Source organism: Collinsella sp. HCP28S3_B9, assembly GCF_052066095.1.
GTDB lineage: Bacteria > Actinomycetota > Coriobacteriia > Coriobacteriales > Coriobacteriaceae > Collinsella.
The window spans coordinates 1-57,671 of the sequence record NZ_JBQHST010000004.1 but is presented as its reverse complement, the minus strand read 5'-3'; the positions used below and the strand labels follow the sequence as shown (position 1 = coordinate 57,671).

Here is a 57,671-nt window from a genome sequence, read left to right as displayed (position 1 = left end):
TGATGGGCCCCGCCGAAATGGCGACAGGATCAAGCATATGGTAGAGGTCGTTGAGCATATCGGTCCCCCTGCTCCCTACATACAAATGCGGCCGCGGGCCTTTCGCTCGCAGCCGCACATTTGGGCATGACGTCTATGCGGAGCACATCGCCCGCAGCTTTCGCTTCTCAGAACGGCGCATACTCGTCGTACAGATCCTCGGCCTCGCCGGAGGCATTGACCTGCTCGACACGCGTAACGCCGGGCACGTGCTCCTTGAGGATACGCTCGACGCCCATGGAAAGCGTCAGAGCGCTCATGGGGCAACCGGCGCAGGCGCCCTGGAGCTCCAGCTTGACGACGCCCTCGTCATCAACGCCCATATACTCCATGTCGCCGCCGTCGGCCTGCAGGTTGGGGCGAATCTCTTCAAGAACCTTCTTAAGCAGCTCTTCGTTAACAGCCACAGGGGCTCCTTTCTCACAATAACGCGGGCGCGCCCGCGGACAGAGCTATGTTACTACAGCCATGTACCCGCTCGCGAGCCGTCCATGCGCGCGGACACGACTTTCACGAGCAGTTAATTTGACAGTCGATTTGGGACGGGGCTTAATTAGCCGCTTTTGTCAACGCCCGGCGCTCGTACACGCTGCCGCTACTGCTGAGTTTGTTCCCCGGTACCAATGTGGACATCGACGATAACCTGGCGGAAGCTAATGCCGCAGGAGTCGAGAATGCGGCGACTGATGCGGCCGTCGTCGGTGTCGGCGTACTTATTGTCCAGATAGACAACCTCGCCCACACCTACCTGCGCCAAGATTTTGGCACAGTCGTGGCACGGGAACAGCGTGACGTAGACCGTGGAACCCTCAAGGTCCTTGAGCGAGCCGCGGTAGTTGAGCACGGCGTTGGCCTCGGCATGAACTACGTAGTTATGCTTGTCCTGCAGCGGGTCATCGCTCGTGCCCCACGGGAAAAAGTCGTCGTTGAGCGCCGAGGGCGTACCGTTGTAGCCCACCGAAAGAATGCGGTGGTTGGTGCTGGCGATGCACGCACCCACCTGCGTATTGGGATCCTTGCTGCGGCGCTGCGCGGCGATGGCCACGCTCATAAAGAACTCGTCCCAGCTAATAACGTCGCGGCGCTTGCCCGACGCGGTTTGATGAAGATCGTCCGACATGGCAGACACCTCCGAAATCGAAATAGTTTGGCCCATTGTAGCAGGTGAAAGGTGGGGCTGTTTCCTCCCGGCGCCGACGTCCTTGGCTTTATGCGCGGCGAGGCTTTTGGTTGATGCGGTACAGCTCGGCGAGACCCCGCAGCGTCAGCGCGTCGTCTACCGTCAGGCTGTGGCCGACCAACGCCGCGAGCGCCTCGGCATCGTCGCCGGTGATGACAATGGGCACGCCGCCCTCGCCTGCCGCCTTGGTCGAGCGCATCTCGGCAAGCACCATGTCGAGCATGCCGTCGATACGGGCCACCTCGCCCAAGACCACGCCCGAGCGCATGGCCTCGCGCGTGTTGCGACCGATCACATGCGTGGGTGCCGAGGGCTCGACTTGCGGCAGGCGCGCCGCAGCGGCCGAGAGCGAGCGAGCGCCGAGCGCCAGCCCCGGCGCGATAACACCGCCGACAAAGGTTCCGCGCGCATCGATGACCTCGATATTGGTCGTAGTGCCCAGGTCGATCACGATGCACGGAGAGCCGTAGACGGCACGGGCCGCCACGGCGTCGGCGATGCGGTCGGGACCGATCTCGGCCGGGTCGTCGTAGTGCACGGGCATGCCGGTCTTAAGTCCCGGCCCCACGGTGAGCACGCGCCCCGTGCAGGTACGGGAAAGTGCCGCCTTCCACGGGCGCTCGAGCGCCGGCACCACGCAGCTCAGCACTGCTGCCGCGGGAACGAGCACACCAGGCATGCCCGCATCGGCTGCCAGTGCGCCCATGACCCGCGCGAGCCTCATGCGCGCCTCATCGGCCGTAATGCTCGGCGGCGTCGTGATCTCGCACGTCGCAAGCGGGCATTCCTGCGCCGCGGCCGAATCCTCGGCAAACAGACCAAAGCGAATGAACGTGTTGCCCACGTCGACCGTCAATATATATGCGCACCCATTAAGCATCGTCGGCGCTCCTTTCGTCTGCCCAGCAGTATATCGCCTACCCGAACCAGCCATCCCAGGTAGTCATTTTGGGACGGGGCTATTTTAGCTACCCCAATATGTCGGTTGATATTTGCCCCAATCCCAGATAATTCGTCGTCTGTCAAAGGGTAGCTAAAATAGCCCCGTCCCAAAATGACTACCTTGCCGCTATACTGATGCGCGGTCGTGCGCGAGCTCACGCGGCGGCCCTTGGTAACCCGACTTCCCGCGCCGTATCCGTAGCGGCGCTTGCGGGGGAAGCGGATATACGCAAAGGAGTTCTATATGGGCAATCCCTCGAACCGCACCTCTATGCGCGGTCAACTCACGCTGCGCGGCGTCGTCATCGGCGTCCTTGGCTGCGTGATTATCACGGCAAGCTCGGCCTACACGGCCCTCAAGATGGGCGCCCTCCCCTGGCCGATCATTTTCGCTGCCGTCATCTCGCTGTTCTTCCTTAAGCTCATGGGCAATGCCAGCCTCAACGAGGCCAACGTTACCCACACCATCATGTCCGCGGGTGCCATGGTCGCCGGCGGCCTGGCGTTTACCATCCCGGGCGCCTGGATGCTGGGCTATGCCGACCAGATCAGCTGGCTCGACATGTTTATCGTGGCGCTCGCCGGCACCATCTTGGGCCTTCTGGCAACGGCGCTCATCCACCGTCACTTTATCGTGGACGCCGCGCTGGAGTTTCCCACCGGCAACGCCGCAGCCCAGACCCTGCGTGCTACCGAGGCCGGCGGCAAGACCGGCAAGCAGCTCTTTGGCTCCATGGCCATCGCAGGCATCTATAGCGTGCTGCGCGACGCCCTGGGCGTGGTGCCCAGCATGCTGTGCACGCTCAGTATCCCCGGCGTGACCTTTGCCATCTACAACTCGCCCATGTTGCTGTCCATCGGCTTTTTGGTGGGCTTTGCCCCCGTCGCCTTCTGGTTTGCCGGCGCGCTGCTGGGCAACTTTGGCATTATCGTCGGCGGCACCGCTGCCGGCCTGTTCGATATTGTGACCGCGCAGGGTATCGTCAAGTCCTTAGGTATGGGCCTTATGATGGGCTTTGGCGTCGCCGTCGTCCTTAAAGACATCCTGCCGCAGGTCGCCGGTATCGTCCGCGGTCTTGCCGCCGACAGCTCCACCGACACCGACGAGCAGTCGCTCATCTCGGGCTCGCTTAAGCTCGACGCCGGCATCATCGGCCTGGGCACCGCCGCCATCGCCGTGATCATCGCCATCGCGCTCGACCTTGGCCCCGTCCCAGCCGTCATCGTCACGCTGTTCACCTTTGTCACCACCATCATGAGTGCGCAGAGCTGCGGCCAGACGGGTATCGACCCCATGGAGATCTTTGGCCTCATCGTCATGCTCATCGTAGCGGCCTTCGCGCAGCTTGCGCAGGTCAAGCTGTTCTTTATCGCCGGCATCGTGGCCGTGGCGTGCGGCCTTGCGGGCGACGTCATGAACGACTTTAAGGCCGGCGCCGTGCTGGGAACCAACCCGAGCGCACAGTGGATCGGCCAGGCCATCGGCGGCATCGTGGGCGCACTGGTCGCTGCCGCCGTCATGGTCGCGCTCGTCACCGCCTATGGTCCGGACGCCTTTGGTCCCGACAAGAGCTTTGTGGCCGCGCAGGCAAGCGTAGTCGCCACCATGGTCTCGGGCATCCCGAGTGTGCCGTGGTTCTCAGGCGGTTTTATCGCCGGCATCGTCATGTATTGGCTCGGCATTCCGGCCATGATGATCGGTCTGGGCGTGTACCTGCCGTTCTACATGTCGCTCACGGCCTTCTTGGGCTCCTGCGTCAAGCTCGCCTACGACAAGTGGGCCGCACACCGCGACGCCGCCGGTCTTTCGGGCAATGAGAAGGCTTCCAAGGATGCTGCCTTCCAGGAGCAGGGCCTGGTCGTCGCCAGCGGCCTGTTGGGAGGCGAGTCTGTCGTTGGCGTTATCCTGGCGTTTGTCTCCGTCGGCCTGAGTCTGCTGGGCTAAACCCAACAACAATGTACCCGTACAGAGCGCAGGGTCGGAGACCATCCGGCCCCGCGCTCTGTATCTGTCGAAACACTCGGCCGCAACCGCATTTGACGCCCCCCTTACCTGCCCGTCTAAGTTTCACGTCAAGATGACCGCCCCGCCCGCCACGGTGTAGAGTACATGCTGCGAGCGCGCCCGCGTTCCTGCGGCAATACGAGGTGGACATGGAACTCGACAAACAACAGATCAAGCGACTACGCAAACGCCATCACCGGCGCCACGGCATTCGACCTGCCCATAGTGAGGCCCTGGAGAGCACCGGCCGCTTCCTAAAGCGCGCATTCAACATTCGCGAGGGTCGCGCGCCCTATCACGTGATTCGCAAGCGCTTTGTAAACGGGGCGCGGCTGACCGGCTCGCACTTATGCATCCTCATCATCGCTATGCTCATCGCGAGCATCGGCCTCGATATCGACTCGGACATTGCCATCGTGGGCGCCATGCTCATCTGCCCACTCATGGGCTCGGTCCTTGCCATGGCATATGGCATCGCCACGCTCGACCGCGAGATTGCCGTCGAGGCCGTCGCCGGCCTCGCGCTACAGATGGCCTTTTGTCTGATCACGTCTACGCTGTATTTTAAGCTCTCGCCCCTTGGCACCACCACGGCCGCCATCATCGACAACTCGACGCCCACTGTGTGGGATCTTGCCGTCGCGCTCGCGGGCGGCTTTGCGGGCGGGCTGGGCAACTCGCGTGACCAGGAACCTGCCACGCTTATCGCCGGCGTGGCCGTGGCGACCGCGCTCATGCCTCCCCTGTGCGCGGCGGGCTATGGCATCGCCATTGCAAGCGGGTCACTGTTTCTCTCGGCGCTTTATGAGTTTGGCATCAACGTGGTCTTTATCGCACTGGCTGCCGAAGCCGTGCTGCTTCTTTTGCGCGTGCCGCTCAAGCGCGACCTGAACGGCGACGGTATTGTGACTGCTGAAGAAAACGCCGAGGTCAACGAGCTATCGCGCAAGGTGCGCCGCCGCATCATCGTGGGCACGGTGATCTTTGCCATCCCCTGCATTATTATGACGGCGGGATCTATTGGCTCGGCGCAGGCCGGCGTGCAAGACGGCTACGGCGTCACTGAAACCACGCGCGAACTTGCGGCGGTGCTGCCGGGCTTTAAGGATTACACCGTCGCCGTCGAGACCTCGGCCGCCGAAGGCGACAAGGAGGGCGTTGTCGAGCGCCAGACTGTCGCTCGCGTAACGACAAGCGAGACGCTCGGGGCGCACGACCGCCGTGTTGCCCGCAAGCTCATCGACCTCAACGTACCCGAACTCGATCGCGTGGAGTTTGACGTGAAGTGATGCGGAACGCGAGGTAGGCCCGGTACGAGCGCGCGCAGCCGCGGGGCACAGGCACAGCCAAGCGCAGCGCTACAGCTCGTACTTGTACACGCGGTAGATGTACTTCTCGGCTTGCATCTCGTACGTGGCAATGGGCAGTCCATAGCGATCGTACTCGGCAAAGGTCTTGGCTATGCCCGATGCCACGAGCATGCTATTCGAATCGCCGACGCGCTGCGCACTACTTACGTAACCCGAGAACGGCACTGCGATCTGGTCCACAAGCTCGTAGGTGCGCGCGGTCTCGTCCACCGTAAAAATGCGCCCAAACGAGTGCGTTCCCTTGCTGTAGTCGGTCACTACCGCAGCGCCCAGCTGGCCCCAGTCGAACTTGGGATAGCTCTCGGCAGCACCAAAGTTGTTGTCGTATAGCAGCACCTGGTAGCGACCAGTCGCGGTCGTCTCGTCGTTTGGCAGATAGGTCACACTATGCTGGCCTGCGTTGAGCGAAAAATCGCCTTGAGCCTGCAGCAACTTGTCCTCAAAGCCCGAGCCGGCCCAAAACTCTGGCGAGCCCATAAGCCAATCGACCGTAGGCGTACCGTAGATATCCGTGAGCTTGATGACCGTTGAGGTCTCGCGCGAGCTGAGCAAAACGGTGCCGCCGCCGAGCCACTGGATCGTGTTGATGTGAATCCAATCCAGGTCGCCGTCCGAGGCAACCTTGGCACTTGCCTTGAGGTCGGGGAATATATCGCCCAGGTCCACGACGAGAGAGACGTCACCTGTTGTTATGTCGACCTTAATGATGAGGTCCTCTACATTAACGCGATCGTCCTTATCTTTTTTGGCAGCCGCGCGATCGACGTCCAAATCGGCTTCGGAGCCGGCGTGACTCGCCAGCACCAGCAGGTTGCCATCGTCATCGAAAGCGTAGTCGTGGTGTAGCTCGTAGTCGCCCGTGCTCCAGACGTTTACCACCTGGCCGATGGCGTTGATATGGGCCATCTTGGTAGTCGAGACGCTCATGATCATGCTGCCGTCGCCCGGGAACAGCAAGCGGTGGCTGCGGTAGCCGACAATCGGCACCTCGCCGCGAATCTGGCCGTCGTTGTCGTAGAGGTACATAAAGTCGAGCTTGGACGAGTCGTTGCCCAGAATAGTAAAGAGACCATCGGCAAGCGGCGTATTGGACTCCCCCGACGTGACGGTGAGCTGCTCTTCTTCCTCGCCTTTGAGAGCCGGCGTCTTGACCGTGAACGTCGAGGTGCGGCTGATACCGTCTTGTGCCGTGCAAGTGATGGTTACCGTGTTTTTGTGGTTGGGAATGAGGCCGATGACCTTGAACTCGTGTTCCGTGGCCGGCGCGTCACCGCCGTGGGGCGTATGGGAAAACGCGGCGACCTTGGGCGTGTCGCCAGTCTTTTTGCGGCCGGCGACCTTGTAGGAGACGGTTACGGAATCCGTTGTCGCAAAGCGAACGTAGCAGCTCAGGGTATCGGTGCCAAAGGGATCCTGCGCGATAAACGGAGTGGTCTCGTTGTAGCCGCCGTCAGCGTACTCGGCATCGAGCCGCTCCTTGATGGCCGCCTGCTTCTCGACGTCGTAGGTCGCGACAATCTGCTTGTGAAGTTTCTTTTGCTCGTCAGTGAGCTCGTTGCTCGCAGTAGATGCGGCGCCCGTGCCGGCCCCGCCGACCGAGCAGCCCATGAGCCCTGTCCCGGCAAGCGCCAGCGTGCCCGCCGCACCCGCAAGAGCCGCTCGACGCGAAAACAGTCTGCTGTCCTTGTCACTCAATTCCATATCGTTACCGTCTTTGAATACCATTGTTGTTCCCTCATATACCACGGCGTTTGACCAGCCCTGTCTAATTATGACTCGCAGTTTAACAAACGCCCCTTAATGCAAGTTTAAGCTTGTAGCGATACGGAAACGCGGGGCGCGAAGGGAATCCGCAACCCTTCCGCTCCCAAGTGATCAATCGGGGCGGCCGCGATGGTGCTCGATCCAGTCCGCGGCAAAGTCGACAAGTTCGCGTTGGCGCATAAAGCGGATTGTCCCGTTGCCGAGCGGCGCTGCGGCGCACTGACACTGCAAATGATACGTTTCTCAATGTGGCCGAGGAATCTTTTTAGTACTTGAAGAAGCCCTCGCCCGAGCTTTCGCCCAGCTTGCCTTCGTCGAGCATCTGCTTGAGGACGGATGCCATGGCCTTAAAGTTGTAGGGCATCATCATCTTTTTGAGCAGCGGGCTCACCAAGCCCGGCACCTTCTGATACTGCATGACGATGTTATAGGCCGTCTGGATGCCCACGGTGTCGAACACGCGGAACGGGCCCTTGGGCGCGCCAGTGCCGCGCGTCCATGCGAGGTCGACGCTCTTGGGGTCGCTGACGCCCGAGACGTACAGATCAAGGCCCGAAAGCAGCCACGGCACCAGCATGGAATTGAGCAGATAGCCGTTCTTTTCCTTGTTGACGGGCAGGGCAAGCATACGGATGTCGCTAGCAAAGTCGACGAGCTCATCGAAATAGCGCTTGTCGGTCTGGTCCTGAGCCATGACCTCGGTCATGTTGTTCTTCCAGATGGAGTTGGCAAAGTGCAGCGACAGGTACTTCTCGGGGCGGCCGGTGTACTTGGCAAAGGTGCTCGGCAGCAGCGTGGAGGAGTTCGTCACGACAACGGTCTTTTGCGGGAGAACCGGGGCGAGCTTCTTGTAGAAGTCAATCTTTGCCTGGGTGTCCTCGGCCATCGACTCGATAACCAGATCGGCGTCGGCCACTGCCTTGGCAAGATCGAGCTCTAGCTTGAGTGTGGAGTAGGCACGCTCGACGGCGGCGAGCGCCGCCTCCTTGTCGAAGGGTTGGTCGCTATCGGCGATACCGGCACACCACTCGCCCGTGCCGTCCGCCATGCCCTCGATAGCCGCGATGTACTCCTCGCGCACATGATCGATCTTGGGCTGAGTGCGGCCGATGCTGCCCTCGCTGCGCAGCCAGATCGTCACATCGAAGCCGCAGTAGGCAGCCTGAAAGGCAATCTGGCTTCCCAACACGCCGCCACCGGCAACACAAACGGTCTTGTAGCTCATAGGAACAGTCCTCTCTTACGTAATTCCATGGATGTGTATTTATTCAACCGTAAGGATGACGCGCGCTGGGGGTGGGTTCCATAAACGGACGGTAATTTGCGGCGAACGGCTACATATGTTCATTATCTCAGGGTTCCAAGAGCGATTTTTGGTGCCACTGAGACGTCGCCTTCGGAAGAGGTGATAGTTGGGGCGTTTACGCAGCATACGTCCAGCAAAAACGGGTGGTAGCCGATACGGCTACCACCCGTTTGTCTCATATCTAGCACATAGCAGGCCAACTACTTCTTAATGCCGCGTCCCAGACGCTTGGCGACCGATGCAACGGCCTCCTCGCTGACCGAGCCACAGCTCACGCAGCCATCATGGGCACGCATCTGGCCGGTGACCTCGTCCATCGCGAGCGGCGCCACCTTCTCGAGCTTAAAGCCCTTACCGGCGCGCATGTTTTCCTTGGCCACGCTGATCATGAGCTTAATGCGGTTGAGCTGGTTGACCTCGGACGCGCCGGGGTCGTAGTCCACTGCGACAATGTTGCTCTCGGGGTGCTGACGGCGCAGCTCCTTGATTACGGCCTTGCCCACCACGTGGTTAGGCAGGCACGCAAAGGGCTGCGTGCAGATGATGTTGGGCGCGCCATGGTCAATCAGGTCGAGCATCTCGGCCGTGAGCAGCCAGCCTTCGCCCATGTTGTTGCACACCGAAAGCACCGTACGGGCCTTGTCCGCCATGGTGCCGATGCGCTCGGGCGCCTCAAAGCGGCGGGACTTTTGGAGCAGCTCTTCCACCGGCGTACGCATCCAGTCCACGAGCTTGATGAGCGCCTGCATACCAGCGCGCGTGGTTGCAGAGCTTCCGAGCTCATCCTTCTGCAGCTCGGCGTTGCTCATGGAGTACAGGAAGAAGTCGAGCAGGCCCGGCACCACGGCCTCGCAGCCCTCGCGCTCGATAACGTCGACCACGTGGTTGTTGGCTGTGGGGTGGAACTTGACCAAGATCTCGCCGACCACGCCCACGCGCGGCTTGGTGCCCTCACCCACGAGCGGCATGGTGTCAAACGCGCGGATGGCCTCGCGGCACAGCTTGGTGTAGTTGTGGCGGTTGAACTTGGGCGCCAGCTTGCGGGCGCGCGCCATGTACTCCTCGTAGAGTGCGTTGGCGGCACCGGGCGTAGCCTCGTATGGACGACAGCGATAAAGCATCTGCATCATCACGTCGCCAAAGAGCACCGCGTAGACTGCCTGCTTAAGCAGCGCCGGCGTAATCTTAAAGCCGGGGTTGTCCTCACCGAGCGCCACCGCCGAAAGCGAGATTACCGGAATCTCGGGGTGGCCGCTCTCGCGCAGGGCCTTGCGGATGAGTGCGATGTAGTTGGTGGCACGGCAGCCGCCGCCGGTCTGGCTGATAACCACGGCCGTCTTGGACAGGTCGTACCGGCCGCTCTCGATGGCCTCCATAATCTGGCCGGTCACCAAAATGGACGGATAGCAAATGTCATTGTTCACATAGCGCAGGCCGGCCTCGACGGCGTCGTGATCGGTCGAGGGCAGCAGCTCCAAGTTGTAGCCGGCACCGCGGAACACCTCTTTGACCAGGTCAAAGTGGATCGGCGCCATCTGCGGGCACAGGATGGTGTAGCCCTCCTCGCGCATCTGCTCGGTAAAGGGCACCTTGGGCCACGCTGTCGATGCGCTCTCGCGCTGAGCCTCGAACGTGTACTTGCGGCTCGCGAATGCGGGGGCATCCGTGGAGGGAGCCACCGGTGCGGCATCGCCCTGCTCGTAGGTCTCGCCCGCGGCCGCGGCCTCGGCCAAACGCTCGGCCTCCTGGTCCTTAAGCGCGGCCATGAGCGAGCGGATGCGGATGCGCGCGGCGCCCAGGTTGGACACCTCGTCAATCTTGAGCACGGTGTAGATCTTGCCGCTGGCCTCCAGAATCTCCTGCACCTGATCGGTAGTCAGGGCGTCCAGGCCGCAGCCGAAAGAGTTGAGCTGGATCAGGTCCAGGTCGTTGCGCATCGTCACAAAACGGGCGACGGCGTACAGGCGGCTGTGGTACATCCACTGGTCGACGACGCGGATGGGGCGCTCGGGCTTCACCAGGTGCGCAAGCGAATCCTCGGTAAAGACCGCAAAGCCAAAGCTCGAGATAAGCTCGGGCAGGGCGTGGTTGATCTCGGGGTCGTTGTGGTAGGGGCGACCGGCGAGCACGATGCCGTGACCGCCATGGTCCTCGACCCACTTAAGGGCCTCCTCGCCCATGGTCTGGATATCCTCGTGGAAACGCGCATCGGCCTCAAATGCAGCGTTGACGGCGGCATCGACCTCGGAGCGCGTGATCTTGGGACCGCGCACGCGACCGCGACCGGCCTCAGCATCGGCCACGCGGTCGACGGCAAGCACCTGGTACAAGCGACGCTTGAGCTCGGTCTTGTCGTGATAGGGCACAAACGGGTACAGGAACTCGATGTTCTGCTCACGGATCTCGTCGATGTTGAGCGCCAGCGCCGTGGGGTAGCTCATGACGATGGGGCAGTTATAGCAATTGCCAGCCGTCGGATCCTCCTTGCGCTCCCAGCGAACGCACGGCATCCAGATAAAGTCGACATCCCGGTCGATAAGGTTCATCACGTGGCCGTGGCTCATCTTGGCCGGATAGCACACGCTCTCGGACGGCATGGACTCGATGCCCGCCTGGTAGGTCTTCTTGCTCGACTGGTCGGACAGCTGCACGCTAAAGCCCAAGCGCGTAAAGAACGCGTGCCAGAAGGGGTAGTTCTCGTACATGTTGAGTGCGCGCGGGATACCCACGGTGCCGCGCGGGGCCTCGTCGGGGCTCAGCACCTCGCGATTAAAGAGCAACTCGTTTTTCTTTTTGAAGAGGTTAGGGGCCTCGGTCTTTTGCTTTTTGTGTCCGGCGCCCTTCTCGCAGCGGTTGCCGGTAATGAAGCGCCTGCCGCCGCCAAAGTCGTTGACGGTGAGCTGGCAGTTGTTGGAGCAGCGACCGCAGCGGACGTGCTTTTGCGTCACAGTGAGGTGCGCGATGTCCTCGGCCGAAAGGATGGTCGAGGTGCCGTCGGCGCCAGCGCGATCGCGGGCGAGCAAGGCCGCACCATAGGCGCCCATGCAGCCGGCGATGTCGGGACGCACGGCGTGAACGCCGGTGAGCTGCTCAAACGCGCGCAGCGTGGCATCGGACATAAAGGTACCGCCCTGGACGATCACCTGGCTTCCGATCTCCTTGGGATCGCGCAGCTTAATGACCTTGAACAGGGCATTCTTAATGACGGAATAGGACAGGCCGGCCGCGATGTCGCCCACCGTGGCACCTTCCTTTTGCGCCTGCTTAACACGCGAATTCATAAAGACCGTGCAGCGACTGCCCAGGTCCACCGGAGCCTTGGCATGGATGGCGGCGTCGGCGAACGCGCGCACGTCCATGTTCATAGAGACGGCGAAGCTCTCGATAAAGCTACCGCAACCCGACGAGCAGGCCTCGTTGAGCATGATGTGCTCGATAACGCCGTCCTTTACGCGCAGGCACTTCATGTCCTGGCCGCCGATGTCCAGGATAAACTCGACGCCGGGCAGGAACGCCTTGGCGCCGCGTAGGTGCGCGACGGTCTCGATCTCGCCGGAATCGGCCTTGAGGGCCTCGATGAGCAGCGCCTCGCCGTAACCCGTGGTGGTCACGTGGCCGATGGTGCAGCCGGCGGGGATGTGGTTGTAGAAATCGGCCATGATGACCTTGGCCGTACCCAGGATGTCACCGTTGTTGTTGCCGTACCAGGTATGCAGCAACTGGCCGTCCTCACCCACAAGCGCGGCCTTCATGGTGGTGGAACCGGCGTCGATACCGATGAACACGCGACCGGTGTAGCCTTCGAGCTTGCCCTTGGGGACGACTTCGGTGTCGTGGCGGGTCTTGAACTCGGCAAAGTCCTCGTCGGTGGCAAAGAGCGGATCCAGACGCTCGACCTCGGCGCCCTGTGTGTCACCCAGGGCATCGATGGCCTCGATGAGCTGCGGGAACGTGCTGAGCTTATTGGACTCGTGCGCCATGGCGGCACCGCTCGCCACAAACAGGTGAGCATTTTGGGGCACGATGCGGTGCTCCTCGTCCAGGTTGAGCGTGAGGTAGAAGCGATGGCGCAGCTCGGAGAGATACTGCAGCGGGCCGCCCAGGAAGGCGACGTTACCGCGGATGGGACGGCCGCACGCCAGGCCCGAGATAGTCTGGGTCACGACGGCCTGGAAGATGGAGGCGGCCACGTCCTCGGGGCGGGCGCCCTCGTTGAGCAGCGGCTGCACGTCGGTCTTGGCAAAAACGCCGCAGCGGCTGGCGATGGGATAGATGGTGGTGGCGTTGGCCGCGAGTTCGTTAAGGCCGCTGGCGTCGGTGTGCAGCAGGGTTGCCATCTGATCGATGAACGCACCCGTGCCACCGGCACAGGTGCCGTTCATGCGCTGCTCGATGCCGTTATCGAAGTAGATGATCTTGGCGTCCTCGCCGCCCAGCTCGATGGCGACATCGGTGGCCGGGATGAGGGTCTCGACGGCGCGCTTGCTGGCGATGACCTCTTGGACAAACTCCAGGTCGAGCCATTGGGACAGCAGCAGACCGCCCGAGCCGGTAATGGCGCAGGTCATCTGGGCCGTCGGCAGCACGGCCGCAGCGCCCTCGAACAGGTCGCGGGCGCAAGCGCGGACGTCGGTGTGGTGGCGCTGGTACTTGGCGTAGACGATCTGGTTGTCGTCGTTGAGCACGGCGAGCTTAACGGTGGTGGAGCCAACGTCGATGCCCAGGTGCAGGTTGCCGTGGGCGTTGTCGGGGTTGAAGATTGCGCCTTCGGGGGCGTGGGCGGCGGCTGCGGGCTCGCTAGCGACGGACGTCTCCCCTGCCGCGTTCTTGGCATCGGCAACTGCCTCGGCAACTTTCTCGGCAGCCGCGGTCGCGGCCTTCTGCGCGGCGTCCACCACGGTGGGCGCAGCCTCGCGTGCGGCGGCGACCATGCGGTCCTTGATGCCCTCGACGAGTTTGCTCATTGTCTCTCCTCCTAGTTGTTGGACTCGACGGTTGCGGGGGTGTCGGCCGCGTCCTCGAGCTGCAAGTTCAATAGCTTCATGCCGTATTCCGGCACGTTGATATCGATGGGTTGGCCATACAGGTCACCAGGGCGCACAAAAGCGAGCACCGTCATCATACGCGCCATGGCCTCGGGCGATTCGGTGAGCCCGCGCTCAAACCAGCGCTGAATCATGCCGACCTCGGCACTCACGACGTAGGTGACGTAGTAGTCAAAGAACGTGCCCAGCGCCAGGCCCAAAATGCCCGTCTGCGCACGCGGCACCACAGCCTCACGCGCGGTGTCGATAATCCTTTTAATGAAGGCCTGGTCGCCGCCCGGACCCAGCAGCGCACCGATCAAGTCGCGGTTGGCCGCAAGATAACGCAGTAGCTCAACCGAACCGGGCGCCGGCTCGAGCTCATCGATGTTGTGATAGAGATCGGGCAGCCGAGCTGCGGTGATGAGCTCAATGCGCTCACGGATCTCGGCCAGCAAGCCGTCCTCGATTTGATTGATAAAGTCGGGGATATCGCGGTAATGCGAATAGAACGTACGGCGCGTAAGGCCGGCGCGCTCGGTGAGCGACGCGACGTTAATGCGCGAAAGATCGCCGCTTTCGGCAAGCTCGCTGGCAAGTGCCTGGCGAAGGGCACGCTGCGAGCGAAGGGACCGGCGATCGCATTTCTCGAGCTGGGACAAGCGTCCTCCTTGTTACTCAGCCTGTGCGCTATTGCACAGTGCGAGTATTATTGCACACCGTGTGCATCAACACGTAAAGGCAATATTTGGATGCGACGAAGAGGCAGTCCCTTTGTCACATCGAGCCGCTGCTTGGTCCCGTTAATGGGACCAACAATCGCCACGCCCGTTTCATCATGCCGGTAATGATCGATAAGGAGGCCGACATGAACAATCAGGCATGCGATGGCATCACCGATGCCGGCAAGGACCTCGTCCTCAGCTGCATCAAGAGCCAAGAGCTGCGCGACCACATGCGTAAAAACCTATACTGGCCAGCGCCAATCATCGCCGGCTCTCTTAAGACGCTTGATGAAAAACGCACCATGCTCGAGCAACTCCGCAAGGAGGTTTCGCCGGAGCTGGTCGAAGATATCGATTCGCATCTCGCCCAGCTCAACAGCGCACTCGATATGCTCCACAACATCGAGCGCGACCGCGGAATCCTCCTGCTATACGTCATGGTCTACAACGAGGAGGAGCGCGACGCCGACGCCCTCGACGGTCCTTTCCCCACCGCATCGTGGGAGGCCGCGCAGGCACTCATGAAGCGCTACATCGAAGAGTATCCTGAAGACGACTGGTCCGAATCGTACTGGAAGATCGACCTATACACCCCAGAAGACCTTCACGAACATCAAACGGCGCAGTCCTCCCTGGCGTTTGCGGCAACCAAGGATGGCGAGCTTATATTTCTCCGCGATCAGCGCAATAACCGCACTCGCAAATCGTATGTCGAAAGCGCCTGGCGAAACGATAGCAGACGGTTCTGCAACAGCAACGAACCCATCTATACGCCGTGGGTCCCAGGCGACATCCTCAAAATCGACGGTCGCCCCTTTGATCACGGGCCTCGCTTTGCCATTGTGCTCGAAAACGACTACGAGCACACGCTCCGGGGACAGATCTGGTGCGCAGGGCCTAGTAAAGATCACGGCGTTAAGGAGGGTTCACTTTCATCCGGCACCTACAGCGACAGTCTCCTGGACCCCTTCATCCCCTCCGCCCTCTACACCGCCGAGTGCTACACCGGTGAGCTGCCGGACGACTGCGCTTTTATGCTCGAGCTTTCGCAGATGCTGCACGACAGCCCCGACTACGGCAAGCAATGGTCCGAAGGCTCGGTCGGACATGACTGCCTTCAGCCGTATCGCAAGCCCGCCAACCAAAGCGAGCTGGATATTCGTCCGGACATCTTCGAGTTTTTAGACTCGCACAGTATTAAGGAGCATCTTCAACGAATCAACTACGAGCTCACCACGCCCGTAGCGGCTTTCATTGTCAATTGCTCGCATAAAGCAACGCTGCAGCAAAAGCTCGAAGGCTGGCAAAAGATCATCGACAATATGCCCAATTGCACCATGAACCGCAGAAACGACACGGTCGTCATCCCGGACTTCCATGCCTTTCTGCGCAATGTCATCAAGCAGGAGAAACGAAAGCTCGCGCACCTTAAAAGGACGGACGGTCAAAGCCTGTACTTCTTTGAGGACTACTCGTGGGACCGGCGCGGGCAGGGCGGCTATCTTTACGGCCCGTACAGCAGTTATCAAAAGTGCTTCGATGCCATCTGGAAAGAGCTCGACGGTGACGATCCCAAAGCCATCAGGATCACTCGTCGTCCCATCGACCCAGACGAAGACCACTATGCCGACGACATGGTCTTACTCAATGCGAACGGCGAAGTAATGTCTTGCGATTACCGCAACAAAAGCGAGTGGGACGAGGCGGGCACCGCCAGCGATTTCGAGGACATGTGGTTTGATATCCCAACGCCCCTCCATGCCGGAGACATCGTCTGCAACCTCCAACGCCCCGACAAGCCGATGGTGCTGTTTGACCTGCAAACTTGGGGATCCGAACGAATCGACAAAGAGCTGGCCTCCTCCGTCTACAAAGAGCGCCTCGTTCAAAAGGCCGACAAGCTATTGCGCTGGCACCGATATGACGGCGACACCAGCGACATGTACGCCTACGGCTGCCAAGTCTCATCCGCCTTGCATTTCCCCTTCTACATTGGGGAGCCTGAGGGCTTTCTTTTGGACATCGACTATTACCGCAAGCCGCTCAAGTCAGAGGAGCGAATCCTTTACGGCGTCAGGGCATATGTCAAAGGCGACCTGGCGGTTGATTCGCTCGCCGCAATGGCCAGCGCATGCGAGCTACAGGCGCTGGCGGAGAAAAAGGCGCGTGGCTTCGAGGACGCAGACAGCTGGCTCAAGGACCGCTACCCAGAACTGTTCGATGCGACGGCCGATCCCTTCTTAGAGGAAGACGGCGGTTGCGCCAGTTACGCTTAGTTTTTGAAACGCCACTACCGATTGTCCTTTCAGTACGCGCACACTCATGTACCAGTGCGTTTCCAAAAGTATGTTTGACGCGAGATTCATATGGGACCCGTTAATGGGACCACAAAGCACAACCTCTGATGGATGCTAACGGCAACGACCGAATTGGAGGTTGCAATGGACAGCCAAGCAGATACCGTGATCACCGATGCCGGCAGGGAGCTCGTTTGCAGTTGCATCAAGGACGATGAGCTGCGTGCTCATATGTTCAAACACATGGGAATGGCAGATGGCTCCCTCTGTAAAACCATCGGCGGCTCCCTCAAGACGCTCAACGAAAAACGGACCATGCTCGAGCATCTTCGCAAAGAGGTCTCATCGGATTACGCCGAAACGATCGACTCCGGCCTCGAACAACTCGACACTGCACTCGATATGCTTTACAACGTTGACCGTGACCGCGGTATCTTGCTGGTCTCCGGCGTGTTTTACAGTGAAGACGAGCGCGGGCACGACACCTTTGATGGCCCCTTCCCCGTTGCCTCTTGGGATGCCGCTCAAACCCTTATGAAGCAATACGTCGATGACGACCCCGATGAAGATTGGTCCGAATCATTCTGGCAGATTAAGCTCTATACCGCCGAAGACTTACACGACCGCCCACGTGCTCAAGCCTCGCTGATATTCGCCGCAACCATGGCTGGCGATTTGGTCTTTTTGAGCGACCGCCGGAATCAGCGGACTCCGCATCAAAGCATCAATCACTTGCCGTGGAACAATAGCAAGCACTTCTGCGCCAATGGTGAGGTCTTTTACACTCCCTGGGTCCCCGGCGACATCATCAAGATCGACGGTCGGCCCTTCGACCACGGTCCCCGTTTTGCCATCGTGCTCGAAGACGACTACGATAGTTCGTTCAAAGGCCAGGTTTGGTGCGCCTATCCGGGCAAAATCTACGGCGTTGAGGAAGGCAATCTCCGCTTGAGGGATTTCACGGACGGCTTCCTCGACGACTTCACACCCTCTGCGCTCTACACCGCCGAACGCTATATCGGCGACTTGCCCGATGATTGCTCCTTTATGCTCGAACTCTCGAAAAAACTGCACGATGACCCCGGCTGTGGCAAACATTGGTCGGATGGATCGGTCGTACACGACTGCTTGCAGCCATATCGCACATCGGCCGGCGCCGGCGTCAACGCCATACGTTCGGACATTCTCGAGTTTCTCGACTCGCCCGATATCAGAGAGCATTTGGAAGGCATCGGCTACGAGCCCACCACGCCCGAGGCAGCGTTCATCGTCGACCATTCGAACGAGAAGACGCTGCAACAGAAGATTGAGGCCTGGCAAAAGATTCTCGAAAACATGCCCAATTGTGCGATGAGCAGGCGACACGGCACGTTCAATATCCCCAACTTCCATGTCTTTCTTCGCGACGTCATCAGATGGGAGCGCAAGAAAATCGCCCGGTTCAAACAGCCTGGCAAGCACATGTATTTCTTTGAGGACAAGACGGGAAGTCCCCATGAGAGCGGGTGCAATTATGGCCCCTACACCAGCTACGAAAAATGTTTCGAGGCAATCTGGAATGAGCTTGAGGAGGAAAATCCTACCTCGATAGAAATAACGCGCCGCCCGATCGATCCGGACGAAGACTACTATGCCGCCGACAGGCTCATGCTCAACGCAAAAGGCGAAATTATGGACTGCCAGCTGAGCTGCATCGACATGGAACGCGAGGGCGAAGACCCCACTTTCGCTTTTGAGTTGATGTGGTTTGACATCCCGACGCCATTCCACGCCGGCGACATCATTTGTCGTCACGGCGACCCTGGCGACCCCATGCTGCTTCTCAATATGCAAACATGGACCACGAAGCGGGTCATGGATGAGCTTCCGCCTTCCACCTACAGGGAATGCGCCGCAAAAAAGGCCGACGACCTGCTCAGGCACCATCGGCAAAATGGCGATACGAGCGACATGTACGCCTACGGCTGTCAGATTGAATATCCCCTGGAGTACCCCGTCTATATCGGAGAGCCGAGTTGTTTTCTTCTCGATATGGAATACTGCCGCATCCCGCTCAAGCCGGAAGCGAGAATTCTGTACGGCGTGCGGGCATATCTCGACGGCGATCTGGGTCTTGACTCACTAATTGCGCTATCAAGTCTTTGCGAGCTACAGGCGCTGGTCAAGAAAAAAGCCGAGCGGTTTGAAGGGGAAGACGGCGGGCTCAAGACCCGCTATCCGGAGCTGTTCGATGACACGATAGCCCCGCCAGCACGATTCAAAACAAAGAGGAGCTAACCATGGACATCTTGGATTTTGTTGACTCCCGGGACATTCGGGAGCACCTGCGCTGTATCGACTTCCAGCCCAGCACCATCGAGGCCGCCTATCTGGTTTGGTTTTCGAAGACCGCCACGCTCGATCAGAAATGCGAAGCTTGGCAGGAGATCGCCCGAACCATGCCCAATTGTTCGCTGGAGGCAACCCATGCCGGTCTTGGAAGGCCGGCTATCCCCGATTTCCATGCTTTTTTGCGCTGGACAATCGATTACAACAAGCGGTGCGTCGATGCGTTTGCGAGTGGGACGGGCTACGTTTATCAGTATGAAGAGGAGATTGTGCCCGACGGGCAACTTTGTGGGGCCTTCGGCGCGCCATTCAGCTGTTATGAGAAATGTGCCGAGGCGTTGCGCGGTGATGATGAACTGGCGAGCCGTCCAGAGGCACGCGTACGCATCACCCGGTGCCCGCTCGATGCCGACGAAGAACATCACCGGGAAGACTGGCTCATGGTGAACGGTAAAGGCGAGGCCCTTTCCGTCTATTGTCCTTCCGCCGGCCCCGTTGAGAACGATTGGGAGATCGCATTCGAGTTCATCTGGGTCGATATCCCCACGCCGTTCCACACCGGCGATATCGTCTGGACGCCGCAAGGCAGTGCCCGTGAGCCGTTCATGCTGTTCGATCTGCCCACGTGGGACCGGACAAAGCTCCAGGCAGAGCTTCGTCAGGCAGACCGTTCTGACGAATGGCTTGATCATGCGCAGCAGCGCCTCGAGCACTATCGCCATGCAGGAGATATCAGCAACATGCGTGCCACTGGCTGCTCGATTACCTACAACGAGACGTTTCCCCTCTACATCGGAGAGCCAGACCCGCTTTACCTGAATCTTGAGTACTATCGCAAACCACTCGAAGACTAGCAGCGAATTTTAATCGCCGCCCAGGCCTACCTGCGCGGCGACCTGTATGTCGACTCACTCATCGCGTTTATCGACACCATAAGGATGGAGTCCAAGGCAAAGCGCAACCTGGAAGAGCTACGTCTTGATCAGGCGCCGCTCAAGGAGAAGTACCCGCAGCTATTTGAATAAAGGTCGTCATGCCCGAATCCACAAGAAGTCGCACCAACAACTCGGAGACTATCGTGCACGAAGAAATAATCAACCTCATCGAATCTCCGGAGCTGCGAGAGCATTTGCTGCATAATCCGCAGCTCCTGAATGGTGATCATTACACGCAAATCATCGGTGGCGCGTCGATAGAAATCAACCGCAAACGGGAGATGCTCAGCAGGCTGGCTGCTGCCGAGCGCGGCTCGTCAGACGAAACCTTTGATTGGTACGGACCAGAAATTTGTATCGACTACATCGATGACTGCCTGAACGCGCTAAAGGCCGTCGACGAAAACAGAAAAGTGCTGCTTATTAGCGAAATTAGCTTTGTCGACAACGAAGTGGGATCCGCCATCACGCATGGCCCCTTCCCCGTAGCATCCTGGCAGGCAGCCCTTGCGGCAATGAAGGCATACGCAGACAAGTGGAGCGAAATGACAGACCTGTCGTCCTCATACTGGATGATCGAGCTGTTCAACCTTGCCAACGACCCAAGCTGTTCATATCCATACGACGGCTTTCTACAACCAGACTACACTTACTACGCAAACGCCTCCGGCGAAATCCAGTACATCTGCAGGGAAGAAGAGGGCGAATGTGGCGAGGTGCTCGACTGCATTGTGGGTGGAATCTTTGGCCCGTGGTTCAAGGGGGCATATGTCGACCTGCCCACTCCGTACAGAAAGGGCGATATTCTTGAGATCGACTGCCGACCATGGGCGCCAGGACCTTGTTATTGCCTGGTAGCAAACTCGAAATTGGACTGTCTGTATTCCGATGGCGATGGGCAGATCAGATGCGGCTCTATCCCCTACGGCAGTTGCTTTGCCGGATGGGCGTATACGAACTTGATGCTGTCGCCCGTGTTCAGGGCGAGAAAAGCAACGCAACCTTTACCAGAGGAATACGCGTTCTTGCAAGCGATTGAACCGAATCAGATAGATAACCTGCTAGAAGAGTGCGCCAGCAGCAAAGAGGAAGAGCCGATTTGGCTGGATATATATCGGCATCGCGCACGCTGACGGACACCAGAGATGGACTATAGCGACCCTCAATAACTGGTTTTGTTCGCGCTCTTCAAGCGGTGCTCCAACCCTCATTGTTACGAGAAGAGCCGCACCCAGTCCAGGCACGGCTCTAGTAAGAATATCCAAACAGCTTGATTAATAATGGCCATACCTTAAACCTGCCCAAGCCAGTACTTAATATCGCGCTTAAGCGGCGTCTTTCCCATTAATCAATCGAACGTTGAACTTATTTGACGATTTTCTTCATTTTCTTCTTGGCATCGTCAAGACGGCGACCCTTGAAGTAATACCAAATAAGCCTATCAACCTCCTGAAAGCCAATGCTATCTTCAACCGTTTTGATCGTCAGAGAGGAATCTGACGGAGACTCATACGAAAACTCATTCGAATGCTCGCCTCGCCAGAGGTTAATGCCATCGCATACACTTCTATACAGCTCACGGTAATTCCGGTAACCCGAAGGCGAATCGTCATTGACATAATCCGAAATCAACTTTTTCAGCTTTGAATAGCTCATTTTTTCGATATCAGTCCGATCGGAATAGGCCCAAATATAATAAGGAAGAACCTCCCCGACAACGGAATCGTAGATACAATATCTATCCCCAAGCCTGCCTTTTATACATGTGTGATGACAGAATTTCGATGCAAATGAAACATTGTTTTTCTTAAAGTCGGTAAGGCCCTCATCACGCAAATAATTCTGAGCATATCGAGCGATAAGATGAACCGCCTCGGCGTCTCCGCCCTCGCCTCCACCATTCGGGTCGCTCTTCAGGGCTTCGATTAGTTTCATTTTGTTTTCAATAATTCCGCGGGCAGTCAGCGCTGCGCCACCGGTCAACAACCATTTAGACTTCCGACTATTAGAACTATTTCCCTTTTCAGAACTCTCGTTGTATTTTTCCTCAAGTTGAGGAATATCAATTTCTGGGATAACGTTCTTGATTTCGCCAGCTTTGACTGCATCGCTATATCTCTTTCCCAGCACCGCTAAGTGTGTTGAGTTCACTTTATTGGTGTAGTAAACAGCCTGTTTAATAGCATCCTCATCGCCGCCAAGAACGTCGCGATACATTTTGCCAACAAATTTTTCGTCTGCTATGTCATAAGACGAGTTATGCTCGATCATGGCCTGAACAAATCTAATATTCTTATCGCTAAACACTGGGAAGCCGTTCTGGTCCAAGTCAAATAAATATGGATTGGCAGTTCGCTTCACTCCATCGTCCTCTTTCGTCACCGGATTAAAAACTATCTCTTGACGACTCATGCGAACTCCTTCCCAGAGCTGTTCAGTCATGGTGCTGATAGGTCACAACACTTTAATTATTATGGTAATTCCTGGCCCACTTAGAAGCATCTTTTTGGCTGTTGAACGGTCACTTTCTGCTGGCAAACGCGCTGCTAGCCGAGCAGTTGTTATTGGTTATGACCTCAACCGAAGACTCGTGCGCAGGAAGGCTCCACGCCATCGGAGCTCATGTGGACCAAGACGTCCGTATTGCAGTGTGTCTCGGCGAATTCCGCGCCATCTTCTCGGTCCTCCACCGCGAAACAGCCTGCCAGAATGGCGGATGTCGGGCTGAGCATGTTGCGCAGGTCGCGCAGGATTGCATTTATCGGGCGGTTGTCGTCGAGCATTTCGAGTCCGTCGATTACGACTACGACGTCCTCTAGCACCGCCCTATTCCACGCCTGGTCGCCGAGCAGCCAACTCGTTAAAAGGTCTATGGTCATGTTATCTTCGACAAAGATGCCCAGGCTGCGCTGCTTGATCCGCATCGTTGCGCGGACCGTCTCAACCTGTTGTTCCTCAAGATCTTTCGGCACCTTGGCCCCCATCTCGGCTCGAATCAGCCGGGCGACCGCATCCTCTTCACGCTCCCGCATCGGCACGTAAAGCACAGTGCACTGCTCGCTCAGGCATAAAACCGCATGCGCCAGTACGTTCGAAACGTCTTCATGCGCGCCGCCAATCACGCTAAGCTTGCCGAGTCCAATACCGCCGCCCAGGATGTCGTCAACAGGCGTACCAGTCTTCAATACCTGCAGGACCTCGAACACCGATGTTTCCATGACATGATCGAGCTCGGAAGTCAGTCGATCATGGAAACGGCTTATGTCAAAGCCGTCATCGCCCCGTTCTTCACGAATCCAACCACGCTGGCTCGCATTTGTCGGCGGCATCACGCCTGATAGGCCCATCATCTCGCCCAAACTCACAGAACGGCCAATTCGGTCGTCCCTGGAGTCAATCTTTAGCGTCATCGCAACCCTCCTAACGCCTACCACGCTTACCAGTAGCCTTAAAATTCCAAATCGGCTTGAGTCGGTGAATAACATCAACCGTCGGGTCCATGAGTCTCAGTACATCATCCGCAGGCTTATACGCTTCGGGCGACTCATCGAGCGTCGTCTCGCATGCACTCGGACAGTAGATGCCGGCATCGCGCATCTCGTTAACGAACGACCTGGTATCGAGCGTTTGGAACGCTTTGGTGCGGCTCATCGCACGACCCGTCCCGTGCGGCGCCGAGCAGTTCCACTCCTCGTTTCCCTTGCCGCGTGCAATAACGGCACCGTCGCGCATGTTGAACGGAATCAGCACTATCTCGCCTGCATGAGCGCTAATGGCGCCCTTGCGAATCATGCCGCCTTCCGAGATGTAGTTGTGCCTGGTGGTAAAGCCGTCTCCGTCGAGTCGAATTCCCGTACGCTCAACAATCTGTGTGACAATCGCCTTGCGGTTCTGATTCGAGAAGCGCTGGCAGTTATGCATATCGACGAGATACTCGGCAGAAAGATCTCCCACGAGATACTTAAGCTCGTCGGGGATATCCGCTGTGCACGCCTTCTGCGCCAGCGCCTGATGATGCTCCGCCGTCTGCTTGCCCATGTTGCGCGAGCCGGTGTGCACGACCAGATATTGGCACCCATCCTCGTCCTCGTCGAGTTCAATGAAGTGATTGCCGCCGCCCAGCGTGCCCATGGAGCGCTCAACCTTGCGCTTGTCCTGAAGCCAATCACGCGACCCCATGTCAAAGTCCGCGAGTGCGCAGGCAGGATCGCGATGAAGGCAAAAGCCCGTGGGCACCGCGCGCTTCACATCGCGATTGAACTGAATGAGGTCATCGCGCGCAATGGTCTCCGCAAGCGGCACACAATACATCCCGCATCCGATGTCGACCCCCACCAGGTTGGGAATCACCTTGTCGCCCAAGTTTGCCGTAAAGCCAATCACGCAGCCCTTGCCCTTATGGGCATCGGGCATGATGCGGATCTTGGCACCTTCAAACGCCGGGCAGCTGGAAATCTCCTCGATCTGCTCCTTGGTTGAATCCTCAAGATTCTCGGCAAAGACTTTGATGTCTGCCATCGCATTTCTCCTGTTCTGATCCTTGTAAACCGGAACCGGCCCCAAGCCAATAGAGCGCATGTCACACCATCCAGCCAAACCGCCGATTTCCGTTTAACCACCTTTCGCCCTATTCGAGCTCTTATTGCTGCGAATACTACGGTCGCGCGGACTACAATGAGTCCCAATAACGGGTCTTGTTTTGTATCTCCGCCTGATACCCTACCGGCGAAAGGAGACAACGTGGCGAACAGACCAAATCAAAAGCTCAGGCTTCTGTTCCTGCTTAAAACCTTGATGGAAAAGACCGACAGCACGCACGGGCTCACAACGCAGCAGATCATCGAGGAGCTCGCCTATCACGACCTCGAAGCCGAACGCAAGGCCATCTATCGCGACCTGCAAACGCTTCGCGACTTTGGGCTCAACATCGACCAACGCGGTGGCAGGGAATGGGCCCTGGCTTCGCGCCCGCTCGACCTGCAAGAGCTCATCATGCTTGTTGACGCCGTGCAGAGTTCGCCGTTTTTGACCGATGAGTTGACCGACCACCTCATCGGCAAGCTGCAGAGCCTCGCCAGCCTGGGCGAACGCGAGTTGATGCACAAGCGCGTCGACGTGCCTTCGCGCGTGAAGATGCAAAACTCCGATGCCCTGCTCAACATCGACTTGATTCAGCAGGCTATGCGCGAAAAACGCAAGATCCGCTTCCATTACTTCCACTACGACGCCGCCAAGCAAAAGGCCCTTAATCATGACGGAAAGACCTACGAGCTCACGCCTGTACGCCTTATCTACTCCGACGAACTCTATTACATGATCGGGTTTCGAGATAAATGGGCTAATGCCGGCTCGGGTCATCAGCCGTTCACGCCCTACCGCGTCGACCGCATGCTCGATGTTGCGGTGTCCGAGGAGCCCGCGACCAAGGATCCGCGTATCGCGGGCTATGTGCTCGAAGATCACGTTTCGCCGTCGTTTGGCGTTTACGCGGCCGACAAGACCACCGTCGTGCTGGAACTCGATGACCGCGCAATGAACCCGCTCATCGACAAGTTCGGGCTCGACGCCGTTGTGTTTGAGAACCAGGATGGGCGCTTGCTGGCGACCGTCAAAGCCCCGCTGTCTCCGCAGTTCTTTGGCTGGCTGCTGCAACTCAGCACGTTCATTAAGATCGTTCAACCTCAAAGTGCCATCGATACGTATCTTGACTATCTCGATAGCACGCGTGCGCTCTACCAGAAAGACAGGTAATACTGCCATGAACATGACCCCCAACTTTAACGTATCGTTCGAGCGCCTGAATCCCGAACAGCGCGAGGCCGTCGAATGCCTAGATGGTCCGTTGCTCGTCATTGCCGGCCCCGGCACCGGCAAGACGCAGCTGCTGAGCCTGCGCGCGGCGAACATCTTGGCCAAACGCGACGCCGCCCCTAGCAACATCCTCTGCCTCACCTATACCGAGGCGGGCGCGGAGGCCATGCGCAAGCGCCTGATTGAGCTCATCGGCCGCGACGCCTACGGCATCGAAGTCAGTACGTTCCACGGATTTGCAAGCAGCATCAGGTCGCGCTATCCCGAGTACTTCATGCGCCCTTCGACCGACACGCTTGTTACCAGCCTGCACCAGCAAGAGATTTTTGATCGGCTGCTCAAATCGCTGCCCTTTGGTTCTCCGTTAGGCGGAGGGTCACCTGATATGCCTGCACAAAACATCGGTAAGATGATCGGCTTTGTCTCCAAAATCAAACGCAGTGGCCTGGACTACGACACGCTGAGCGCCATCGCGCAGCAGAATATCGACGCCGCTGCCTGGCTCACCGAACATTCCGAGCTGCTTACGCTCGTCTGTGGAAGGGCAAGCGCCGTGTTAGCCGAACGCTTTGAGGAAGAGGTCGAGCGTGCCTGCGCCATGGCACCCACATCGCTCACCCGCCCGATTGACTGTCCCGCCGGCACATACGTGCCGTACATCCTTGAGTTGCGCGACACCGTTCGCCGCACCGAGCTCATCGATGAGAAGGGCAAATCCTCGGGATACACCAAGGTGCGCGATGCCTTCTTTGGAGGCAGCAACTCTCAGGGGCGCACGTTTAAGATTGCAGAGCAGAGCGAGCGACTCAAGACCGCTTGCGGGATCGCGCGTCGCTACCAGAGCGAGCTCGACCAACACCATCTCTACGATTACGACGACATGATCGGCGACTTTGTTAACGCTGTCGAGCACAACAACGCGTTGCGCCAAGTGCTCCAGGACACCTATACCTATATCCAAGTTGACGAGTTCCAGGACACCAATGGTGCCCAGATGCGCATCATCGAGCTGCTCTGCGACGGCGTTGATGCGCCCAATATTATGGCCGTTGGCGATGACGATCAAGCCATCATGCGTTTTCAGGGCGCCACGATCGAATGCGCCAACCAGTTTGCGGCCGAGTTCTCGCCCCGGAGCATCGTGCTCAAGACCAACTACCGCTCCACGCCCGCCATCGTTGAGCTTGGTCAAGCTATCGCACGGCAAATTGAATATCGCCTCGACGCCAGCTCGAACAAATCGATCGTGGCGTTTAGGCCCCAAGGTGACCAGGTCAACTTTAGTGAGAACGTCTTCAGCGGCAAAGCCGAAGAATACGCCGCTGTCGCTGCGAGCATTAAGCAGCGGCTTGAGTCCGGCTACCTCAATGACTGCGAAGATCCCAATGAAGGAATTGCAGTCATCTCTGCCAAACACGCCGCACTGCGTTCGCTTATCCCCTTCCTCGTTAAGGAGAACGTGCCGTTTTCCTATCGTGAACGGCAAAATCTCTTTGCCTCCGAGCGCATGCAGACGACGCTGGCGCTGCTGCGCTGCGTTGCCGCGCTTACTCGCGGGAAGAAGGAGCTCGCCAGCAGCTATCTTCCGCAGATCATCTGTGCCACCGAGCTGGGCGGTGACCATCCATCGTCCGTGACGTTTGCGCTCAGCGCTAAGCGAGACCAGCATGGCGACTGGATGGCCGCCATGCGCGAGAGCAATATCGCCCGCGTCAAAGAGCTGCACGACGACCTTATGCAGTGGGCGGCCGAGGCCGGCGCCTCCCCGGTCAGAGCGTTGCTCTTTAAGATTGTAGAACGCAGCCTTGGCTATTATCAGGATCATAAAAAACAGGATCCGCTGGGTGCCGCCGAATTCAATGCCGGCATCCGCGCCCTATTCGCCTTTGCCGAAGGTGAAATGGGAGATGCGCGCCGTATGGGACGCGCGCTTCGCCTGCCCGATATTGTCGACAAGCTCGATGCCGCTCAAAAGTTTGGCGTGAGTATCGACGCATCGATCAACCTCGGCGCGCCGGGAGCTGTTCGCCTCACCAGCGCCCATAGCTCTAAGGGCCTGGAATTCGACTGCGTCTACCTGCTCGATGCCGACGACTCCACTTGGCACAAAGGCGCCGGCGGCATGAGTTTGTACCCATCCAACCTGCTGATTCGTGATGAAAAGGACAACGACGACGCGCGTCGCCTGCTGTTTGTCGCCATCACGCGCGCTAAGCGACACCTCGAGCTGTACCGCGCCGGCGGGTTGGCTTTGCAGGAGCTCACGGGGCTTATCGACTCTTGCGAAGTTTCTGCTGAGACAGACCAGCTCAGCGTTGCAATCGAAACCGAGTGGCGCGACAACTACGTGTTTGATACGCCCGAGCTCCGCGCGCTTTTGGAACCTCATACCGACGTGAAGTTTCTTTCTGCCACAGCGCTCAACAACTTTGTGACGTACGAGCCTGGATGCGCAAATAGCCAGCACTTCCCTGAGAAGCAGATTGTGCGCCTGCCCACGGCGCCCACGATCCAAACCGAATTCGGCACCATCGTTCACGCGATGTTCGAGGAGATCGTTAATAGAATGGCAGCCGATGGCGAGGCGGCGATTGAGACAATTGAGGCCGAGTATCGCCAGCAGATTTCGTGGCTCGATTTTGCCCCCGAGGACGTCCATCGCTATTCGGAGCGCTTCGAACGCATTTGTCGTGCATTCGTCCCCTGGCTTGTCGAGCATGTGCATGGCTATCGCTGCGTCACAGAGGCGAATATGCAGTGCCTGACCACCGAAGGAACTCCGCTCTTTGGTTTTCTCGACCTGCTCCTCGTTGACGATGCAGCTAAAACGGTGCAGATCGTTGACTACAAGACTGGTTTTGGCAAAGAAGTCCCCGCAGGCTACCATCGTCAGCTCAAGTTCTACAAACTGCTGGTCGAAGCGTCACCCGAGTTTTATGGCTACACCGTCACTTCCATGGGCGACTACTATGTAGAACCCGACAAGACAACGGGCGAGCTCCGCCCGCCGTTCGCGACAACCGCCAACGCCGACGACATTGCCGAGCTCGAACAACTCATCGATGCCGTATGGTCGCGCATTGAACACGGCGCTTGGGATACCAGCGCTTTTGAGCAAAGCGATGCCTATGAGCTGGCCATCGAGGAGCAGAAGGGCTGCCGCAAAAAAGCCGACAAAACCGAGGTCATGCAGCGCGCCTACGAGCACTGGCTAGTCGAGAACCCCGGAATGTGACAAAGGGGCAGTCCCTTTGTCACACTATTCGATGATGGTGCGGGAGTTTTGCTTATGCATGGTGGCGAGCATGTGTTTGGGGACGGCGTGAACCATGCAGCTGCCGATAGTCGCGCTCGCGGCGGCCTTGGCGGCATCGCTGCCGTTTTTGGTCGCGTAGCTGTGGCGGAAGCGCTTGAGCATGGCGATGTCGTTGCCGCCGTCGCCGTAAACCGCGACCTCGTCCTCGGCAATGCCGTAGTAGCCCGCCAGCCAGGCCACGCTCTCACCCTTGTTGCACGCCACGTCCGTGATCTCAAACATCACCGGATCGAACGGCGCGTTGACCACGCGGTCCGAGCGCTCGGCCAAATACGCCTTAAGGTCGCGCTCCAGCTCGGGCGAGGTCACGCGACAATTGATCTTGCATACGTCATGGCGCAGGATGTCACCGATCGACTGGTCGAAATACTGTTCCTCGTGATACCCCCCACGTGCACGCATGCCGCGCATCACGATGCGCTTGATAGGACTGTCCTTTTTAAAGCCCGCCTGGTGCATCTCGAACGATCCGCTCGAGAACATGCCATCGGGCGTGGAGCAATCAAAGCAAATGCCCGGGAACTTCTTGAGCAGCTCCTCGGTAATCTGCGGGTCGATGGTCCAGGTCTTGAGCACCTCGCCATGGCTGTTGCGCACGATGGATCCGTTGAAGCAGCAGGCGTCGAGTGCCAGACCTGTAAAGCCATGCTCGCCGATCGGCAGCGTCGAGCGCCCGGTTGCGGGAACCACATGCAGGCCAGCCTCGGTCAGCTCGCGAATGGCACGGCGAATGGTCCCGTCTGCCTCGTGCAGGGCGTTCAGCAGCGTTCCGTCTAAGTCACTCGCAAACATCTTGATCATGGGCATGCCTCTCCTTCGTCTGCACGATATTGTAGACGAGAACGGGCGCGCCCCAAGAGAGGCACACCCGTCAGGCGGTCGATTCTACACCGCGGCGGGGCCGTGTTCGCCGGTGCGGATGCGGATAACTTCCTCGACCGGCTCAACCCAAATCTTGCCGTCTCCAACGGCACCGGTGCGAGCGGCGTTGCAGATAATCTCGACAATTCCGTCGACATGCTCATCGGCGCAGATGAGGGTGAACTGCACCTTAGGGATCGTGTTGACAAGCAACTCGTTGCCGCGCACATATTCCTTCCAGCCATGCTGCGCACCGCAGCCCTGCACCTGGTTGATGGTCATGCCACGAACATCGGCAGCAAACAGCGCATCTTTAAGAACCTCAAGCTTCTCGGCACGAACGATCGCCGTAATCTTCTTCATAGTGAATTCCTCTCAATAAAAGAAATGAATTGCCATTCAACGACGCGGGTTTTCGAGGTGCCCGAGATTGCCCCGAAAGAGGAGCGCCGCGTACTTCGGTACGCAAGCGACGGTTTGAGGGGCAAGGTCGGGTGCCTGGGAAAGCCGCGCGACGATTGAACGGCAAGGTGCGGTGCTTGGGGAAGCTTCTAATCGAGCCCGGAGAACGAGGGATACGCGCTCTCGCCGTGCTGACTCGCATCCAGGCCCAGCGCCTCGTCTGCCTCGTCCACGCGCAGGCTGCCGCGGAACAGCGCCTTGACCACCGCGGCGATCACCAAATCGAGCACCAGTACAAGAGCGACCGTCACCACAATGCCCAAGATCTGCGAGATGAGCAGCGACACGTCGCCCGTGTAGAACAGGCCGCCCTTACCGGTCCACGAGAGCTCCGGCACGCAGAACAGGCCCGTGAGCACGCCGCCCAAGATGCCGCCGATGCCGTGGCAGCCAAACGCGTCGAGCGCATCGTCGTAGCCAAACTTGGTCTTGAGATGGCTAATGGCCAGGTAGCAGACAGGCGATACGATCAGGCCCATGACCAGCGCTGCCCACGGCTCGACAAAGCCCGCACCCGGCGTGACCACCACAAGGCCCGCAACCAGACCGGTGCTGGCACCCACCAGCGTGGGGCGACCGGTATGCACGCGCTCGACGACAAGCCACGAGACCATGCCCGCCGCGCTGGCCGTCACGGTGTTGAGGATGGCGAGCGCCGCCACGGCGTCGGCCTTAAACTCGCTGCCGCCGTTAAAGCCAAACCAGCCAAACCAAAGCAGGCCGGCGCCCAGCGCCACAAACGGCACGTTATGCGGGCGGTAGCTCACCATGCCAAAGCCGCGACGACGGCCGAGCATTAAACAGAGAATCAGGCCCGTCAGACCGGACGAGATGTGCACCACGTCGCCGCCCGCAAAGTCGAGCGCGCCGATGATGTCGCCGATAAAGGAACCCTCACCGCCCCAGACCATGTGGGCGAGCGGCGCATAGACCACGAGCAGCCAAATGCCCAGGAAGGCCGTCATGGCACCAAACTTAACGCGGCCGGCCAGGCTGCCCGTGACGATAGCAGCCGTGATCATAGCAAATGCCATCTGGAAGGCGATGTTGATGATCTGAGGGTAGACGGCACCGTCCGCAGCATTGCCCTCGGCCGCCTGCAGCACCTGGTTGAGCACCGGCAGGCACAGCAGCTGGTCAAGGCCTCCAATAAACGGACTGGAACCATTGCCACCGTAGGCCAGCGACCAGCCGGCGATAATCCACAGCACACCAACCAGGCCAATGGCGCCAAAACACATGAGCATGGTGTTGATGACATTTTTGCGCCTGGACAGGCCACCATAGAAAAACGCCAGACCCGGTGTCATTAAAAACACGAGCATGGTGCAGATGAGCATAAACGTTGTCGACCCCGTATCGTACATTCGCTCCCCCTTGATCGCATGAACGTTGTCGGCGCCCATAATGCGGCCGAGGGGCAACTGGTGTAGACCAGATACGGCGTTGTTAAACGCTGCGTTGTCGAATGGAAACGGTGCCGCAATCTTGGAAACGGCGCGGCAACGGACGCGAAACGAACGGGAAATACGCGAGCAAGGGAGCCGTGTGCGCGCCCATCCCGGCTAGCGCCGAAACAGCTCGTGGGCGCGGTCGCGGAGATTAGTTGCTCGAATGACGCCCTCGTAGCGATTGATGCGCAAGCGCGGGAAAGCATTGAAGAAGCGCAGGTCGCGACGGCTGAGCGACACACTCGGCACCGGACGGCTCATGCGCTTACCGGCAAGGCGACGACTGAGCGACGGACGCGGCATGCTCGGCGCGGCATCGGCCACGCGGCGGGCGGCAAGCGCCAGGCCGCGAGCACCATCCGAGATAAACGTCGGCATCGAAGCCTTCTCACGAAGGGCATCGAGCGCCGCGTCGCCCAGCTCGACCAGCCACGCGTTAACGGCGCGGCTACGGATATGCGTCTGCGCTACCGAGTCGATCGTCGAATCGGGAATACGTTCGAGCATGGAGTCCGAGGCATCGGCAAGCGACTCATTGATGCGGTCGGCAAGGTCGGCGCGCACACGCTCCAGCTGATCGGACAGACGCTGCCAGCTCGCCAACGAGCACACCGCATCAACCATCATCGCGACCGCGACGATAAAGGCGGACAGCCGCACAATCAGCACCGGCAGATGGCCAAGCAGCCCCAGCAATGCCGGCTCCACTAAACGACAAATGCACAACGCGCCCAGGCCAAACGCGCAGGCCCAGTACAGGCAGATACGTCCGTGCAAGTTAAACGGCAGGTGCGAGTAGTCCCAAAAGCGTGCGCCTGTTGTCTTTTCCAATAGAAGGCCCACACTGTACTCGATTACGCTGCACACAAGCGCCGCGGCGACAAATTGGCTCGAGGCATCCGGAATCCCGCGCAGCAAAAGCCAGCAGGCTATGCCGCCCACACCATAGATAGGGCAACACGGCCCCAGCAAGAATCCGCTGTTGGCAAAGCGTCCTTGGTTGAGCATGGCGCAGACTGTCGACTCCCATGCCCAACCGCAAAACCCGTAAAAGGCAAACGAGAGCACCAGTGCCGAGAGCGGACAGGCGGCAAGCGTCGCGCCGTCAAATGCCATGTCGATCGCGGTTCCCACCGTCTACCCTCTCCTCTTTTCGCTCGAATCTTTGCTCGAGCCGTCACTCGAGCCCTCGTTCGAATCGTTCGCGCCGCCTTTGCGCGGCAGACGGCCGGCGACCGTCTCGCGCAGAGCACACCATTTATCCGCCAGGCACACAATCCATGCCTCACGACACGTCGGCGGCACCGGCACCAGCGGAAACATATGCCGCACGATAATATTCCGCTCGCGCGACGTCAGCTCAAAATCTTCCTCCGCACGCGCCAGGGCAAAAAACGGATGCCGAAAGCCATGCAGCCGATGGCTCGGATCGGGATCGTGCCAGTCATAAAGAAAGTAATCGTGCAGCAGGGCTCCGCGCAGCAACGAGGCGCGGTCGACCGAGATACCGACACGGCCCAAGCGCTCGGCAAAGGACAGGCTCGCCCGCGCTACCGAAGTCACATGTGCATAGACCGTCACATCGCCATGCTGGATAAACTCGTGCGTCAGGTCCAAGCGGCCCGCCTGGGCGAGCTGACGGGCGGCACAGTCGACCTCGTGCGCGATTTTCTCGGCACGAACGACATCGGACATGCTGCCTCCTTCCAGCGACTCACGGCGACAAGCCACAGCCTGCACGCATTGAATAAATCATCATCGAATCTACCAGTATGGCATCGGACAAAACGTTTTGCCCCACCAGTTGGCGAATTACCGCGCCGCCGTCACATATCAAACGCCAAAATGTGCGAGACTGTTTTGTGCAATTGTGCCGGCCGAGGGAGCGCCGGCGCTCGATTCGCATGGAGTAACCCACAACGATGCTGCTTACGCAAACGACAACGCCCGAGGACGTCAAGGCTCTCGACCGCGCCGAGCTTCCGCTGCTCTGCGGCGAGATCCGCCAGGCAATCCTCGAAAGCTCCGCCGCCGTCGGTGGGCACGTTGCCCCCAACCTGGGCGTCGTTGAGCTTACGGTTGCGCTTCATCGCGTGTTTAACTCCCCCATCGACAAGATTGTCTTTGACGTTTCGCACCAGACCTACGCCCACAAGGCGCTGACGGGGCGCGCGTACACCTATATCGATCCGGAGCGTTATGGTGAGGCTTCTGGCTTTGCCAATCCCGACGAGTCCGAGCACGACCTGTTTGCCATGGGCCATACCTCCACGTCGGTGAGCCTGGGCTGCGGCCTTGCGCACGCTCGTGACCTGGCGGGCGACACGTATAACGTCATTACCGTTATTGGCGACGGCTCGCTTTCGGGCGGCCTGGCGTTTGAGGGCCTCAACAATGCCGCCGAGCTCGACAGCAACTTGATCATCATCGTCAACGATAACGACCAGTCCATCGCCGAAAACCATGGCGGCCTGTATCGCAATCTGGCCGAGCTGCGCGCCAGCAACGGCGCCTGTGAGCGCAACGTTTTCCGCGCGATGGGGCTCGACTACCGCTATCTGGACACCGGTAACGATGTGTTAGCCCTCGTCGACGCGCTGCAGGAACTGCGCAATATCGATCATCCCATCGTGCTGCACGTCTCCACCGCCAAGGGCAAGGGCTTTGAGCCAGCCCAGAGCGACCCCGAGCGCTGGCACCATGTGGGTCCGTTTGACATGGCAACCGGGCGCAAGCTCTGCCCGGGCCATCCGAGCGAGCCTGCGCCGCGCACCTATGCCGACATTACGGGCGAGGCACTCAGCGCCTCCATCGAGCGCGATCCGCAGGTCGTGGGCATCACGGCCGCCACGCCCTACATCATGGGCTTTACACCCGAGCTTCGCGCCGCGGCCGGCAAACAGTTCGTCGATGTGGGCATTGCCGAGGAGCACGCCGTGACCTTTGCCACCGCGCTTGCGCGCTCGGGCGCCAAGCCAGTCTTTGGTGTGTACGGCACGTTTTTGCAGCGCGCCTACGACGAGCTGTGGCACGACCTGTGCCTCAACGACACCCCCGCAACCATCCTGGTGTTTGGCGCGTCGATCTTTGGCACCACATCCGAGACGCACCTCTCGTTCTTTGATATATCCATGCTGGGCGGACTTCCCAACATGCGCTATCTGGCACCGGCCTGCATGGAGGAATACCTGTCCATGCTGAGCTGGTCGCTCGACCACCGCGAGCATCCCGTGGCGATCCGCGTTCCGGGCATTGGCCTGGTTAGCCGCCCCGATTTGGCGCCCGCAGAGGACACCGACTACAGCGCCGTTCGCTACGACGTGGTGCGTCAGGGCCGCGACGTTGCCGTGCTCGCGCTTGGCGATTTCTTTGAGCTGGGCGAGCGCGTGACAAACCGCTTGGCTGCCGAATACGGCATAGAGTCCACGCTCGTCAACCCGCGCTTTGCAACCGAGCTTGACCGCGAGTCTCTCGATGGCCTTGCCGCCGAGCATCGCGTTGTCGTCACCCTCGAGGACGGCATCTTGGACGGTGGCTGGGGCGAGCGCGTCGCGTGCTACTTGTCCTGCACGCCCGTGCGCACGCGCACCTTTGGCATCGCCAAGGGCTTTCCCGACCGCTACGACCCCAACGAGTTGCTTGCTCAGAACGGCATGACGGTTGAGAATATGGCCGCCGAAGCAGTACGCCTGCTGAACGAGTAGAAAAACCTCCGCAAGGGAAGCACCCCTGCGGAGGTTTTTATTTTCCCAACTCAATTGTCTCGATCTGTAACACCTAGAGGACAAATCCTCGCCCAATTGTTACAGATCTAGACAAACCGTCTTTGCCCCTGTTGTTTGTCTCAATCTGTAACAGATAGAGACCTTTTGTCCGTCCAGATGTTACAGATCGAGACACTCAAATCCCCCTGAAGAGAAAATCTCAATCTGTAACAGTTACTCGGCAAAAATGGCTGCAGATGTTACAGATTGAGACAAAACAGCGAGGCAAGCCGCCACATCTGCAAGAACCACCACAAAGGTACCCGTCCCCTTTGTGGTAGTTTTAAGTCATGGTCGGCGCGAAAAACGAATAGCCGTTCATACGCGATCTCCTTACTTATATATGTCGCGTTGCCGCCATTATAGCGACCGCCGCGAGCGACCATGCCGTCCGCAAAACGCTATCTCAGCTGCAATAACTGACGTTTGCCCAGATAAAACCTGCCAAAATAAACCTGTCCCTTTTTGGTAGGTAGAATTACCCATAAGGTAAGTATGTTTCTGAGTTATTTCGTGTTGACCCATTTGAGCGCGATAGGGTATAACTCTATTCAACCGCTAGGGATTTTATTGAGAAAGGTGTTCTACCATGAGCAAGAACCTCTCCCAGCAGGTCGTTCTCGACCGTCGCGGCTTCATCGCCGCCACCTTTGCAACCGTCGCCGGCCTTGGTCTTGCCGGCTGCTCCGACACCAGCGCCGAGGCCGACAAGGGTTCCGCCGCCGGCTCCTCCAAGAGCCCCGAGGACACCGAGGCTTCCACCACGCTCGATGCCAAGGCATTCGACAAGCTCGTCGACAACGGCCCCAAGGCCGATGACGACGCCATCGCCGCCAGCACCTGGGCCACGGCCGTCAAGGACGCCGGCGTCTTTAAGATCGGTGGCGTTCAGACCTCCACGCTCTTCTCCCTCCTCAACGAGAAGGACGGCAAGACCCGTGGCTTCGACGCCGGCATCGCGCAGCTCCTGTCCAACTACATTCTGGGCGAGAACAAGGTCGAAATCACCCAGGTGACCTCGGACACGCGTGAGTCCGTCCTGCAGAACGGCCAGGTCGATGCCGTCTTTGCCACCTACACCATTACCGATGAGCGCAAGAAGCTTGTCTCCTTTGCCGGCCCCTACTACTACACCCAGCAGGCCATCCTGGTGCTCGCCGACAACGACGACATCAAGAGCGTCGATGACCTGGCCGACAAGAACGTCGCCGTCCAGTCCGGCTCCAACGGCCCCGCCATCCTGGAGGAGCTCGCCCCCAAGGCCAGCCAGCAGGAGTTCAAGACCGACGAGGAGGCCCGCCAGGCACTTCAGCAGGGCCGCGTTGACGCCTACGTCATCGACAACAACATGCAGCAGAGCGCCCTGGTCCGCGAGCCCGGTAAGTACAAGATCGCCGGCAAGCCCTTCGGCAGCAAAGAGCCCTACGGCATCGGCCTGCCGCTCGATTCCGACGGCGTCGCCTTTGTCAACGACTTCCTTAAGAAGATCGAGGACGATGGCACCTGGACCGAGCTGTGGCAGATCTGCATCGGCGATCGCACGGGCGACACCAACGTTCCCGAGCTGCCCGAGATCGGCGCCTAGACAGCGAGCCCAGTAACGGCCGCTACGAAACCATACGGAAACGCACGATGCGCTTTATTGCGCTAAACTGTTTCCACACTGAGTTGTCGGGGTTTCCGTACACACGGGAGCCCCTTTCCTTATCGGCGGGAGGTCCGCATGAGTCTCTCCGAGCTCTGGTCGCTCTATGGCCAGAACTATATCGACGCGCTGCTAGCAACCTGGGGCATGACGCTTGAGTCGTTTGCCATCGCCATGGTGCTGGCCGTCGCCGTCACCGTGATGCGCGTGTCGCCGCTCAAGCCGCTGCGCATTTTTGGCGACCTGTATGTTCAGGTCTTCCGTAACATCCCCGGCATCGCGTTGCTTATCATCGTCGTCTATGCGCTGCCGCCGCTCAAGGTCGTCCTGCCCTACCGCGCCTGCGTTATCGTCGCCACGGTCCTTTTGGGCTCGGCCTTTGGCTCCGAGAACTTTATGAGCGGTATCAACACCGTCGGCGTCGGCCAGGTGGAAGCCGCGCGCTCGCTCGGCATGAGCTTCAGCCGCATCCTCGCCAAGATCGTGATTCCACAAGCGCTGCGCTCGAGCGTGCTGCCCATGACCAACCTCTTTATCGCCGTCATGCTCACCACCGCACTCGGCAGCCAGGTGCCGCTTCAACCGCAGGAGCTCACCGGCGTGGTGAGCTACATCAACACGCGCTCGCTCGGCGGCGTCGCCGCGTTCTTTATCTCGGCGCTCGGCTACCTGGGCACGGCCTTTGTGGTGAGCCACATTGGCAACTACATCGATAAGAAGGTGAGGATCCTCCGATGAGCAAGCACTCCTCTTCTGCGCTCACCATGCGCGATGCGCTTTACGAGGCTCCCGGCCCCAAGATGCGCGCCAAGATTCGCATCGGCACCGCTATCTCGCTTGTTGCCGTCGCCGCGCTCGCCGTCCTCGTGTTGCAGCGCTTTTATGTGACCGGTCAGCTTTCGGTCCACTATTGGTATTTCTTTACGCACCTCACCACCTGGAAGTTCCTGCTTGCCGGCTTTGAGGGCACCGTTAAAGTCGCACTCACCGCTGGCGCCATCGCGCTGGTGTTGGGCCTAGCCCTTATGCTCGGCCGCACCAGCGACATTAAGCCGCTGCAGCTGGTCTGCCGCGTGCTCACCGATTTCTTCCGCGGCGTACCGAGCCTGCTGTTCATCTACTTCTTCTTTTTGGTGCTGCCTCAGTACAAAATTGCGCTGCCGTCGTTTTGGATGCTCACGCTCCCCGTCGCGCTCGCTGCAGCCGGCGTGCTGGCCGAGATCTTTCGCGCGGGCGTCAACGCCGTGCCGCGCGGGCAGGTCGAGGCAGCCCAAGCGCTCGGTCTCTCCAAAGCTAAAATCACCTTTAAAATCGTGCTGCCGCAGGCGATTCGGTTTATCATTCCGTCGTTGATTTCGCAGCTTGTGGTCGTAGTCAAAGACACCACCGTCGCTTACGTGGTGAGCTACCCCGACCTCATGCAAAATGCCCGCGTGCTCATTACCAACTACGACGCCCTCGTGTCGGTCTACCTGGTAATCGCGGTCATCTACATCCTCATCAACGTCGCGATCAACAAGGCCGCTGTCTACGTTTCGCACAAGACCGGCGCGACCATCATCCGCTAACGCTTTACCATTTCCAGTCATAAGGAGCCGAGCACCATGGCACAGAGCACCTCTTCCACCGGCAATCAGCCGCTGATCGAGCTCAAGCACGTCGATAAGCACTATGGCGATCTGCACGTCCTCAACGACATCAATCTCTCGGTCGACCGCGGCGAGGTCGTCGTCGTGATCGGCCCCTCGGGCTCGGGCAAGTCGACCATGTGCCGAACCATCAACCGCTTGGAAACCATCGACTCGGGCGAGATCCTCATCGAAGGCGAGCCCCTGCCGCAGGAAGGCAAGGACCTTGCCCGTATGCGTGCCGAGCTGGGCATGGTGTTTCAGCAGTTCAACCTGTTCGCACATATGACCGTGCTGCAGAACGTCATGCTGGGACCGGTCGACGTGCTGGGCGTCTCCAAGGACGAGGCCCGCGAGCGCGCCATGGACCTGCTGGGCCGCGTGGGCGTTGCCGAACAGGCCGATAAGGTGCCCGCACAGCTCTCGGGCGGCCAGCAGCAGCGCGTAGCCATCGCCCGCTCGCTTGCCATGCAACCCAAGGCCATGCTTTTTGACGAGCCCACGAGCGCCCTTGACCCCGAGATGATCAACGAGGTGCTCGAGGTCATGGTCCGTCTGGCCCAGCAGGGCATGACGATGATCGTCATTACACACGAGATGAACTTTGCCCGCCGCGTGGCCGACCGCGTCGTGTTTATGGCCGACGGCCAAATCGTGGAAACCGGCACGCCCGACGAGTTCTTCGACCACCCCCAGACCAAGCGCGCCCAGGACTTCCTCAACTCCATCAAGGGCCACTAACCAGCAACCCCTTGGGACAAATCCATTGAAAGTGTTGTCCCACGTCTCTCATGCGCCCTGTCACCTTCAGATTCGAAAGCAGCACCCATGATCGGAACACGTACTTCCTCGTCCTATACCCCGCACGTCGACGTTGCCCCCGCCGACCGCCCGCTCATCCTGGTGGCGCCGCGCTGGGAAGAGGCAAAGCCGTTTTTAAGCGAGACGCTCTCCCCCAACGAGGAAATCGCCAGTGTCTTTGTCGATGCCATCCTTGCCGCCGGCGGCCTGCCGCTGCAGATGTCCATCACCGAGGACATTGAGGTCATCCGTCATTACGTCGATATCGCCGACGGCATCGCCATTCCCGGCGGCCCCGATGTCAATCCCAAACGTTGGGGCGATGATCGACCCTACGACCCCACCCTCTGCTGCGAGATCCGCGATAGCTTTGAGTTTAAGCTGGTCGACGAGGTACTCCGCGCCAAAAAGCCGCTCTTTACCACCTGCCGCGGCACGCAGCTGCTCAATGTCGCCACCGGCGGCACCCTGTGCATGGACGTACCGAGCCTGGGCGCGCGCGAGGGCCGCACGCAGTGGCGCCATACCCACGTGCTCAACGACCCCGTGCATCCCGTCGAGGTCGTGCCGGGCTCGCTTCTGGAGCGCGCGGTTGGCGGGCACAGGCTTATCCAGACCAACTCCGCACACCACTGCTGCGTCGAGCGTCTGGGTAAGAGCACGCGCTTGGTCGCCAAGGCAACCGACGGCGTTCCCGAGTGCATCGAGGTCGAAGGCCAGCCTTTCTGCCTGGGCGTGCAATGGCATCCCGAGTACACCTGGCAGACGCTCGAGACCGACTTTAACCTGTGGAAGTCGTTTGTCGAGGCGGCGGCCAAGGTAAAGCAGGCCCGCTAGTTCGCGAACCGCACAACAGATAAGGACGCCCCGCCGGCCACATGGTCCGACGGGGCGTCCCTTTGCCTAGCTTAAACCGAAGGGAACGCGACAACGTCCGCAGGGCGCTCCAGCGTCTCGGCAATGCGATCGCGCACTTCGAGCAGACACTCGATAAGCAGCGGATTGAAAGCGCCGCACTCACCGTCCAGAATCATCCGAATCGCCTCTTCTTGCGAAATGGCGTCCTTGTACACACGCACACTCGTCAACGCATCGTACACATCGGCCACCGAGACCACCTGAGCGGCAATGGGGATATCGTCGCCCTTAAGACCGTCAGGATAGCCCGTACCATCCCAACGTTCATGATGCCAGCGGGCGATTTGGTACGCATAGTCCAAAAGGGCACTTCCTTCATGGTTTCTGCCCAGATTGCGCAGCATGTCGGCGCCAATGGTAGTATGCGTCTTCATTATTTCAAACTCTTCGGGCGTCAGACGTCCGGGCTTGTTGAGAATCGCATCGTCGATCGACATCTTGCCGATATCGTGCAGCGCCGACGCCAACGCAATCGAAGAACGCTCCTCGTTGCCAAGAGAGTACTTGTCGCTCCGTCGCGCCAAGTCGCCAAGCAGCAGCTCAGTCAACTTCTCGATATGCGTGACATGCCTGCCGCTTTCGCCATTACGGACTTCCATGACGCTCGCCATGATGTCGACGAGTATACGGCTGTTATTGACGCGCGCATTGTACTGCTGCGACAGCAGACTCGTCAGACGACGCTGTTTGGTATACAGTCGAATAATATTGTTGACGCGACGACGCACAATGCGGTCATCGAACGGGCGACTGATATAGTCCGAGGCGCCCAAATCGTAAGCACGTAACACCACGTCGTCGGTATCTTCGCTCGAGATCATAATAACAGGTAGGCTATCGAGGGCTGCCTGACGCGAAAGCTCGGCCAGCACCTCACAGCCGCTCATGTCCGACATGACAATATCGAGCAGCACAAGGGACAGGTCGCCACCATAACGGTCAACCGCATCGAGCGTGGCGCGACCGCTATCGGCTTCTAGAATGCGATAGTCGTCCTTGAGCATCTCACCGAGGATGGACCGGCTCACTTTGGAATCGTCGGCAATCAGCACCAGGGGCTTTTGGCTTTGGAAGGCCTCGATGGAATCGGCATCGGTCACGACCGTACCGGCTTTTGTCTTAGCGTGGCTCAGTAACTGGACAGCGCGGCCAACGCCCTCATCGACTGTCTCGCCATGAATGCGAACGCCACCAACACATGCCGTCAAGCTCACGTACTCATGGCCCGGAATAATCGTGGCATGAACGGCATCGGATACCTGATGCAGGCGACGGATGAAGTCATCGGAGGGAATATTGGGCATGACGACCACAAACTTGTCGCAGCCATAGCGCACAAGCTCGTCAGTCGAACGGATTCCGCTGCGTATGGCTGTCGCCACAGCACCGAGCGCAAGGTCGCCGGCATGACGGCCACACGTATCATTGACGACCCTAAAATCATCAAGGTCGATCATCGCAACGCCGGCATTCATGCGGGCGCTACGGAGCTTTTCCTCGTAATATCGGCGATTGCGCACGCCCGTCAGCACGTCGGTGTAGACAAGGTCCTCTTCTGTGGCCTCTTGCTCATCAATCGGACGCACCATCAGCAAGACGTGAGGCTCACCCTCGACCTTTAGAGGGCGCAGACGGGCGCGGTACTCAACACCATCGTTGAGCAGTTGCTCCGACACCTCACCCGAATCTGCCAAGGCCTCAAGACTCGACTGACGCAGACAAGGGCAGCGATCGCCGGCGAGCAAGCAGTTAGGCTCGCTCTTAATCTGATCGGCCGACAGCAAACGCACCACGGGGTAGGTCTTCGCGACGCGGGCGACCTCAGCGGCAGCCTCCTCGTCGGTTAGATTGGCCTCGTGACTATTGAGCATATGGGGCCCTTTCGATAGTTTCGCATGGTAGCGATGGGTTCCAAATGTTACAAGGGTAACACCTTGCCGATGCAGGTAAGCACGTGAATGCTGTTACATTTTTATGAGTTGGCAGGCGACGCGATTGAAGCCGCAGACGTGAGGTTTTGAGCACATTTGTTAACACGGCCGAAACGTTTGCGGGTGAAGGCTGTTTCGGCTATTGCAAGCGCTAGAGCCTCAGGATGCCACGAACAGTCTGGGCAGCCGCTGCCGGGCGATCGCGCAGGCCGTTGTGCGCGCCGGGAACCATTACGAGTGGACAGTCCAAAAGCTCAGCCGCCATCCTCGTGCCCGCCTCGCGGGGCGTGCCAATCGAGAGTTCACCCAAGAGCACGGCGGCCACCGTTTTCGACGCGCGAACGCTATCCCAATCGGGAACGCAGGTCATAGTAATCCCGTATTCGTTTGCCATGAAACTGCGGCCGTTGCGCAGGGCATGCTTGGCTTCTGCCTCGGTTAACTTGGGGGCCTCAGGGTCCGAATCGCCGATGGCGCCAAGGAAGGCCCGTAACGCCCTGGAGACCTTTCCCGCAGCGATCATCTCGAGCAAAACCGGGGCCGCGCCCAGGCCGGCGCCCTCATCCGTCACGGCAGGTTCATGCAGAATCGCACGCGAGATTATGGCGGGGTTTGCACGAAGAAGCTCCAGCGCCACCAACGTACCGGCGCTGTGCGCGAGGACATTTGCCGGGGCGCCGGCATGTTGGATAACAGCTCGCAGGTCGGCAGCCTGAACTGCCAGATCGTAGCGTCCGTCTGCCGCATCGTCGCTCTCGCCGCAACCACGGCGGTCATAGGCAATGACGCGATAGCCACAGGCGAGCTCGCGGGCGATGCCGTCAAAAAATGTGCCGTCGACGCACGCACCGTGCACGCACACCAAGGCGGGCGCATCGGACGATACATCCGGGCCGGCATACTCGCGGCAGGCAATCGTGGTGCCCGCATTTTCGACCGTAAAATCCATGTTGTGCCCCCATCATCAATGCCCATCCAGTTGCACGTCAGTACGGTTGGATGGACCCGCATTGCCTTATGCCTTGTTAACAGATTAACTGTACCCAAGCCGAGGCTTTTCATGGCACAGCATCATGAGCGACGTGAAAAAACGAAACTTGTAAAGCAAGAGCCCGCACCTTGTTTTGGAGCCGATGCTATGCTTAGGCACAATTGTCTAGAGGAGCATATGCCTATGTCTACGTTTTTGAATGCCAGCCCTATCTTTGGGCCCGTTCGCAGCCGTCGCCTTGGTCTCTCGCTCGGCGTCAACATGATGCCGGCCAGCGGCAAAATCTGCACGTTCGACTGCATGTACTGCGAAAACGGCCTCAACGCCGAGCGCCCCTGCCATGAGCCGTGCAACACAGCCGCCGTAGTACTCGACGCGCTCGAAGCAAAGCTGCGCGAGATGGCAGCCGAGGGCGAGCTCCCCGATGTGATCACCTTCGCAGGCAACGGCGAGCCCACTGCCGCACCGGAGTTTCCGCAGGCCATCGCCGGTGCCGTCGCGCTGCGCGACGAGCTTGCCCCAAACACCAAGATTGCCGTGCTTTCCAACGGCACGCGCGCCAACCGTCCCCAGGTGCATGATGCGCTCATGATGGTCGACGACAACATCCTCAAGCTCGATACGGTCGATCCGGCATTTATCCAGCTGCTCGACCAGCCCGTTGGTCCCTACGACGTCGAGCACCAGATCGAGACGTTCGCGAGCTTTGAGGGCCACGTTATCATTCAGACGCTATTCCTAACCGGCGAGTACCAAGGCAAGTCTATTGACAACACGGGCGACGAATACGTCGGCCCTTGGCTTGCGGCGCTCGAGCGCATTCGTCCGCAGGAGGCGACCATCTACACGGTGGCGCGCGAGACACCAGTCGCCGGCCTTGCTAAAGCGGCTCCCGAGGCGCTCGACGCGATTGCCACACGCGTGCGCGCCCTCGGCATCCCCTGCCAGGTGAGTTACTAGCACCCGTCTGCCCAAGAGCAGCTAATTTGGGGCGGGGCTTTTTTGACTGCTTTTGGGAGCGATATGGGCGGCGCAAGGCCGCGCGGACAAAAGCAGTCAAAAAAGCCCCGTCCCAAATTAGCTGCTCTGCGGGTGGGCTATACTAGCCTCGGATGAAAGGAAGTTAGCCATGTATGACAAAGGACCCGTACCCGGCCGCAACGACGCTTGCTGGTGCGGCAGCGGCAAAAAATACAAGAAATGTCACAGCTCCTTTGATGAGCGCCTCGAGCGCCTGTGGGAAGAGGGCTGGAACGTCCTGCCCCGCACGCTCTATAAGACGCCTGCCGATATCGAGGGCATCAAGCGCTCGGCCGCCATCAACGTGGGCGTGCTCGATTATGTGGGTGAGCATATCACCGCGGGCATAACCACCAACCAGATCGACCAGATGATCTACGACTACACCGTCGAGCATGGTGGAACGCCGGCCGACCTCAACTACGAGGGCTACCCCAAGAGCGTGTGCACCTCGATCAATGACGTAGTCTGCCACGGCATTCCCTGCGATACGGACGTACTGCACGAGGGCGACATCATCAACGTGGACTGCTCAACGATCTTAGACGGCTATTTTAGCGACTCGAGCCGCATGTTCTGCATCGGCAAGGTCTCGGCCGAGCGCCAGCGCTTGGTCGACGTCACCCGCGCCAGCGTGGAGGCGGGTCTGGCAGCCGTCAAGCCATGGCTGCCGCTCTCCGTGATGGCCGAGGCCGTACAAAAGACGGTCGAGGACGCCGGCTTTAGCGTGGTACGCGAGTACGGTGGCCACGGCATTGGCAAGGAGTTCCACGAGGACCCGTTTGTGGGCTTTACCACCGAGGCGCCCGACGTGGACACTATCATGGTTCCGGGCATGGTCTTTACTATCGAGCCCATGGTCAACGCCGGAACACCCGACATTAAGATTAGCAAGGGCGATGGGTGGTGCGTGCGCACCAAGGACGGCAGCGACTCGGCCCAGTGCGAGGTACAGCTCGTGGTGACCGAGGACGGCTACGAGCTGCTGAGCTGGTAGCCGTAGATGCGCCAGATGCTGACGGGCACGCTCGTCTTGCATCTGGCGTTTTATTTGAACGTTTTGCCAAATAAAACCTGCCAAAATAAACCTGTCCCTTTTTGGCAGGTTGAGCGGAGAGGAATGCTTGTGAACATCCTGGTTTTGCTGCCCGTCAACGACCGCCATCGTGCAATTCTTGAGTCGAGCGCTCCGGGCGAGGATTTTATCTACACGAGCGCCGGCGATATCACGCGCGAACAGGTCGCCGATGCCGACGTGATCCTGGGCAACATCGACCCTGACATGCTCACGGCATGCGACCATCTCCAGCTGTTGCAATTGCAGACCGCCGGCTATGACGACTACCTTGCCGCCGGCACCGTGCCGGCTGAAGCCAAGCTGTCTTGCTCGATCGGCGCCTACGGTCAGGCCGTGAGCGAGCACATGTTTGCCATGGTCCTTTCCATGATGAAGCGCCTGCCCGGCTATCACGACTTGCAGCGCGAGCATCGCTGGGAGGATTTGGGGCCGGTCACCTCGCTCAAAAACGCCAACGTGCTGGTGCTGGGCGCAGGCGATATCGGCGGCCACTTTGCCACGCTCTGCCGCAGCATGGGTGCGCATGTCCGCGGCATCAAGCGCCATCCGCTCGTCTACCCCATTGTGTTTGAGGACATGGACGGCATGGATGCCCTGTCTGAGCGCCTGGCAGAGGCCGACATCGTCGCATCCTTTATGCCCAGCACGCCCGAGACCCGCGGTCTGGCGAACGCCGAGTTCTTCGCCGCGATGAAACCGGGCGCGTTCTTTGCCAACGGCGGCCGCGGCGATCTTGTGGTCGCCGACGACCTGGTTGCCGCTCTGGAATCGGGACATCTCGCCGGCGCCGCGGTCGACGTCACCGATCCCGAGCCGCTGCCCGCCACAAGCCCGCTGTGGGATGCACCCAACATGCTCATCACGCCGCACGTCTCGGGTTGGTTCCACCTGGCCGCCACGCTCAATAACGTGGTCGACATCGCCGCGGAGAATCTGCGTCACCTGCTGGCCGGCGAAACTTTACGTTGTTGGATTGAGCATTAGATTGTTCCGGCGTTTTACCAAACGCCGGAACCCCTCGACGCTGCGAGCCCGCCGTTTGGCCAATCTACCGTTCAATTTCAAAGGCGCGACCAGAAGGTCAGCGCCTTTTCATTTCACGGCACCTTGGCTCAAACGGCGGGCTCTCGCTGACTTTTGCTCTACCTGCGGCGGTTCCGCTGGCGTCGGCTTCATCTGCAAGCCTTAGCAGCTCCGTCTTACCGTTGACATTGCGGCATTTGCCCAGATAAAACCTGCCAAAATAAACCCGTCCTTTTTTGGCAGGTTTTAGAGCTCCACACTTTCGGCGCCGTTGATGTTTAGGTCGCGCTCGTAGAAAGCCGTGAGGGCACGAATCGCATACATCACGTCGCGCACGCCACCGGTCTCGTAGCTCGAGTGCATGGCCAGCTGCGGCAGGCCCACGTCCACGGCGTGCATGCTCGCCTGCATATTGGACAGATTGCCGAGCGTGGAGCCACCCGCCATATCGCTCTTGTTGGCAAAGGCTTGCGTGGGCACGTCTGCGTCATCGCAGATGGCCTGGAACACTGCGCGGCTAAAGGCATCGGTGCAGTAGTGCTGGTTGGCGGCTTCCTTGATGACGATACCGCCGTTGAGCACGACCTGGTTGTGAGCATCGCACTTTTCGGCGTGGTTGGGATGCACGGCGTGCGCGTTGTCGCAGCTCACGAGCATCGAGGCGGCAAGCGCACGGTGGTACGACTCGTCATCAAAGCCCAGCGACCCGTTAATGCGACGCAACGCATCGGCCAAGAACGTCGACATGGCGCCCTGCTTGGTCTCGGAGCCAACCTCCTCGTTGTCGAAGCAGCAAAAGACCGAGATGTCATGCGCATTCTCGGCGCCCAAAAATGCCTGCAGCGAGGTGTAGGCGCAGGCTAGGTCGTCGAGCTTGGGCGTCGAGATAAACTCGTCGGCCCAGCCCCAAATGCGCGCGTCCTGACGATTGACCAGAAACAGATCGCGGCCCAAAATCTGCTCGGGCTCGACATCCAGTTCGTCGGCGATCAGAGCATCAAAGTCGCCCTGCTTAAGCTCGCCGGCGCTGATGAGCGGGCACAGGTCGACAGCGCGGTTGGGTGCAAAGCCCTCATTGACGCCACGGTTCATATGGATAGCAAGGCTCGGAATGATAGCGACCTCGCGCTCGGTGGCAAGCAGGCGGCTCTCAATACGGTCGCCCTCGCGCACCAGCACGCGTCCAGCCAGCGCCAACGGGCGATCGAACCAGGTGTAGTCGATCATGCCGCCGTAGGCCTCGGTGTTCAGGCGCAGCGTCTCGCCCGCGCCGTCGAGCTCGGGCACGGCCTTGACCTTAAACGTCGGAGAATCGCTGTGCGACGCCGTGAGCTGAAAATGATAGTCGCCGGCAACGCCGTCCTCGCCCCACGTCGCGGCCAGGTCCTCGCCCACCTTAAAGGCGATAACGCTCGAGGTGTTGCGCTGCGTGTAATAACGCCCGCCCGGCTCGATGTCCCACGCCGCATTCTCGGGCAGGTAGGTAAAGCCCGCCTCGTCGAGCTCGGCCATAATGGTCGCCGCCGTATGGAACATGCTGGGGCACGCCTCGATAAAGTCGATAAGGTCGTTGGCGGCCTCGATATCGTCGGCCGTCACATGCGCGCGCTCGGGCGTTTCCTGATCCGTCATGCTCTCCCCTTTCGCTGGGTTGATGGTCCCCTCCAGCATACCCCGCCACGCCAGCGCCGCACTCTTCATTCCATGTTTAATCCCGTGCCGCTCACCAGGTTGAGCCATCATGCCCGCGCTCCTTTTGCGATAATTACGCCAACAGGACGAGAGGAGCCGTCATGAAGCCACGTAACATTGCCATCGCCTGCGGTGTCGCGGGAGTCGCCGTCGGCCTTGCCGCTGCCACCGGTATCGTTTACCGCAAGCAAATCAAGTCCGCCGCGTCGCTCAAACGCTTGACCGGCTACGCGGATGGCTATGACCTGTACGCAATCGACATCGCCTACGACTACGATCTTGATCGCATCATCGCCGCTGGCGTGCGCGACGACCAGGCCTACATCGATGCCGTGGTGGCGCAGGTGCTGCCCGGTGTGCCGGCACATGTCCAGGCTCCCCAGTTTGCCTGCAGCGCTTTTGTCGCCGTAGATGCCGAAGGCCGCGTGCGCACCGGTCGCAATTACGACTTTAGGGACGACACCTCGGCGCTGCTGGTGCGCAATCACCCACGCGGCGGCTATGCCTCCATCGGGTTTGCCGCCCTTAACAACCTGGGCGATAACACTCCGCTTGACTCCGTCGCCGGACGCGCCGCCGCACTCATGGGTCCGTTTGCCCAGCTCGACGGTGTTAACGAATGCGGCGTGTCCGTTGCCGTACTCACCCTGGATTCCAGGCCCTGTGACCAGGACACGCAACGCCCTGTCATCAATACCTCGCTCGCCATCCGTCTGGTGCTCGACCGTGCCGCCACCACGCAAGAAGCTGTCGACCTGCTTTCCGCCTACGACATGCACGCCATGGCAGGACGCGATTATCACTTCTTTATCAACGACGCCACCGGTGACGCGCGCGTAGTAGAGTGGGATCCGCACGATCCGGACCGCGCTTTCAAAGCGACTCCTGTACGCCAGGTTACGAACTTCTACCCCTGCTATGGCGACGAAGTGCTGCCCAACCAAAAGAACGGCGAACTGGGCCATGGTAAAGAGCGCGCCATCGCAATCGCCGATGTCCTTGACGCCCATGTCGGTGCCCAGGACGAAACGATTGCCTGGGAAGCCCTGCGCGCCGCAGCGCAAGAGCCCAAACAGGGAGACATCACCAGCAATACGCAATGGTCGGTCGTCTTTGACAATACCGAACCCGCCGCCGCTATTACGCTGCGCCGCCACTGGGGCGACGTCGACGCCTTCGCACTGTAAGGAGCCAGGCCCGTAGACCTTACGCTCGCCTGACGTTGTTTACATTTCTATACGCTTGAGCTAACACGTTTTACCCCCGTATCAACAGTGTGCGGGGGTAAACTTATGCGCATGTTATAACTTGCCCGGAAGGATTCATCATGCTTAGGATCGGTCTTCTTACCAGTGGCGGCGACTGTCAGGCGCTCAACGCCACCATGCGCGGCATCGTCAAAACGCTTATGACCAATAGCGAAGAACCTATCGAGATCTATGGTTTTGAGGACGGCTACCAGGGCCTTATCTACAGCAGGTTCCGCGTCATGACGCCCGCCGATTTTAGCGGCATCCTCACCCGCGGCGGCACCATTTTGGGCACGAGCCGCACGCCGTTCAAGCGCCTGGACATTCCCGAGGCCGACGGTGTCGAGAAGGTGCCCGCGATGGTCCACACCTATCACAAGCTGCAACTCGACTGCCTGTTTATGCTGGGCGGCAACGGCTCCACCAAGACTGCCAACCGCCTGCGCGAAGAGGGCCTCAACGTTATCGCTCTGCCCAAGACAATCGATAACGACACCTGGGGCACCGAAATGACGTTTGGCTTTACGAGCGCCATCGACGTCGCCACCAAGTGCATCGACGACATCCACACCACCGCCTCGAGTCACGGCCGCGTGTTCGTTATCGAGATCATGGGCCACAAGGTTGGCTGGATCCCGCTGTACGCCGGCGTCGCGGGCGGCGCGGACGTCATCCTGATTCCCGAGATTCCCTACGACATGGATAACGTCATCAAGACCATCGAGCATCGCATGGAGACCGGCAGCCGCTTTACGATCGTGGCCGTCGCCGAGGGCGCTATCTCCAAGGAGGACGCGGCGCTGCCCAAGAAGGAGTACAAGAAGAAGCTCGCCGAGCGCACGAGTCCGTCGATTGTCTACGACATTGCCAAGGAAATCGAGGCCAAGACCGGTCGCGAGACCCGCGTCGCCATCCCCGGCCACACACAGCGCGGCGGTCAGCCCGACGCCCAGGACCGCATCTTTGCGACCCAGTGCGGCGTCGAGGCGGCACTGGGCTGCCTACGCGGCGAGTTTGGCTACATGATTGCCCTGCGTGACGGCAAGATGTGCCACATGCCGCTCGAGGAGGTCGCCGGCAAGCTCAAGTTTGTCGATCCCCAGAGCGACCTGGTACGCGAGGCCAAGGCGCTGGGCATCAGCTTCGGCGACGAATAGCCTCGGCCGAAATCCATCCCATCGGGCCCTCCGACCCCGCCCGACGTATTTCGATTTGGCTCCTCCCTTGACTCCGTCAAAGGTCGCCAATCGAAATCGTCGGGCGGGGTCGGAGGGCCCTGCGTTTACATGCTCGCCGAGGCTATTCGACTTCTTGCTGCGGGTGCCTAGGGCAGGAGGCGCCGTGCATTTTTGGGAGTTTTCAGCAGCCGAGGGTGCCTGCATACTGAATTCTGGGCGAAAGGCAGGCGCCATGGGCCGCATCTTGTAAAAACGAGCGGCTCTTGAGGCGTTGGGAGCTCAGAATCAGGGTTTTCAGCGCAGTTTTTTGCGCCCGCTCCCATACTCGTGGACTCCGGAATGCTGAATTCTCCGGAATTTGCACGCCGCCCCTGGGGGTACCTGCGGGTAAAAAGCAACCGCCCCGCCAAAATATGCATTCTGCGGGGCGGTTTATGCAATAAAGCGACTGCGGCACGTCACAGCTCGCTACAACTTGAATCCAAGAACAGGTTACTCGGCGCTCTTGAGGGCACCGACCATGTCAATCTTGTTGAGGGTTCGGTTGGTGACGAGGTTGACGATAAACGTAAAGCCAAACGAAAGCACCACAGCGAGCACGAAACTCAGCGGCTCGACCTCAACATCAAAGTACAGCGACGGCATCTGAAGAACGTACGTAAAGCTCTCGGCAAGCAGGCCACCCAGCGGCACGCCCAGTGCGGTGCCAATCGCCGTAAGGATCAACGTCTCCTTATTGACGTAGTGGTGCACCTCGCCACGGCGGAAGCCCAGCACCTTGATGGTCGCCAGCTCGCGTTCGCGCTCCGAAATATTCGTATTAGACAGCGTAAACACCACCACAAACGACAGGCACGCCGCCATAAAGGTCACAAGCACTACGACCGAATTGATAATCGTAAAGTTCGACTCATAGTTCTCCCAATGCTCGGCCGTACTCGAAATCGTAAGCCAACCGTCACTCTTAAGCTTCTTGCTAAACGCAATCTGGTCGGCTGAAGAGCCCTTAAGCAGCACAAAGATGCCGTTAAGACGCGCGCTTCGGCCGAACGCGCGCTCATAGGTGCCCTGCGTCATATAAAGCGTGTTGCCCAAATAATTGAGCGAGATATCGCTAACCTTGACCTTGGTAACATTGAGCGACGAATCCTGGACCTGCGCCGTATCGCCCGGCTGAATCCCCAGCACCAGCTGTGAACTCTTGCTTAAATACACGTCCCCGTCACGCAGGGCGAGCGGTTCTTTGGACTCATCCTCCAGGCGCACGTAATCGTCCAGGTCATTCGTGCGGTCGTCGGGAATCACGATGAGCTGTACGGTCTCGCTCTTACCGCCAAACGTAAAGGTGACGTTGTCGGTCATAATCGGCAGGGTCGAGGTCACGCGTACGCCGGAGTCGCTGGCCGCGCTACGCTCTTCCAGCGCCGCACACGTCTGAGCATAGTCATCGGGATTGGCGACCGCCAGCAAGTCATAGCGCGTGATATGCCCGTACTGTTTGGGCGAAAGCGCCAGCGACGTATCGCGGATGCCCATACCGCAGATCACAAGCGCCGTGCAGCCGGCGATACCGAAGATGGTCATAAAGGCACGTTTTTTGTAGCGGAACAGGTTACGCGCTGCCACCTTGTTCAAAAAGCCCATGCGGCGCCAAATAAAGCCGATGCGCTCAAGCAAGATGCGTGAGCCGGCTCGCGGGGCCTTGGGACGCATAAGCGAGGCTGGGGTCTCGGCCATCTCGTGGCGGCAGGCGATAATCGTGGCACCCACCACGCCCACAGCAAACAGCGCCACCGAGACGATCGAGGACACGATGTCGTACGAAAGCAGCATCTGGGGCAGTGAGTACATGTCGTCGAACACCGTAAACAGGAACAGCGGCAACCCCACAAATCCGATGATGTTGCCGAGTACGCCGCCGAACAGACATGCCCACAGCGAGTAGTCCACGTATTTGGACAGGATTCGCCCGCGTGAATAGCCGAGCGCCTTGTACAGGCCAATGAGCGTGCGCTCCTCCTCGACCATACGAGTGGCGGTGGTAAGGCTGATAAGCACGGCTACGACAAAGAAAATAAATGGGAAAACCGTGGCGATGGCCTCAATCGAAGAGCTGTCGCTCTCGACGCTTGAGTAGCTTGCGATGTTACCGCGATCCTGGATGTACCAAGTGCATTCGCCCAGATCGGAAAGCTCGGCGCGTGCATCGGCAAACTGCTGGTCGGTGGCGGCGCGGCGCTGGTCCAAATCGGCCTGAGCCCGAGCGCGCTCCTCACTGCCCTGGGGCATGCGGTTGATGTTGTCCTGCTCAATCCCAAAGAGCATATTCGCCTGGCGCTCGGAGGCATCCAAGCTTGCCGGCGCGTCGACCGTCAGCTCTTGGGCGCGCACCTTCTCACGCTCGTCGCGAATCTTCTCGATATTACCCTTGACCTCGTTGATCTTTGTCGTGTAGGCATCTGAATAGGAGTTGAGGCTCTTGGCTCCCTCGACGATCACGTGGACCGCGGAGTAGGAAGAAGATGTCGCGGCATCCTCGCTCACATAGAACTTATAGTCCGCAGCCGAAGCAGCGCGAAAGGCGTTGACTGTCGAGTCGGAGCTCACATCAGTAGGATCGAGGACCTCGGCCGTAATGGTGTAATCACCCGCGGCAAACTGGTCCTTGGCGCTTTGGTTCGACGAGCTCGCGTCATTGGCGGCAAAACTCACCGTGTCGCCGAGCTTTTTGCCCGAAGCCTTCAGGAACTTCGAAGTCACCGCGACCTCGCCGGCGCTCTCGGGCAAATCGCCGCTCACCAGCACCGGTTGATCGATATTCTTCCTGGAAAGGCTCTGCACGACTACACGCTCGCGCGTGGTACCCACGGCGGTGTAGGCGGTCTCGGTGTAGATGCCCTCGGCCGTCTCGACGCCGTCGACCTCTTGGATAGCCGAAAGATCGTCGCGCGTAAGGCCATAGGTCGACTGCACGTTAATGTCATAGACATTCTGCTGGTCAAAATAGACGTCGACCGAATCGCGCAGATCCTCGCAGCCCGCCTTAAGACCGCACATCACGCTCACGCCGAGCGCGGTGATCACGACGATAGACAAGAAGCGTTTGAGGCTGCCGCGAATCGTACGGTAAACACCACGGCGAAAAACCGTCGGCGCCATGTCGTTTGAACTTTGGGCAGTGCGGTAGGTCGTAAAATCCTGCTCGCGCTCCGTGTTCTGCGCGTCGCGGCGTTGGCTGTTTTGGCGGTCCTGATCCATGGGCGCTACCACTCGATCGTCTCGATAGGCACGGGATTTTGCTGGACCGTCTCGCTCTCCACGCGGCCGCTCTTAAAGCAGATCAGGCGATCGGCCATGGGCGCGAGCGCGGAGTTGTGCGTGATGATGATGACCGTAATGCCCTGCTTGCGACAGGTGTCCTGCAGCAACTGCAAAATCTGCTTGCCGGTTTTGTAGTCGAGGGCACCCGTGGGCTCGTCGCACAGAAGCAGCTTGGGATTCTTGGCCAGTGCGCGGGCGATGGACACGCGCTGCTGCTCGCCGCCCGAAAGCTGCGCCGGAAAGTTGGCGAGGCGCTCGCCCAGGCCAACCTGGCGAAGTGTCTGTTCGGCATCGAACGAATCGGGGCAGATTTGCGCCGCAAGCTCGACGTTTTCGAGCGCCGTCAGGTTGGGAACCAGGTTATAGAACTGGAAGACAAAGCCGACGTCGGAGCGGCGGTATTCCACGAGCTGCGCCTCATTGGCGGAACTCACGTCGCGCCCATCCACCGTTACGGTGCCGGAAGTCGCCGTATCCATGCCGCCCAGAATGTTGAGCGCCGTGGTCTTGCCGGCACCCGAAGCACCCAGGATAATGGCGAGCTCACCGCGCTCGACCGTAAAGCTCGCGCCATCGAGCGCGTGAATGCGGGCGTCACCCTCGCCGTATGCTTTGACGACGTCTTTGAATTCGATATAAGCCATCGATTAATTCCCATCTGGTCGGATAACTCTTTAGTATTACCCATTTCGCACCGACCAAAAAGGGACAGGTTTATTTTGGCAGGTTTTATATGGGGAAACGAGGGGTGCGGGCAGGCACCAGGACTGTCCACGGCAACCATTTGACCCAAACCGTATCCACCGCTATGATGCCACTGCGGAATGAATGTCTCCGTTGGGTGCGCCAGCCAAGCTGCCGCGTTACCCTAAACCGCCTTGTTGCTGATGACTTCTGCTGTTACGTGATGCCCCTAGACATCACGCCGCGGCAGGAGTCTTTTTTGTTTTGGAGGAGAAGTGTCGGAAAGCAGCACATCGAGCAGAATCAAACGTCTGCTCAACACCTATAGCGGTCTTGTGCTTATGGGTGCCGTCGGAATCCCCGTCGGTATCATCGTTGGCGCCATCTGCGCGCTCTTTGGACGCGTGCTTTTGGCGATCGGCGCCTTCCGCGACGAACACATCACCCTGCTCCTCCCCTTCCTCGCCCTTATGGGCCTTGCCATCGTGTTTGCCTACCGCGCTTGGGGCAAGGGCACCGACCGCGGCATGAGCCTGGTATTCGACGTAGGCCACGGGCGTGAGGACGCCATCTCGCCGCGCTTGGTGCCGCTCATTATGCTGAGCACATGGGGGACGCACCTCTTTGGCGGCAGTGCGGGACGCGAGGGCGTGGCCGTGCAGATCGGTGCAACCGTCTCACATTGGATCGGCCGACGTCTACCTTTCCGAGACCCCGGCAACACGTTTTTGCTTATCGGCATGGCCGCCGGCTTTGCCGGGCTCTTTCGAACGCCCCTTGCTGCCACGGTCTTTGCTATCGAAGTACTGGTCGCAGGACGCATGGAATACCGTGCGCTGTTTCCCGCGCTTACAGCCTCGCTCGCCGCAAGTATGACCTCCGGTGCCCTGGGACTCGAGAAGTTCGAGGTCGCCGTTGTCGCCTCATGCGCGCTTGATCTCCCCGGTCTTGGACGGCTTGCGGTACTAGGCATCGCGTTTGGCATGGTAGGCGGTGCCTTTGCCTGGTGCCTTGCGCATGCCAAGACCCTTGCGGCGCGGCTGCTCCCCAACCCCTATGCGCGCATCGCCGCTATCGGCATCGCGCTATCGGCGATTCTGTTCGCACTGTGGCAGGGTCGATACTGCGGCCTTGGCACCAACCTGATATCGGCGGCGCTCAACGGTAACGGTAAGGTCGCCATCATGCCTTGGGACTGGGCGCTCAAATTCGTACTCACCATCGCCACACTTGCCGCAGGATATCAGGGTGGTGAGGTGACGCCGCTGTTTTCCATCGGAGCCAGCCTGGGTGTCGTACTCGCCGGGATTCTCGGCATGCCCGCCGAACTCTGCGCCGCGCTGGGCTACGCAGCCGTCTTTGGCAGCGCCACCAATACGCTGCTCGCACCCATCCTTATTGGCTGCGAAGTCTTCGGCTTTGGTAATCTGCCGATGTTCTTTATTGTCTGCGTCGTGGCTTACCTGTTCAACATGGATAAGTCGATCTACGCCCTGCAGAAGCGGGCGTAGAAAGATGTCCAAGCAGGTGGTCTCAACCGGAAACGGCGTCCCACTCTGAGGCTGTATTCCGGGACACGGTTTCCGCTTGGGGCGCCATTCGGAAAGCGCATCCCGCTTTAAAACGGAATTCCGGGACGCGGTTTCCGTCTGAGTCTCCATTCGGAAAGCGTGTCCCGTTCTTTCACGGCATCTTGGCTATGCAAAGTGTTCGAGCGCTAGTCCTCGTACGCGCCCTCAAGCCGAAGCAGCCACTCCTTGCGATCGAGCCCGCCGGCATATCCGTTAAGCGAGCCGTCGGCGGCAACCACGCGATGGCACGGCACGATAATCGAAATAGGGTTGCGAGCGACCGCAGCTCCCACCGCACGAGGAGACACAACGGGGTCCTCGTTCCCCGGCACCCGATGGCGGGCGGCGACACGAGCCGCAATCTCGCCATACGTGGCGACCTCGCCACGCGGAATAGCAAGCAGCTCAAACCAGACTTCACGCTGAAACACCGTGCCGATCATATGCAACGGCGGCGTATACCGAGGCTCCTGCCCTGCAAAATAAGCATTCAGCCAAGCCCACGAACGCTCAAGCACCGAAGAAGCCGCACCATGAGCCGGACTCGCCGACGACATGCCACCAGCACCGGAAACCGCATCGGCCCCTTCAACATGTTCGGAGTCTTCCCGGAGAAGCGTGGAGCCAAAGTGCTCCTGCCCCTCAAACCAAAGCCCCGTCAGACCGCGGCCATCAGCGGCAAGCAGGATTTCGCCCAAAGGCGAAGCAAACGTCGTCGTGACCACCAGCGGCTCCTTTCAAAACTCCGCACCATAATACCGCGAATTGTGCAGACGACTCCGCAGATACGTCTGGGCAGGATCGCAATTGCTTAAGCGAGGCCGCTTTCCCCAATCAAGCGGAGAAGACGCGGGGCTTCGACGCCAGAGCGGTACCCATGCCAGCTGAGCTCTAATACTTTTCCCGAGAAGTGAACGAGTAAAAACGAAGCCCCGAAGCATCCACACCTTTAGACCGTAAAACCGCAGGATTCGCGCAGCAAAACCGCAGGAAATAGCGGTCAAAATATGCCAATGCTTCGGGGGTCCAAAATAGGTCGTTCACTTCTCGGGAAAAGTATTCAACTTCAATTCACCCCAACCCCAAAGTCACCTCAGGCAGCAGGCGCGAAGCGCCGCAGCTGCCGTCACGGCCCCGCAGTCCCCAAAGGCGGCAGGCGCAAAGCGCCGAGGCCGCCGCCGGGACCAGGGCCCGCAACGGCCACGTGCCCTCACATCAGCCCAGCGGCCCCAACCAACAACGGCCCCATCGCAGGCCGCTCGCAGCCGAGTCACCGCAGGCGGGGCCGGGCTCAGCTTTCAGAACACTCCGCAGACCAGTGCGGCGCCTTGTCCGCGGCTCCGAAGGAGCAGGACAAGGC

At 59.4% G+C, this 57,671-nt stretch carries 42 protein-coding genes (1 of these 42 running past the window's edge); 20 read left to right on the top strand and 22 right to left on the bottom strand.

Translation table 11 applies throughout. From position 1 onward, the window contains the following. The 4 genes from lgt to ACTNBB_RS01985 all read right to left on the bottom strand — a co-directional run. Positions 1-58, bottom strand: the beginning of a protein-coding gene (gene lgt, locus ACTNBB_RS02000) for a prolipoprotein diacylglyceryl transferase (RefSeq protein WP_441056382.1). Its footprint begins 764 nt before the window's first position; 58 of the gene's 822 nt are visible here — the first part of the coding sequence; it begins with the start codon at positions 56-58; its stop codon lies off the left edge, out of view. A 109-nt stretch (positions 59-167) separates the two neighbouring features. Continuing rightward, positions 168-446, bottom strand: coding sequence for a NifU family protein (locus ACTNBB_RS01995; RefSeq protein ID WP_370450539.1), 279 nt, complete (start codon positions 444-446; stop codon positions 168-170). Between the two features lie 188 nt (positions 447-634). After that, positions 635-1,159 carry a deoxycytidylate deaminase gene (locus tag ACTNBB_RS01990; protein WP_154514829.1) on the bottom strand — a complete coding sequence of 175 codons (525 nt, stop codon included), beginning with the start codon at positions 1,157-1,159 and terminating at the stop codon, positions 635-637. Positions 1,160-1,247: 88 nt separating this feature from the next. Further along, positions 1,248-2,099 carry a type III pantothenate kinase gene (locus ACTNBB_RS01985; protein ID WP_441056381.1) on the bottom strand — a complete coding sequence of 284 codons (852 nt, stop codon included), beginning with the start codon at positions 2,097-2,099 and terminating at the stop codon, positions 1,248-1,250. Positions 2,100-2,405: 306 nt separating this feature from the next. Here ACTNBB_RS01985 and ACTNBB_RS01980 point away from each other — a divergent pair, with 306 nt between their 5' ends. Together ACTNBB_RS01980 and ACTNBB_RS01975 are read left to right on the top strand one after the other, a co-directional pair. Then, positions 2,406-4,106 carry an OPT/YSL family transporter gene (locus ACTNBB_RS01980; RefSeq protein ID WP_441056380.1) on the top strand — a complete coding sequence of 567 codons (1,701 nt, stop codon included), beginning with the start codon at positions 2,406-2,408 and terminating at the stop codon, positions 4,104-4,106. A gap of 209 nt (positions 4,107-4,315) precedes the next feature. Beyond that, entirely contained in the window at positions 4,316-5,455 is a 1,140-nt protein-coding gene (locus ACTNBB_RS01975) for a DUF389 domain-containing protein (protein WP_441056379.1), read from the top strand. Positions 5,456-5,524: 69 nt separating this feature from the next. Here ACTNBB_RS01975 and ACTNBB_RS01970 read toward each other — a convergent pair whose 3' ends face one another. From ACTNBB_RS01970 to ACTNBB_RS01955, 4 genes are all read right to left on the bottom strand, one after another. Beyond that, positions 5,525-7,261, bottom strand: a complete 1,737-nt coding sequence (locus ACTNBB_RS01970) for an aryl-sulfate sulfotransferase (protein ID WP_441056378.1) — start codon at positions 7,259-7,261, stop codon at positions 5,525-5,527. A gap of 304 nt (positions 7,262-7,565) precedes the next feature. Beyond that, complete coding sequence (locus ACTNBB_RS01965; RefSeq protein ID WP_441056377.1) at positions 7,566-8,525, bottom strand: 3-hydroxyacyl-CoA dehydrogenase; 960 nt, start codon at positions 8,523-8,525, stop codon at positions 7,566-7,568. Between the two features lie 281 nt (positions 8,526-8,806). Next, on the bottom strand, positions 8,807-13,570 hold the full coding sequence (locus tag ACTNBB_RS01960; protein ID WP_441056376.1) for an acyl-CoA dehydratase activase-related protein: 4,764 nt from the start codon (positions 13,568-13,570) through the stop codon (positions 8,807-8,809). Positions 13,571-13,581: 11 nt separating this feature from the next. Further along, entirely contained in the window at positions 13,582-14,292 is a 711-nt protein-coding gene (locus ACTNBB_RS01955; RefSeq protein WP_427728052.1) for a TetR/AcrR family transcriptional regulator, read from the bottom strand. A gap of 206 nt (positions 14,293-14,498) precedes the next feature. Between ACTNBB_RS01955 and ACTNBB_RS01950 the strand changes: the two genes are divergently transcribed. From ACTNBB_RS01950 to ACTNBB_RS01935, 4 genes are all read left to right on the top strand, one after another. Continuing rightward, the gene (locus tag ACTNBB_RS01950) at positions 14,499-16,631 is read left to right on the top strand and encodes a hypothetical protein (RefSeq protein WP_441056375.1); all 2,133 of its coding nucleotides are present in this window, start codon (positions 14,499-14,501) and stop codon (positions 16,629-16,631) included. 186 nt (positions 16,632-16,817) lie between these two features. Further along, entirely contained in the window at positions 16,818-18,929 is a 2,112-nt protein-coding gene (locus ACTNBB_RS01945; protein WP_441056374.1) for a hypothetical protein, read from the top strand. Positions 18,930-18,931: 2 nt separating this feature from the next. Next, positions 18,932-19,834, top strand: coding sequence for a hypothetical protein (locus ACTNBB_RS01940; protein WP_441056373.1), 903 nt, complete (start codon positions 18,932-18,934; stop codon positions 19,832-19,834). 224 nt (positions 19,835-20,058) lie between these two features. Further along, complete coding sequence (locus ACTNBB_RS01935) at positions 20,059-21,048, top strand: hypothetical protein (RefSeq protein ID WP_441071011.1); 990 nt, start codon at positions 20,059-20,061, stop codon at positions 21,046-21,048. Between the two features lie 232 nt (positions 21,049-21,280). Here the strand turns inward: ACTNBB_RS01935 and ACTNBB_RS01930 are convergent, their stop codons facing one another. The 3 genes from ACTNBB_RS01930 to ACTNBB_RS01920 all read right to left on the bottom strand — a co-directional run bounded on the left by ACTNBB_RS01930 (position 21,281) and on the right by ACTNBB_RS01920 (position 24,433). After that, positions 21,281-22,327 (bottom strand): hypothetical protein, encoded by a 1,047-nt coding sequence (locus tag ACTNBB_RS01930; protein ID WP_441056371.1) that lies wholly within the window; start codon positions 22,325-22,327, stop codon positions 21,281-21,283. Between the two features lie 164 nt (positions 22,328-22,491). Then, the gene (locus tag ACTNBB_RS01925; RefSeq protein WP_441056370.1) at positions 22,492-23,325 is read right to left on the bottom strand and encodes a hypothetical protein; all 834 of its coding nucleotides are present in this window, start codon (positions 23,323-23,325) and stop codon (positions 22,492-22,494) included. A gap of 10 nt (positions 23,326-23,335) precedes the next feature. Then, on the bottom strand, positions 23,336-24,433 hold the full coding sequence (locus ACTNBB_RS01920; RefSeq protein WP_441056369.1) for an RtcB family protein: 1,098 nt from the start codon (positions 24,431-24,433) through the stop codon (positions 23,336-23,338). Positions 24,434-24,655: 222 nt separating this feature from the next. Between ACTNBB_RS01920 and ACTNBB_RS01915 the strand changes: the two genes are divergently transcribed. Both ACTNBB_RS01915 and ACTNBB_RS01910 read left to right on the top strand, forming a co-directional pair. Further along, positions 24,656-25,666 carry a helix-turn-helix transcriptional regulator gene (locus ACTNBB_RS01915; RefSeq protein ID WP_441056368.1) on the top strand — a complete coding sequence of 337 codons (1,011 nt, stop codon included), beginning with the start codon at positions 24,656-24,658 and terminating at the stop codon, positions 25,664-25,666. Positions 25,667-25,673: 7 nt separating this feature from the next. After that, positions 25,674-28,961, top strand: coding sequence for an ATP-dependent helicase (locus tag ACTNBB_RS01910; RefSeq protein ID WP_441056367.1), 3,288 nt, complete (start codon positions 25,674-25,676; stop codon positions 28,959-28,961). 24 nt (positions 28,962-28,985) lie between these two features. On the opposite strand, the gene ACTNBB_RS01905 is transcribed toward ACTNBB_RS01910, so the two are convergent. From ACTNBB_RS01905 to ACTNBB_RS01885, 5 genes are all read right to left on the bottom strand, one after another. Then, positions 28,986-29,843: an HAD hydrolase family protein gene (locus ACTNBB_RS01905; RefSeq protein ID WP_441056366.1), complete on the bottom strand. Its 858-nt coding sequence runs from the start codon at positions 29,841-29,843 to the stop codon at positions 28,986-28,988. 84 nt (positions 29,844-29,927) lie between these two features. Continuing rightward, complete coding sequence (locus ACTNBB_RS01900; protein ID WP_117734256.1) at positions 29,928-30,266, bottom strand: P-II family nitrogen regulator; 339 nt, start codon at positions 30,264-30,266, stop codon at positions 29,928-29,930. Positions 30,267-30,454: 188 nt separating this feature from the next. Then, a complete protein-coding gene (locus tag ACTNBB_RS01895) occupies positions 30,455-31,732 on the bottom strand; it encodes an ammonium transporter (RefSeq protein WP_441056365.1) in 1,278 nt (425 codons plus the stop codon). A 198-nt stretch (positions 31,733-31,930) separates the two neighbouring features. After that, positions 31,931-32,950 (bottom strand): putative ABC transporter permease, encoded by a 1,020-nt coding sequence (locus tag ACTNBB_RS01890; protein ID WP_441056364.1) that lies wholly within the window; start codon positions 32,948-32,950, stop codon positions 31,931-31,933. A gap of 3 nt (positions 32,951-32,953) precedes the next feature. Further along, positions 32,954-33,511, bottom strand: a complete 558-nt coding sequence (locus ACTNBB_RS01885; protein ID WP_441056363.1) for an HD domain-containing protein — start codon at positions 33,509-33,511, stop codon at positions 32,954-32,956. A 227-nt stretch (positions 33,512-33,738) separates the two neighbouring features. On the opposite strand from ACTNBB_RS01885, the gene ACTNBB_RS01880 reads away from it, so the two are divergent. The 6 genes from ACTNBB_RS01880 (at position 33,739) to ACTNBB_RS01855 (ending at position 40,491) form a co-directional block, all read left to right on the top strand. Beyond that, positions 33,739-35,520 carry a 1-deoxy-D-xylulose-5-phosphate synthase gene (locus tag ACTNBB_RS01880; protein ID WP_441056362.1) on the top strand — a complete coding sequence of 594 codons (1,782 nt, stop codon included), beginning with the start codon at positions 33,739-33,741 and terminating at the stop codon, positions 35,518-35,520. Between the two features lie 649 nt (positions 35,521-36,169). Then, a complete protein-coding gene (locus tag ACTNBB_RS01875; protein WP_441056361.1) occupies positions 36,170-37,165 on the top strand; it encodes a glutamate ABC transporter substrate-binding protein in 996 nt (331 codons plus the stop codon). Between the two features lie 138 nt (positions 37,166-37,303). After that, positions 37,304-37,963 (top strand): amino acid ABC transporter permease, encoded by a 660-nt coding sequence (locus ACTNBB_RS01870; RefSeq protein ID WP_441056360.1) that lies wholly within the window; start codon positions 37,304-37,306, stop codon positions 37,961-37,963. After that, entirely contained in the window at positions 37,960-38,793 is an 834-nt protein-coding gene (locus tag ACTNBB_RS01865; protein ID WP_427747661.1) for an amino acid ABC transporter permease, read from the top strand. Before ACTNBB_RS01870 ends, ACTNBB_RS01865 begins: the two co-directional genes overlap by 4 nt. Before the next feature lie 36 nt (positions 38,794-38,829). After that, a complete protein-coding gene (locus ACTNBB_RS01860; protein WP_117840240.1) occupies positions 38,830-39,594 on the top strand; it encodes an amino acid ABC transporter ATP-binding protein in 765 nt (254 codons plus the stop codon). A gap of 87 nt (positions 39,595-39,681) precedes the next feature. Beyond that, positions 39,682-40,491, top strand: coding sequence for a gamma-glutamyl-gamma-aminobutyrate hydrolase family protein (locus tag ACTNBB_RS01855; RefSeq protein ID WP_427718223.1), 810 nt, complete (start codon positions 39,682-39,684; stop codon positions 40,489-40,491). A 71-nt stretch (positions 40,492-40,562) separates the two neighbouring features. On the opposite strand, the gene ACTNBB_RS01850 is transcribed toward ACTNBB_RS01855, so the two are convergent. Continuing rightward, positions 40,563-42,443: a diguanylate cyclase gene (locus tag ACTNBB_RS01850; protein ID WP_441056359.1), complete on the bottom strand. Its 1,881-nt coding sequence runs from the start codon at positions 42,441-42,443 to the stop codon at positions 40,563-40,565. Between the two features lie 211 nt (positions 42,444-42,654). After that, on the bottom strand, positions 42,655-43,452 hold the full coding sequence (locus ACTNBB_RS01845; protein ID WP_441015199.1) for an alpha/beta fold hydrolase: 798 nt from the start codon (positions 43,450-43,452) through the stop codon (positions 42,655-42,657). A gap of 225 nt (positions 43,453-43,677) precedes the next feature. On the opposite strand from ACTNBB_RS01845, the gene ACTNBB_RS01840 reads away from it, so the two are divergent. The 3 genes from ACTNBB_RS01840 to ACTNBB_RS01830 all read left to right on the top strand — a co-directional run bounded on the left by ACTNBB_RS01840 (position 43,678) and on the right by ACTNBB_RS01830 (position 46,576). Next, positions 43,678-44,454 (top strand): radical SAM protein, encoded by a 777-nt coding sequence (locus ACTNBB_RS01840; protein ID WP_441056358.1) that lies wholly within the window; start codon positions 43,678-43,680, stop codon positions 44,452-44,454. 169 nt (positions 44,455-44,623) lie between these two features. Beyond that, complete coding sequence (gene map, locus ACTNBB_RS01835) at positions 44,624-45,511, top strand: type I methionyl aminopeptidase (RefSeq protein ID WP_441056357.1); 888 nt, start codon at positions 44,624-44,626, stop codon at positions 45,509-45,511. 123 nt (positions 45,512-45,634) lie between these two features. Further along, positions 45,635-46,576, top strand: a complete 942-nt coding sequence (locus ACTNBB_RS01830) for a D-2-hydroxyacid dehydrogenase (RefSeq protein WP_441056356.1) — start codon at positions 45,635-45,637, stop codon at positions 46,574-46,576. 285 nt (positions 46,577-46,861) lie between these two features. Here the strand turns inward: ACTNBB_RS01830 and ACTNBB_RS01825 are convergent, their stop codons facing one another. Beyond that, positions 46,862-48,247 (bottom strand): M18 family aminopeptidase, encoded by a 1,386-nt coding sequence (locus ACTNBB_RS01825; RefSeq protein ID WP_427793650.1) that lies wholly within the window; start codon positions 48,245-48,247, stop codon positions 46,862-46,864. Between the two features lie 161 nt (positions 48,248-48,408). Between ACTNBB_RS01825 and ACTNBB_RS01820 the strand changes: the two genes are divergently transcribed. Further along, positions 48,409-49,494, top strand: coding sequence for a carcinine hydrolase/isopenicillin-N N-acyltransferase family protein (locus ACTNBB_RS01820; protein WP_441056355.1), 1,086 nt, complete (start codon positions 48,409-48,411; stop codon positions 49,492-49,494). Between the two features lie 140 nt (positions 49,495-49,634). Continuing rightward, complete coding sequence (locus ACTNBB_RS01815; protein WP_343007116.1) at positions 49,635-50,714, top strand: 6-phosphofructokinase; 1,080 nt, start codon at positions 49,635-49,637, stop codon at positions 50,712-50,714. A gap of 513 nt (positions 50,715-51,227) precedes the next feature. On the opposite strand, the gene ACTNBB_RS01810 is transcribed toward ACTNBB_RS01815, so the two are convergent. Together ACTNBB_RS01810 and ACTNBB_RS01805 are read right to left on the bottom strand one after the other, a co-directional pair. Next, positions 51,228-53,993: an FtsX-like permease family protein gene (locus ACTNBB_RS01810; protein WP_441056354.1), complete on the bottom strand. Its 2,766-nt coding sequence runs from the start codon at positions 53,991-53,993 to the stop codon at positions 51,228-51,230. 5 nt (positions 53,994-53,998) lie between these two features. Next, positions 53,999-54,700: an ABC transporter ATP-binding protein gene (locus ACTNBB_RS01805; RefSeq protein ID WP_441056353.1), complete on the bottom strand. Its 702-nt coding sequence runs from the start codon at positions 54,698-54,700 to the stop codon at positions 53,999-54,001. A gap of 315 nt (positions 54,701-55,015) precedes the next feature. On the opposite strand from ACTNBB_RS01805, the gene ACTNBB_RS01800 reads away from it, so the two are divergent. Next, positions 55,016-56,251 (top strand): chloride channel protein, encoded by a 1,236-nt coding sequence (locus ACTNBB_RS01800; protein WP_441056352.1) that lies wholly within the window; start codon positions 55,016-55,018, stop codon positions 56,249-56,251. 206 nt (positions 56,252-56,457) lie between these two features. Here the strand turns inward: ACTNBB_RS01800 and ACTNBB_RS01795 are convergent, their stop codons facing one another. Beyond that, positions 56,458-57,036 carry a methylated-DNA--[protein]-cysteine S-methyltransferase gene (locus tag ACTNBB_RS01795; RefSeq protein WP_441056351.1) on the bottom strand — a complete coding sequence of 193 codons (579 nt, stop codon included), beginning with the start codon at positions 57,034-57,036 and terminating at the stop codon, positions 56,458-56,460. Between the last annotated feature and the right edge of the window lie 635 nt (positions 57,037-57,671).

Coding starts and splice junctions, on each gene's coding strand:
- ACTNBB_RS01840 (WP_441056358.1), top strand. CDS start 43,678: ATGTCTACGTTTTTGAATGCCAGCCCTATCTTTGGGCCCGTTCGCAGC.
- ACTNBB_RS01810 (WP_441056354.1), bottom strand. CDS start 53,993: ATGGATCAGGACCGCCAAAACAGCCAACGCCGCGACGCGCAGAACACG.
- ACTNBB_RS01820 (WP_441056355.1), top strand. CDS start 48,409: ATGAAGCCACGTAACATTGCCATCGCCTGCGGTGTCGCGGGAGTCGCC.
- ACTNBB_RS01975 (WP_441056379.1), top strand. CDS start 4,316: ATGGAACTCGACAAACAACAGATCAAGCGACTACGCAAACGCCATCAC.
- ACTNBB_RS01850 (WP_441056359.1), bottom strand. CDS start 42,443: ATGCTCAATAGTCACGAGGCCAATCTAACCGACGAGGAGGCTGCCGCT.
- ACTNBB_RS01845 (WP_441015199.1), bottom strand. CDS start 43,452: ATGGATTTTACGGTCGAAAATGCGGGCACCACGATTGCCTGCCGCGAG.
- ACTNBB_RS01825 (WP_427793650.1), bottom strand. CDS start 48,247: ATGACGGATCAGGAAACGCCCGAGCGCGCGCATGTGACGGCCGACGAT.
- map (WP_441056357.1), top strand. CDS start 44,624: ATGTATGACAAAGGACCCGTACCCGGCCGCAACGACGCTTGCTGGTGC.
- ACTNBB_RS01870 (WP_441056360.1), top strand. CDS start 37,304: ATGAGTCTCTCCGAGCTCTGGTCGCTCTATGGCCAGAACTATATCGAC.
- ACTNBB_RS01860 (WP_117840240.1), top strand. CDS start 38,830: ATGGCACAGAGCACCTCTTCCACCGGCAATCAGCCGCTGATCGAGCTC.
- ACTNBB_RS01920 (WP_441056369.1), bottom strand. CDS start 24,433: ATGGCAGACATCAAAGTCTTTGCCGAGAATCTTGAGGATTCAACCAAG.
- ACTNBB_RS01895 (WP_441056365.1), bottom strand. CDS start 31,732: ATGTACGATACGGGGTCGACAACGTTTATGCTCATCTGCACCATGCTC.
- ACTNBB_RS01875 (WP_441056361.1), top strand. CDS start 36,170: ATGAGCAAGAACCTCTCCCAGCAGGTCGTTCTCGACCGTCGCGGCTTC.
- ACTNBB_RS01970 (WP_441056378.1), bottom strand. CDS start 7,261: ATGGTATTCAAAGACGGTAACGATATGGAATTGAGTGACAAGGACAGC.
- ACTNBB_RS01805 (WP_441056353.1), bottom strand. CDS start 54,700: ATGGCTTATATCGAATTCAAAGACGTCGTCAAAGCATACGGCGAGGGT.
- ACTNBB_RS01830 (WP_441056356.1), top strand. CDS start 45,635: ATGCTTGTGAACATCCTGGTTTTGCTGCCCGTCAACGACCGCCATCGT.
- ACTNBB_RS01990 (WP_154514829.1), bottom strand. CDS start 1,159: ATGTCGGACGATCTTCATCAAACCGCGTCGGGCAAGCGCCGCGACGTT.
- ACTNBB_RS01950 (WP_441056375.1), top strand. CDS start 14,499: ATGAACAATCAGGCATGCGATGGCATCACCGATGCCGGCAAGGACCTC.
- ACTNBB_RS01930 (WP_441056371.1), bottom strand. CDS start 22,327: ATGAGTCGTCAAGAGATAGTTTTTAATCCGGTGACGAAAGAGGACGAT.
- ACTNBB_RS01855 (WP_427718223.1), top strand. CDS start 39,682: ATGATCGGAACACGTACTTCCTCGTCCTATACCCCGCACGTCGACGTT.
- ACTNBB_RS01940 (WP_441056373.1), top strand. CDS start 18,932: ATGGACATCTTGGATTTTGTTGACTCCCGGGACATTCGGGAGCACCTG.
- ACTNBB_RS01985 (WP_441056381.1), bottom strand. CDS start 2,099: ATGCTTAATGGGTGCGCATATATATTGACGGTCGACGTGGGCAACACG.
- ACTNBB_RS01865 (WP_427747661.1), top strand. CDS start 37,960: ATGAGCAAGCACTCCTCTTCTGCGCTCACCATGCGCGATGCGCTTTAC.
- ACTNBB_RS01960 (WP_441056376.1), bottom strand. CDS start 13,570: ATGAGCAAACTCGTCGAGGGCATCAAGGACCGCATGGTCGCCGCCGCA.
- ACTNBB_RS01815 (WP_343007116.1), top strand. CDS start 49,635: ATGCTTAGGATCGGTCTTCTTACCAGTGGCGGCGACTGTCAGGCGCTC.
- ACTNBB_RS01965 (WP_441056377.1), bottom strand. CDS start 8,525: ATGAGCTACAAGACCGTTTGTGTTGCCGGTGGCGGCGTGTTGGGAAGC.
- ACTNBB_RS01980 (WP_441056380.1), top strand. CDS start 2,406: ATGGGCAATCCCTCGAACCGCACCTCTATGCGCGGTCAACTCACGCTG.
- ACTNBB_RS01925 (WP_441056370.1), bottom strand. CDS start 23,325: ATGACGCTAAAGATTGACTCCAGGGACGACCGAATTGGCCGTTCTGTG.
- ACTNBB_RS01885 (WP_441056363.1), bottom strand. CDS start 33,511: ATGTCCGATGTCGTTCGTGCCGAGAAAATCGCGCACGAGGTCGACTGT.
- ACTNBB_RS01905 (WP_441056366.1), bottom strand. CDS start 29,843: ATGATCAAGATGTTTGCGAGTGACTTAGACGGAACGCTGCTGAACGCC.
- ACTNBB_RS01900 (WP_117734256.1), bottom strand. CDS start 30,266: ATGAAGAAGATTACGGCGATCGTTCGTGCCGAGAAGCTTGAGGTTCTT.
- ACTNBB_RS01910 (WP_441056367.1), top strand. CDS start 25,674: ATGAACATGACCCCCAACTTTAACGTATCGTTCGAGCGCCTGAATCCC.
- ACTNBB_RS01880 (WP_441056362.1), top strand. CDS start 33,739: ATGCTGCTTACGCAAACGACAACGCCCGAGGACGTCAAGGCTCTCGAC.